Annotated in this window: 43 protein-coding genes (1 of these 43 running past the window's edge); 23 read left to right on the forward strand and 20 right to left on the reverse strand. The window is 41.5% G+C overall.

The features are described from left to right. Nucleotides 1-10 precede the first annotated feature (10 nt). Together IEY42_RS10590 and IEY42_RS10595 are read right to left on the reverse strand one after the other, a co-directional pair. Nucleotides 11-976: a GGDEF domain-containing protein gene (locus IEY42_RS10590; RefSeq protein ID WP_188925198.1), complete on the reverse strand. Its 966-nt coding sequence runs from the start codon at nt 974-976 to the stop codon at nt 11-13. 338 nt (nt 977-1,314) lie between these two features. Continuing rightward, a complete protein-coding gene (locus IEY42_RS10595; RefSeq protein WP_188925199.1) occupies nt 1,315-1,878 on the reverse strand; it encodes a TetR/AcrR family transcriptional regulator in 564 nt (187 codons plus the stop codon). A 580-nt stretch (nt 1,879-2,458) separates the two neighbouring features. Here IEY42_RS10595 and IEY42_RS10600 point away from each other — a divergent pair. Together IEY42_RS10600 and IEY42_RS10605 are read left to right on the forward strand one after the other, a co-directional pair. Continuing rightward, entirely contained in the window at nt 2,459-7,324 is a 4,866-nt protein-coding gene (locus IEY42_RS10600; RefSeq protein ID WP_188925200.1) for a PAS domain S-box protein, read from the forward strand. Between the two features lie 3 nt (nt 7,325-7,327). Continuing rightward, entirely contained in the window at nt 7,328-8,287 is a 960-nt protein-coding gene (locus IEY42_RS10605; protein WP_188925201.1) for a diguanylate cyclase, read from the forward strand. Between the two features lie 33 nt (nt 8,288-8,320). Here IEY42_RS10605 and IEY42_RS10610 read toward each other — a convergent pair whose 3' ends face one another. Further along, nucleotides 8,321-9,295 (reverse strand): DUF3187 family protein, encoded by a 975-nt coding sequence (locus tag IEY42_RS10610; RefSeq protein ID WP_229780012.1) that lies wholly within the window; start codon nt 9,293-9,295, stop codon nt 8,321-8,323. 571 nt (nt 9,296-9,866) lie between these two features. Between IEY42_RS10610 and IEY42_RS10615 the strand changes: the two genes are divergently transcribed. Then, nucleotides 9,867-10,205: a hypothetical protein gene (locus IEY42_RS10615; protein ID WP_188925202.1), complete on the forward strand. Its 339-nt coding sequence runs from the start codon at nt 9,867-9,869 to the stop codon at nt 10,203-10,205. Nucleotides 10,206-10,244: 39 nt separating this feature from the next. Here IEY42_RS10615 and IEY42_RS10620 read toward each other — a convergent pair whose 3' ends face one another. Next, complete coding sequence (locus IEY42_RS10620; protein WP_188919029.1) at nt 10,245-10,556, reverse strand: EscU/YscU/HrcU family type III secretion system export apparatus switch protein; 312 nt, start codon at nt 10,554-10,556, stop codon at nt 10,245-10,247. A gap of 3 nt (nt 10,557-10,559) precedes the next feature. After that, nucleotides 10,560-12,950 carry a hypothetical protein gene (locus IEY42_RS10625; protein ID WP_188925203.1) on the reverse strand — a complete coding sequence of 797 codons (2,391 nt, stop codon included), beginning with the start codon at nt 12,948-12,950 and terminating at the stop codon, nt 10,560-10,562. A gap of 332 nt (nt 12,951-13,282) precedes the next feature. On the opposite strand from IEY42_RS10625, the gene IEY42_RS10630 reads away from it, so the two are divergent. Beyond that, entirely contained in the window at nt 13,283-14,062 is a 780-nt protein-coding gene (locus tag IEY42_RS10630) for an MlaA family lipoprotein (protein WP_188925204.1), read from the forward strand. 45 nt (nt 14,063-14,107) lie between these two features. Next, the gene (locus IEY42_RS10635; protein ID WP_188925205.1) at nt 14,108-15,229 is read left to right on the forward strand and encodes a response regulator; all 1,122 of its coding nucleotides are present in this window, start codon (nt 14,108-14,110) and stop codon (nt 15,227-15,229) included. 99 nt (nt 15,230-15,328) lie between these two features. Here IEY42_RS10635 and IEY42_RS10640 read toward each other — a convergent pair whose 3' ends face one another. After that, nucleotides 15,329-16,837, reverse strand: a complete 1,509-nt coding sequence (locus IEY42_RS10640; protein ID WP_188925206.1) for a peptide MFS transporter — start codon at nt 16,835-16,837, stop codon at nt 15,329-15,331. 531 nt (nt 16,838-17,368) lie between these two features. On the opposite strand from IEY42_RS10640, the gene IEY42_RS10645 reads away from it, so the two are divergent. The 5 genes from IEY42_RS10645 (at nt 17,369) to IEY42_RS10665 (ending at nt 21,183) form a co-directional block, all read left to right on the forward strand. Further along, nucleotides 17,369-18,016, forward strand: coding sequence for an OmpA family protein (locus tag IEY42_RS10645; RefSeq protein WP_188925207.1), 648 nt, complete (start codon nt 17,369-17,371; stop codon nt 18,014-18,016). 25 nt (nt 18,017-18,041) lie between these two features. Then, nucleotides 18,042-18,875, forward strand: coding sequence for a mechanosensitive ion channel family protein (locus IEY42_RS10650; protein ID WP_188925208.1), 834 nt, complete (start codon nt 18,042-18,044; stop codon nt 18,873-18,875). A gap of 65 nt (nt 18,876-18,940) precedes the next feature. Next, entirely contained in the window at nt 18,941-19,531 is a 591-nt protein-coding gene (gene tpx / locus IEY42_RS10655; protein ID WP_188925209.1) for a thiol peroxidase, read from the forward strand. Nucleotides 19,532-19,577: 46 nt separating this feature from the next. Then, nucleotides 19,578-20,588: a low-specificity L-threonine aldolase gene (gene ltaE / locus IEY42_RS10660; RefSeq protein WP_188925210.1), complete on the forward strand. Its 1,011-nt coding sequence runs from the start codon at nt 19,578-19,580 to the stop codon at nt 20,586-20,588. Between the two features lie 226 nt (nt 20,589-20,814). Then, nucleotides 20,815-21,183 (forward strand): acyl-CoA thioesterase, encoded by a 369-nt coding sequence (locus tag IEY42_RS10665; protein WP_188918998.1) that lies wholly within the window; start codon nt 20,815-20,817, stop codon nt 21,181-21,183. Nucleotides 21,184-21,271: 88 nt separating this feature from the next. On the opposite strand, the gene IEY42_RS10670 is transcribed toward IEY42_RS10665, so the two are convergent. Both IEY42_RS10670 and yiaY read right to left on the reverse strand, forming a co-directional pair. Beyond that, nucleotides 21,272-21,637 carry a cytoplasmic protein gene (locus IEY42_RS10670; RefSeq protein WP_188925211.1) on the reverse strand — a complete coding sequence of 122 codons (366 nt, stop codon included), beginning with the start codon at nt 21,635-21,637 and terminating at the stop codon, nt 21,272-21,274. Nucleotides 21,638-21,862: 225 nt separating this feature from the next. Beyond that, nucleotides 21,863-23,011: an L-threonine dehydrogenase gene (yiaY, locus tag IEY42_RS10675; RefSeq protein ID WP_188925212.1), complete on the reverse strand. Its 1,149-nt coding sequence runs from the start codon at nt 23,009-23,011 to the stop codon at nt 21,863-21,865. Nucleotides 23,012-23,609: 598 nt separating this feature from the next. On the opposite strand from yiaY, the gene IEY42_RS10680 reads away from it, so the two are divergent. The 3 genes from IEY42_RS10680 to IEY42_RS10690 all read left to right on the forward strand — a co-directional run bounded on the left by IEY42_RS10680 (nt 23,610) and on the right by IEY42_RS10690 (nt 29,140). Beyond that, nucleotides 23,610-26,675, forward strand: a complete 3,066-nt coding sequence (locus IEY42_RS10680) for an EAL domain-containing protein (protein ID WP_373292820.1) — start codon at nt 23,610-23,612, stop codon at nt 26,673-26,675. Between the two features lie 123 nt (nt 26,676-26,798). Then, entirely contained in the window at nt 26,799-28,070 is a 1,272-nt protein-coding gene (locus IEY42_RS10685) for a DEAD/DEAH box helicase (protein ID WP_188925214.1), read from the forward strand. Further along, on the forward strand, nt 28,067-29,140 hold the full coding sequence (locus tag IEY42_RS10690) for a CobW family GTP-binding protein (RefSeq protein WP_188925215.1): 1,074 nt from the start codon (nt 28,067-28,069) through the stop codon (nt 29,138-29,140). Before IEY42_RS10685 ends, IEY42_RS10690 begins: the two co-directional genes overlap by 4 nt. A gap of 126 nt (nt 29,141-29,266) precedes the next feature. Here the strand turns inward: IEY42_RS10690 and IEY42_RS10695 are convergent, their stop codons facing one another. From IEY42_RS10695 to nadK, 3 genes are all read right to left on the reverse strand, one after another. Continuing rightward, nucleotides 29,267-32,071, reverse strand: a complete 2,805-nt coding sequence (locus IEY42_RS10695; protein ID WP_188925216.1) for an FAD-binding and (Fe-S)-binding domain-containing protein — start codon at nt 32,069-32,071, stop codon at nt 29,267-29,269. A gap of 150 nt (nt 32,072-32,221) precedes the next feature. Further along, the gene (locus tag IEY42_RS10700) at nt 32,222-33,874 is read right to left on the reverse strand and encodes an L-lactate permease (RefSeq protein ID WP_188925217.1); all 1,653 of its coding nucleotides are present in this window, start codon (nt 33,872-33,874) and stop codon (nt 32,222-32,224) included. A 329-nt stretch (nt 33,875-34,203) separates the two neighbouring features. Then, nucleotides 34,204-35,082 carry an NAD(+) kinase gene (gene nadK, locus IEY42_RS10705; RefSeq protein WP_188925218.1) on the reverse strand — a complete coding sequence of 293 codons (879 nt, stop codon included), beginning with the start codon at nt 35,080-35,082 and terminating at the stop codon, nt 34,204-34,206. A gap of 164 nt (nt 35,083-35,246) precedes the next feature. Between nadK and grpE the strand changes: the two genes are divergently transcribed. Next, complete coding sequence (gene grpE, locus IEY42_RS10710; protein WP_188925219.1) at nt 35,247-35,852, forward strand: nucleotide exchange factor GrpE; 606 nt, start codon at nt 35,247-35,249, stop codon at nt 35,850-35,852. A 74-nt stretch (nt 35,853-35,926) separates the two neighbouring features. Here the strand turns inward: grpE and dxs are convergent, their stop codons facing one another. From dxs to xseB, 3 genes are read right to left on the reverse strand one after another with little or no spacing between them, the layout of a single operon-like run. Beyond that, complete coding sequence (gene dxs, locus IEY42_RS10715; RefSeq protein WP_188925220.1) at nt 35,927-37,792, reverse strand: 1-deoxy-D-xylulose-5-phosphate synthase; 1,866 nt, start codon at nt 37,790-37,792, stop codon at nt 35,927-35,929. A 22-nt stretch (nt 37,793-37,814) separates the two neighbouring features. Next, complete coding sequence (ispA, locus tag IEY42_RS10720) at nt 37,815-38,696, reverse strand: (2E,6E)-farnesyl diphosphate synthase (protein WP_188925221.1); 882 nt, start codon at nt 38,694-38,696, stop codon at nt 37,815-37,817. A 36-nt stretch (nt 38,697-38,732) separates the two neighbouring features. Further along, the gene (gene xseB, locus IEY42_RS10725; protein ID WP_188925222.1) at nt 38,733-38,969 is read right to left on the reverse strand and encodes an exodeoxyribonuclease VII small subunit; all 237 of its coding nucleotides are present in this window, start codon (nt 38,967-38,969) and stop codon (nt 38,733-38,735) included. A 368-nt stretch (nt 38,970-39,337) separates the two neighbouring features. On the opposite strand from xseB, the gene pomA reads away from it, so the two are divergent. The 3 genes from pomA (at nt 39,338) to thiI (ending at nt 42,837) form a co-directional block, all read left to right on the forward strand. Further along, a complete protein-coding gene (pomA, locus tag IEY42_RS10730; RefSeq protein ID WP_188921137.1) occupies nt 39,338-40,105 on the forward strand; it encodes a flagellar motor protein PomA in 768 nt (255 codons plus the stop codon). 3 nt (nt 40,106-40,108) lie between these two features. Next, complete coding sequence (locus IEY42_RS10735) at nt 40,109-41,035, forward strand: flagellar motor protein MotB (protein WP_188921139.1); 927 nt, start codon at nt 40,109-40,111, stop codon at nt 41,033-41,035. Nucleotides 41,036-41,382: 347 nt separating this feature from the next. Then, complete coding sequence (gene thiI / locus IEY42_RS10740; protein ID WP_188925223.1) at nt 41,383-42,837, forward strand: tRNA uracil 4-sulfurtransferase ThiI; 1,455 nt, start codon at nt 41,383-41,385, stop codon at nt 42,835-42,837. A 115-nt stretch (nt 42,838-42,952) separates the two neighbouring features. Here thiI and IEY42_RS10745 read toward each other — a convergent pair whose 3' ends face one another. Further along, nucleotides 42,953-43,177 (reverse strand): hypothetical protein, encoded by a 225-nt coding sequence (locus IEY42_RS10745; RefSeq protein ID WP_188925224.1) that lies wholly within the window; start codon nt 43,175-43,177, stop codon nt 42,953-42,955. A 178-nt stretch (nt 43,178-43,355) separates the two neighbouring features. On the opposite strand from IEY42_RS10745, the gene IEY42_RS10750 reads away from it, so the two are divergent. The 4 genes from IEY42_RS10750 (at nt 43,356) to rlmM (ending at nt 46,549) form a co-directional block, all read left to right on the forward strand. After that, nucleotides 43,356-44,267 carry a transcriptional regulator GcvA gene (locus tag IEY42_RS10750; RefSeq protein ID WP_188925225.1) on the forward strand — a complete coding sequence of 304 codons (912 nt, stop codon included), beginning with the start codon at nt 43,356-43,358 and terminating at the stop codon, nt 44,265-44,267. Then, entirely contained in the window at nt 44,248-44,961 is a 714-nt protein-coding gene (locus tag IEY42_RS10755; RefSeq protein ID WP_188925226.1) for an alpha/beta fold hydrolase, read from the forward strand. The genes IEY42_RS10750 and IEY42_RS10755 overlap by 20 nt, the downstream gene beginning before the upstream one ends. 21 nt (nt 44,962-44,982) lie before the next feature. After that, nucleotides 44,983-45,363 carry a DUF423 domain-containing protein gene (locus tag IEY42_RS10760; protein WP_188925227.1) on the forward strand — a complete coding sequence of 127 codons (381 nt, stop codon included), beginning with the start codon at nt 44,983-44,985 and terminating at the stop codon, nt 45,361-45,363. 97 nt (nt 45,364-45,460) lie between these two features. Then, the gene (gene rlmM, locus IEY42_RS10765; protein ID WP_188925228.1) at nt 45,461-46,549 is read left to right on the forward strand and encodes a 23S rRNA (cytidine(2498)-2'-O)-methyltransferase RlmM; all 1,089 of its coding nucleotides are present in this window, start codon (nt 45,461-45,463) and stop codon (nt 46,547-46,549) included. A gap of 116 nt (nt 46,550-46,665) precedes the next feature. Here the strand turns inward: rlmM and IEY42_RS10770 are convergent, their stop codons facing one another. Continuing rightward, nucleotides 46,666-47,676, reverse strand: a complete 1,011-nt coding sequence (locus tag IEY42_RS10770) for an isocitrate dehydrogenase (protein ID WP_188925229.1) — start codon at nt 47,674-47,676, stop codon at nt 46,666-46,668. A gap of 380 nt (nt 47,677-48,056) precedes the next feature. On the opposite strand from IEY42_RS10770, the gene IEY42_RS10775 reads away from it, so the two are divergent. Next, a complete protein-coding gene (locus tag IEY42_RS10775) occupies nt 48,057-50,861 on the forward strand; it encodes a prolyl oligopeptidase family serine peptidase (protein ID WP_188925230.1) in 2,805 nt (934 codons plus the stop codon). A 102-nt stretch (nt 50,862-50,963) separates the two neighbouring features. Here IEY42_RS10775 and xni read toward each other — a convergent pair whose 3' ends face one another. From xni to IEY42_RS10795, 4 genes are all read right to left on the reverse strand, one after another. Beyond that, on the reverse strand, nt 50,964-51,728 hold the full coding sequence (gene xni / locus IEY42_RS10780; protein WP_188925231.1) for a flap endonuclease Xni: 765 nt from the start codon (nt 51,726-51,728) through the stop codon (nt 50,964-50,966). Beyond that, nucleotides 51,728-53,086, reverse strand: coding sequence for a nucleotide 5'-monophosphate nucleosidase PpnN (gene ppnN, locus IEY42_RS10785; RefSeq protein WP_188925232.1), 1,359 nt, complete (start codon nt 53,084-53,086; stop codon nt 51,728-51,730). The genes xni and ppnN overlap by 1 nt, the downstream gene beginning before the upstream one ends. A 62-nt stretch (nt 53,087-53,148) precedes the next feature. Further along, nucleotides 53,149-54,705 (reverse strand): diguanylate cyclase domain-containing protein, encoded by a 1,557-nt coding sequence (locus IEY42_RS10790; protein ID WP_188925233.1) that lies wholly within the window; start codon nt 54,703-54,705, stop codon nt 53,149-53,151. A 180-nt stretch (nt 54,706-54,885) separates the two neighbouring features. Next, on the reverse strand, nt 54,886-57,042 hold the full coding sequence (locus IEY42_RS10795; RefSeq protein ID WP_188925234.1) for a tetratricopeptide repeat protein: 2,157 nt from the start codon (nt 57,040-57,042) through the stop codon (nt 54,886-54,888). Between the two features lie 202 nt (nt 57,043-57,244). On the opposite strand from IEY42_RS10795, the gene IEY42_RS10800 reads away from it, so the two are divergent. Continuing rightward, nucleotides 57,245-57,671: the start of a M61 family metallopeptidase gene (locus tag IEY42_RS10800; RefSeq protein ID WP_188925235.1), read on the forward strand. It continues 1,406 nt past the right edge of the window; 427 of the gene's 1,833 nt are visible here — the first part of the coding sequence; the start codon lies at nt 57,245-57,247; its stop codon lies beyond the right edge, outside the window.

Consider the following 57,671-nt stretch of genomic DNA (forward strand, 5'->3'; position numbering starts at 1 on the left):
TGCGTGGAATTTAAGTGTTCACGATAAAACCGGAATCGGTGTTCACCATCACCGGAATACGCAGTTTAACAAAGTCGATGGTGAATTGCTCAACGCTGCTGCGGATTTTTTCAGCAATGATGCTCGCTTGCTCTGCCGAGGTTTGCGGCAGAATAATTAAAAACTCTTCTCCGCCCCAACGGGCGACACAATCTTGTTGTCGAACTTGTTCTTTAAAGAGGGCTGATAATTCAGTCAGCACCATGTCTCCACCATTGTGGCCGTATTTGTCGTTAACCAATTTAAAGTGGTCTAAATCGCACAATAATACCGATAACGGTTCATTGTTACGCTGCAACCTTGATTTTTCTTGTTCTAAAATGGCGGCGGCGTTGCGTCTGTTGGCTAATTTGGTGAGTGGATCGCGCATGGCCAGTTCTTGGTATTGTCTGCTGAGCTCAAGTGCATTTATGTAGGATTGCATTCTGGAGTATTCATACAGGGCAGATAAAAATGACATGGTTAAAAACGACAAGATAAGTCGCAAGGTGTAACTGTTACTGTATTGCGCATGTTCAATGATGTGTTGTGGTAAAAAGATGATGATACAAATAATCATTATAAAGATGAATAGGTTAAATAATCCATTGCGAAGCCCTAATACATAAACAGACACTGGCGCGACAATAAAAATCCATAAGGGACCTGTGTGCTCGACTCCACCGCTAAAAACGAGGTAAAACATTAATAAATAGAGCGAATAAATGACCAGTGTCGAGCCGATTTTTAGCTCGAATTGATTGACAGAAAAAAACGCGATTAAATAAATTGTACTGGCGACAAATAATACGACAGAGAGCGTGGTGTTTTGACCAAATAAGCTGAGTAACCCCATTAAAAAGGTAATAGACATGCCAACCAGCGAAAACAAGGTAATGATCCGAGCTTGCTGTTGCTCGCCGGTGCTGTTTTGGTGCTGTTTGATGAATGTACGCAATAGGTAATCCTTTAAGTATGATAGAACTCAAAGTCGACTTAGAAATGAGTCAAGTTACTCGTAAATAGACTAAAATGTAACGCTATGTGTTATCTGTTCAGGTTGCCACAAAACGGTGATTTATCCAATGTAATTTGCATGTAATTGGTGTGCCTAACAGATAAAGCGGATGATTAAGATGTCCAATTGAAAGGGTAAAAACTAATATTGGTGTGAATTCATGCCATTGATTGAGTCGATTGTATTGTGAGCAGTCTGACAGATAGAACAATATAACTTTCAGGCAATTAATTGCCTGAAAGTTATATTGTTAAGCAATTATGAGTATTTATTGCGCATTAATGCTCATTTAACCAGGGCAGCAATGCGTTAAATGTTTGGGTGATTGTATTGGCCGAGTCTGCCTGGTAACCGTATATACGAATACCAAAAATCACTGTCATCAGTTGTGCTGCATATGCTTTAGCCAGTTCGTCGCTATAAACGCGACTGAGGTATTCGGTATAGATTTTTTCTATGTTGGACAATTGCATCGATGCAAACTGGTATAGGCTATTGCCTTGTGATGCTAATTCGAGCTGAGTCTTGATCAAAAAACAGCCACAGTAATCACACGCTTTTGATTGTTCGACTAAATCAGCCAATATTTGCTTGATACCCTCATTAACGTTTTCGGTATCGGCCATTTTTTTGTGAATAGCACCGATTGAAGCTGTGGCATAGCGAGCCAATGCTTCCTGAAACAGCTTCTCTTTACTTTCAAATTCATGATAGATGCTGCCAGGTTTTAACCCTGTGGCTTTAGTGATTTGCTGGATGCTTGATGCGGCATAACCTTGTTGCCAAAATAAACTAATAACGTTGTCTAATACGTCTTCTCGCTGATAATTTTTCTTTGCCATTTCAGCCCCCTCGTTGATACCACTGACACTATAATTCGCATGATACCATTGTTTGAATGACTGTTCAAAAAACAGCTCGTGTCTCAATTTATAATAATTATTAAGAGAGCCTGTTCGAGTTAGGTGTGGCTGACAATATTGTCAGCCACACCTTCGCTCTTAGCCAAGCATCAATGAGTATGCTTTTGATAAATTGCATTGGTCAGCTGTGGTTAATAAGTAAGGTAAAAGCGATGGTTAATACTACATTATGCAAATTGATGCTCTTGCGAAGACAATTGTTAGACATTAACGCTTAGACGATAAGTGATAATAGTAAAAATCATGAAGGTTACTGCATCAGGAGTCTTTATTGTTTTTGGGGGAATTTTTTTTCATATGGATTAGATTAGGCGTTGCACATGCATACAGAGTGTTGATTTGTCTAATGCTTATTTAGCTATAAGTGTTTAATTCGTGCGAAAAGTTAAAGTTAACTCATGTTGTGTATTAAAAAAACTATGTTTTTCAATGTGTAGCTTGTAAAAAAATGGGTTATCGTCCACAGTTAAACTCCCTTGGCCTGAAACTCATCATAAACATGACCAGATTTGCTAATTATAGAAACGTGCTTAAATTGGGTATCGGAGTATTTGCTTTTGGCTTAGTCATTAGTGTTGGTGTCGCTTTAAGTGTTAAAAATAAGAACAATAGCATCATTGTTAATGAACTTAAGGGCGTCACAGAGCAAGTGACAAATAATATTACCGATCGTATTCAGTTGTATCAGTATGGTTTACGCAGTGCGCGCGGGATTATTTTTACTGCTGGAGAAGAGGGCATTAATCGGCAAGAGTTTCATAAATACAGTTTGACGCGTGATATTGATGATGAGTTTCCTGGTGCTAGAGGGTTTGGTTTTATTCGTCGCGTCAGTGCTGCTGAAGAAAACAAATTTATTAGTGCAGCGCAATTAGATGATTGGCCAACCTTTAATACTCGGCAGCTCAACGTTCACAATGACGAGCGCTATATCATTCAGTATATTGAACCCGTAGAGCGGAACTATTCCGCTATCGGTTTAGATATCGCCTCTGAAGCAAACCGTAAAAAAGCCGCCTTAGATGCTATTTTAACTGGTGAGGTCAGATTAACTGGGCCTATCACTTTAGTGCAGGCAACAGGTAATCCATTACAAGCATTTTTGATTTTGATGCCAATCTATCGAAGTGGCGGCACCCCTGAGTTACCTGCTTTAAGGGAACAGCAGGCTTTTGGCTGGAGTTATGCCCCACTGGTAGCCAATGAAGTTTTTGAAGATTTATCTTTATCACGACCAAACACTAAGTTATTGGTTAAAGATATTACCGATACTGCCAATATTGTGACTTTTTATGAAACTCATATCGATGACTCAAGCCCATTAACTGAACATATAGTGACTGTCGAACGTGAGGTTTTTGGTCGGCATTGGCAACTGTCGCTAGTGGCTTACCCCAATTTTGTTAATGGATTTCATTTAACCTCGCCTAATATTGTGTTCACGTACGGCTTCATTTTGAGTTTGCTGCTGGCATCTTTTATTGCATTTTATAACTATACCTTAGGTCGAAAGCAGCTCGTATTAGCTGATAATGAACGACGAGCCAATATTTTAGAGCACTCGCAAGATGCCATTATTAGTTATGATTGTGACGGAGTGGTCACTGGGTGGAACCAAGGCGCAGAGCTTATCTTTGGTTACACCAATGACGAGGTTGTTGGCCATAAAGGACATGGTTTTATTGTTGCAGACGAAGGGCAAAGCCAAGAAAACGCACTTTTTGAACAAGTGGTAAAGGGTAAACCATTATTGAACTTTATTGGCCACCATAAGCGTAAAGATAATGAGTTACTCACAACCACTATGACCTCATTAGCTATTTATAATGAATTTGGTGTGATTACTGGGGTAAGCCAGACTATTCGAGACATTACCGCGCAACAAAACGCAGAAAAACAAATTTTAAGCCTAAATGCCAGCCTTGAACTAAAAGTCACTGAGCGCACACAAGCTTTGCAGCAAGCTCTTTCTGAAAATAAAACCTTACTCGATAATATAAACCAACAACTTTTATATTCTGAAACAGATAAAGATGGCGTGATATTAGCGGTTAACGATTATTTTTGTATTGCCTCTGGCTATACTCGTGCGCAGATGATTGGTCAAAAGCATTCTATTTTAAAATCGGGTCAACACGATGATGCATTTTGGAAAGACATGTGGGAAACCGTTATTAATGGTGATAGTTGGCACGGCGAAGTGTGCAACCATGATAAGCAAGGGGGGGCGAAATGGTTTGATACAGTCATCACTCCGATCCTTGATAACAATGGCGAATTAGAACGTTGTATTGCCTTGCGAATTGATATTACCGAGCGTAAACACACTCAACTTGAAAACCTTAAACTGACCTCATTATTGACCAATGTACTTGCTGCAGCATCCGAAATTGCCATTATTTCAACTGACAACGATGGTGTGATTACCATGTTCAACCGCGGTGCAGAATTATTGTTAGGTTATAGTGCGAGTGAGATTGTGGGTAAAATGAGTCCGGCAATATTACATGTGCCTGCCGAAATTAGACAACGCGGTAAAGAGTTAACTGAGGAATTTGGCGAAGAGATCAGTGCATTTGATGTGATGATTTACAAGCCCAGAAATTTTGGCCCAGAGACACGCACTTGGACTTATGTCCGCAAAGACTTTACCCAATGTCAGGTGTCGTTATCGGTGACGGCAATGCGTAATGAGTCTGGTGAACTTATAGGTTACCTTGGCGTTGCTGTTAATATTGATACGATGTTGAAGCAGCAAGAAGCGTTAGTGTCGGCGAGTAATCAATTGATAAAGGCTGCCGATGTTGCAGAGCTGGGTATATGGGACTTAGATTTATTGACGGATGACTTGCAATGGAACGATCGTATGTTTGTGATGTACGATTATCCTCTGGAGATAAAGGAATACGGCCTTAATTATCGACATTGGCAACAACGTATTCACCCGGATGATCTTTATATGGCGGAGCAAGCATTACAGCAAGCCATTGAGACCCACTCAACTTATGAGCCGACGTTTAGGATTATCAATCGTGCGGATCAGGTGCGCTATATCCATGCCGGCGCGCAAATCAGTTATGATAAAATGGGCAAAGCGATACGTGTTGTTGGGATTAATCGTGATATTACTGAACAGCGTGAATTAGAGCAAACGTTACGGTTAGCCAAACAGGCTGCCGATGCGGCAAGTGCTGCCAAGTCAGCATTTTTAGCGAATATGAGCCATGAAATTCGCACACCCATGAATGCGGTATTGGGCATGCTTCAGTTAGTACAACATTCCGATATGACTCGCCAACAACTTGATTATGTGACCAAAGCAGAAATTGCCGCAAAATCCTTGTTAGGGTTACTGAATGACATTTTAGATTTCTCCAAAATCGATGCGGGTAAGCTTGATCTTGATCTTCATCCATTTCAAATGGAAACCTTGATGCGTGAACTGGCGGTAATGTTGGCGACCAATGTTCACAGTAAAAATCTAGAAGTTATTTTTGATCTTGACCCAGAGATTCCTTACCTAATAGAAGGTGATGAGCTGCGCTTAAGGCAAGTATTGTTAAACCTTGCTGGTAATGCCATTAAGTTTACCTCACAGGGCCATGTGATTGTTGGGGTGCATTGTCATCAGCTTACCCAGGATGAAGTGACACTCACTATTACTGTGTCAGACAGCGGCATCGGGATCAGCAAAGAGCAAGCCGATAAAATATTCCAAGGCTTTGTACAAGCAGAATCATCCACTTCAAGGCGATTTGGTGGCACTGGGTTGGGGCTTGCTATCACGAAACGTTTAGTGGACCTGATGGGCGGAGAATTAACATTAACCAGTGAGTTAGAGCACGGCAGTCGTTTTGGGTTTGAGTTGTCTTTTACAGTAGTCGAGATGAAAAATACCCATCTAGAAATTGATTTACAAGATAAAAACATCCTGATAGTTGATGACAGTAAAATGAGCCGTAAAATTTTATCAAAAACACTGATGGCTCATGGTGCTTATGTTAACGAAGCAGGTAACAGTAAACAGGCCATTAATCTTATTAATCAGAGCTTACATGCCACCAACCATTATGACGTGATTATTATGGACTGGCGTATGCCTGACATGGATGGTTTAGCGACAGCACGACATATTCAATCGATGTTTCCAGAAGGTGTAGCCCCTGCCATTATTATGCTAACGGCTTATGGCTCTGAGGTAATGAAGCAAACCAAACAATATAAGCAACAACCATTTGTGAACATGTTAACCAAGCCGATTACGGCGAACTTAATGCTTGAGGCGGTACATCAGGCTATTAGCGGTGAAGAAATACCGTTAGAAACTAAAAAAGTGACTCATCTTACCTTGCAAGGCATCAAAGTTCTTGTCGTGGAGGACAATCAACTCAATCGCCAAGTTATTGATGAATTATTACGCTTGCAAGGTGCTGTGGTGACATTAGCAACCGGTGGGAGAGAAGGGGTTGAATGGGTCACTCATTCTGATAAATTATTTGATATTGTGATTATGGATATGCAAATGCCTGACATGGACGGTTTAGAAGCGACACGGATTATTCGTGCCGACGGTCGTTTTGCTGAGTTACCGATTTTAGCCATGACAGCTAATGCCTCTGTAGCGGATAAAGCGTTATGTTTAGAAGCTGGGATGAATGAACATATTGGTAAACCTATCGACATGACATTATTATTACCTTGCATGTTGGGTCTATTGGGCCGCGAATCAAAAACATTACAAATTGCAGAACAGGCGTTATTGTCTGACAGCCAAAGTGACAGCGATGATGTACTTGAAAACCCAGAGTCGATATTGCGTCGCTTTGGTGGTGAACTCGCCTTTTTTATTGATGTGAAACACCATTTTGCAATTGAAATGTCTGAACAATTAGCGTTACTCACTCAAGCTTTTGAGCGAGGTGATAACGATGCCATTAATATTATTGCTCATACGATAAAAGGTACTGCAAGCAATATCGGTGCAAAAAGACTTGCTGCTTTTGCAGAACAATTAGAGCGTTCGGTCAAAAATACTGATAGTGTTGATGCCAGTGATTATGTCAATCAAATGCAGGGGCAAATAAACGATAGCTTGCTTATGTTAGATACTTTGTTTCCCGATGACGTCATTTCGACAAACGATGTGGATAAATCTCAACATTTGCCGATAGAGAGTATTGAAACTGATAAAAAGGCTAAACTGATGACATTATTAGTGGAACAGAACCTTGATGCGATTGACTATCTTGAAAACATGCTAAGCAATGTTGCTGCGGATAAACAGTGGTTAAGGTTAAGCACCCAAGTAAGTCAATTGGAGTTTTTAGACGCTATTGATACCCTAACGTCGATTATGAAGGAGTAATGCGTGTTCATTGATGAGTATGTTTTGGGGGCTTCCCCTGAGAAATGTAAGATTTTGCTTGTTGATGATCAGGTCGTCAACATCAAAATACTGCATCAACTATTACAAGATGATTATGATATTTACATGGCTCGTGATGGTCATCAAGCCATAGACATGTGTAACAAAGTGAAGCCTGATCTGGTGTTATTAGACATTGAAATGCCAATCTTAAATGGTTTTGATGTGTGCGCGCATTTAAAAAATGATCCCAACACTCAAGACATTGCTGTTATTTTTATTTCAGGTCACTTTGATGAAGATAAAGAGGTTAAAGGTTTTAAGCTTGGTGCGGTTGATTTTATTCACAAACCAATAAACCCTGTTATTACCAAAGCGCGAGTTAAAAATCAGATTAAGTTGAAGTCACAGTCTGATTTATTACGCTCAATTGCATTGTTAGATGGATTAACCGGTGTCGCGAATCGACGTAGCTTTGAACAGGTGCTGCCTGTTAACTGGTTACAATGCAGCCGTGAGCAACAACCGTTAACGATGATTTTATTAGATATTGATTTCTTTAAGTCGTTTAATGATACCTACGGCCATACCGAAGGAGACGTGTGCTTGCGACAAGTGGCACAAAAAATTCATGATACGGTTAACCGCCCTTACGATTTAGTTGCTCGCTATGGCGGTGAAGAGTTTGTCTGTATTTTGCCTAATACCGATTTGATTGGTGGGACTTATGTCGCTCAACAAATTGTCGACAGTATTGTGTCACTTAAAATAGCCCACGAAAGCTCACAAGTGTCGAGTTATGTCACCATCAGTGCGGGTGTTGCAACCATAGTGCCTACCCGTGATGTGTCGGCTAATATCCTTATTGAAGCCGCAGATAAACAACTTTATTTAGCTAAGAACCGTGGCAGAAACAGAGTGCTAGGTGCAGAGGTTATGGCAGCAGAGCTAGCCACTGTTTAGAGAGTTAAACAGGGCAATATAATGCCCTGTTGATCAAAATTTCTGACGGTAGCCTAGCGTATACGCAATATCTGCACTGTTATCCATATTTTCAAAGTTTTCAACCAGAGTGAATTCAATTGCACTGGTGTTTAAGTAGTAACGGTAACCGAGTAAAGCTTCATGAGACGCATCAGAGAAGTTTTCATCCCAGCTTACCAATCCTGCATATCTGTGTATTTCTGCTAACCAACCGTGGCGACCACTACGATATTCATAGCCAATCGCAATCGTGGTGAAACGGTCGTCATAACTATTGGTTGATATCGACTCGGTGTCTTCAATAAAACTGACTCCCAAGCTTGAATTCACATGATGTGGACCATTTTTGTAGCTGTAGTTTATTTGAATACTTTGCGCAAACGAATCTTCAGCAAATGGGCCACTGTCGACAGATTTTAAATATAGGCTAGCACCAATAGATAACCCATGATGTTCACTTTGTAGGAGCTGGTAACCTAAGTATGCCGTTATGGCGTTTTCGAGGGTTTCACCGCTTAAATCGTCAATGTGAATGCCATACTTATCTGAATGAATTTGGTTTTGATGCTTGGCTTGATCTTGACGACCATTTTGGTCAAATCCAAACGCGTCATGAAACCACATTGTGAGAGAGTCTAAATGATTATCAGCACTAAATCCCCAGCGATAATTAATATCTAACATTAACGCATCAGACATCTGCCACTTTATGCCACCCGTGAGAGTATTTTGGTAGTAATCGGCCAACAGTACATCTGACTCAGACCACATGCTCCCAATGTTGGCCGTGATATACCATTCTTTCTGGTCATTGGGTAATGAGAATCCTGAGCGCAACAATGGGCTGTGGTTTATTGATTGCATAGGGGATTGAGCATAAACCCTTAATGGGCCGTAATCGTCAAAGTCTACCATCTGAGCTTGAGCAGCTGGAACGACTGCTAACCCTGAAAGTGTAACTAACAAGTTGGCTTTTATTGACATCATCTCTCTCTTTTGTTACGTATGATCTTGTTCAGCTTTAATACTGTTATTGACTCGGTGAAGCTGTATTGCGACGGGTAAAATCATCAAAGTTGAAGTGTGCACTATAGTTGTGCGCAATGTAAAATAAAACAGTCAAAAATGAACTAAATATTCCGATAAATTATATCAAGCATTAACTCGATCACATCGTTGTAGATGTCAATTCGTTTAACGGATCTAATTATATAGTATGTAAATATCACTTACATTATGTAAATTATTGATTGTGTGCTGTAAAAAAGCTATAAGTTTTGTCATCTGCACAGTTTTGTAGCGCTCACTTTTATTATTGATATAGTGACGGTTTGAAATGGACGAAACACTTATAAATGGAATTTATAATGGATTGTATTGCGCGGTACTTTTGTGGTGCCTTTGCCGTTAGCTCAAATGCTGGCGGTCTTATCTCTGAGCTTAAATCTAAATATCTTGTGATAAATGGTTGCTTGGCTCGGTCTTTTACTCTTAATGGTCGGCTCGTTTTTACTAAAGCGAACATTGTTTGTGTTTATCACAGATTAACGGAGTAGTGATGGACTTTATTTTGTTGTTAGGCTTGCTGGTAATCGTCATACCTTTGCAAATGCTGCTGGATATCATCATCGAAAATAATACTCGTTTTGAATATAAAAGCGGTGATTATGTGTTGGCGTTTATCCCGTTATTGACGTTTTTTTACCCTGAACACTACCTCTACAGCTTTATCTCACTGGCCTTTATTGTGCTATACGGTATTTCATTACGATTTTACGCCTCATTTAATGATTGGCTTGCATTTGACCAAGACCGTTTGGCGGAACTCTGTTTAAGTGGTCTAGGTTTGGGGGGACTGTTTATTGTCGCTAAGTTTAGCTATCAATTTTTGTTGTAGTCAAACAGCTGAAACAACTTACGTTTGTTGAGCATGTTGCTATGCCTGAGCAACTATTTTTTGATGAAGGTTACTCCATTGCTCTGGGAATTTACCGTCTAGCATATAAACAAATGCAATTAATTCCGCAATGAGTAAATAAAGTTCTTTGGGGATTTCTTCGCCAAGCTCGAGTAACTGTAAAAACTCGCTTAAATGTGGGTCTTGATGAATGTGGATCCCTGCACTTTTGGCGATGGCAATGATTTCATCAGCGACTAAGTCCTTACCTGTGGCGGTAATCTTTGGTGCACTAATGCCGTCGAAGCTGAGTGCGACTGCTTGTTGTGTTTTTTTTGATTCATCATTCATGGTTTATGCCCTTGTTTTAACCAGATAATGGTCGCCAGGTAATAATGTGGCAGGAATGTGGGTTAACTGCGAGCTAAACGTCCCAGGGGTCAGACCTATTTGGCTAATTTTTGTGGCCAGTGCGCCATTAAATTTATCGACTCTTTCGAGTAGAGATTGGCTGTTACCTTTAAATTGAATATCTAACTTATCCGCTTTCTTATGGGCACAAATAAGCAATGAACCCTGTGCTAGGTTAAATTTTAACTGTAATTTCCAGCCGCCTTTCTCTTGGTCTTGCTCGCTGTCATGTTCAAATTTGCCTTCAAACTGTTCATCACGCTGATTTATTGAATAAGGTAATGCAAAGTACCAGGTCATCGCTTGATTTTGATCTGTGCTCGCTTGTTGGTACATAGCAATACTGTTGGCAAGTTGAGCCATTGAGTCAGCGCCACCGAGTTTATCCAGCGCACCAAGCAAGCTAGAGTTTCCGGTTAATTTTGCTAAGGTTCGCTGCTGTAATTGAGCTAAATGATCTTGTAATTTTGCACTGATGCCTGAGCTGTTTGATTGGACTTTCACGCCAAGTAGCAGTTGAAACAATGTTGTGATGGCCCCGCCAGAATAAAGTGGAGAGCTTGCAGAGTTTGAAGGCAGAATAGATTGAGCAAGGTTTAAACTGGCAAGGCTGTGGAGTTCATGGCTCAGTAAATGTGGGTCGCTTAATGCACTTAATGGATGTGGGCTCATTTGCGGTAAATGTTTTAATAATTCCGTGGCTAAGCTATTGGGCAGTTGTAAATTTTGCTGTTGTTTTATTGGCATTGCTCCCGCTTTAGATAAAGCTTTATTGAGCACTTCTATTGGCTGGGGATCTTTGTTTACTGTTTGCGTAGATTGAGCTGCATCATTAGTGACTGAGATATTTGCCACGGGAGGAATGCTCTGAGTTGCTTGGGGTGCTTGGGGTACTTGAGCATTCGAAGTTGTTTGTGTCGTTTGAATGCTTGGAGTTGTTTGTGTTGCTTGTGCCGTTGATATTGTTTGAGGATTCTGAACCACTGACATAGTTGCTGACGATATGGAAGAATTGGTATGACTGGTTGTTAATTGTTGTCCTGACACTTTTTGAGTGTGATGACCAATATCTGTTGGTGTTATATGTTGACCACCTTGTCGTCCCTGTGGCTTTATCGCTGACGTTTGCTGCGAACTTTGTTGTTCATTGCCACTGTTCGTTTTTATGCCTGTGCTTGCTGATGTCACAACGGTTGTCGATAAATTAACGGGTATTTCTTTTGCTGCACTGACACCAGTATTACCATTACCAATGCTTAGCCCTATCTCAGGGCGACTGCCTAATCCGTTAGCAATATTACTCGTGCTGTTAGCACCTGAAATCGCGATATTACGACTGGCTTGTTGAGCCGAATTAACGACATCGTTTGTACTTGTACTGCCTGTTGCAGGCTTACTTTGATTGATACTGTTTTGATTAATGGTGTTTTGATTTATGCCACTTTGATTAACAGGAGTTTTTGGGCTATTAGTGCTCGGCAATGGGGTCGCTTCAAGCTTTTTTAAAAATTGGCTGAGGATTTGTGCCGGCTCATTTTTGGTTAAAACCACATTGTTAGACTGTAAATCAGGCATGGCAGCTGCTTGTTTTACCAAGTCTACATTAACTTTTGCTACAACGGGGGTAAGTGCGAGTTGTAACTGTTGCTGATTAACAACTACTTTAGCAAGGTATTGGCCTTCACTCAGGGCAATAGTATGAGGCAACTTAATGCTTGGACCATCGGTAAAGGTGAGCAGTCCTTGAGAGATTTGCGCTGTCGGTAGGGTGTAACCTTGTGGGCGAGAGGCTAATGATGATAGCTGCTGAGTCGACACCCCATTTTGTTGGGCTAGTTCCGTTAACGATGTCGGTAACGTTAAGTTAATAGTCTGTGCCAATAACACCAGTTGCGTTGAAATGACACTAACAGCTGGCTGGTTTACTGTCACCGCAGGAGCAAACTGTTGCGGCATGTTGGTGGGTTGAGCCGTATTCGTTCCTTGAGTTAAGGCTAGATTAGCAGCTTTAGTTACCGCTTTTGCTTGCTCGCTGGTAATCACTACTTGAGCGGTTTGTTGTAATAATTTTTGTAATTCAGCGGTCTTTGTCAGTTGATATTGTTGATTTTGAATGGTGATATCAAGATCCGTCGACACCGTCGTTTGTGGTTGTTGTAGTTTTACAGGTAATAACACAGCAGCAAGATCTGATGTTGCTTTGGGGGTTGCGGTGCTTGCTACAGTTGCTTGCTTTTGTTGAATATCAGGCGACACTTGTTGACTTGCATTCGCCACTTTTGGCGTTGCAGGGCTGGGTGTAGTTGTAGTTATGTTTGTAGGTGGCACCGCCATATAAATCCTATTAAGCGAACATTTTGCACAATAATCAAACCGATTAACCTAACACTGAATTTATTTTCATTTACAAATTTTTGTTTGATATTGTCAACAGTATAAGTATCCTTAGCGCTCTTGTTACCTTTTATTGGGGCAATTTAATTCATGCCATGTGGATAGTTGCTGGTAACAAGACAAAGCTAACCCGCTATTGAGAGAACAAACAACAAGGCTACGCCTTGCTTTAGCCGGTTAAATTATATCGACTTGAACAGAAATTGCTTTAATAAAAAGACAAAATTAGCAGTTTATTGAGCAGTCCCTTTTGTCATTTTTAAGAGAGTGTTATGAAGTATAAATGGATATTACTTCAGGCGTTTGTTGTGTTAAGTATGCCTGTGTATGCTCAAGATGACGCGCCTCAAGTTACCCAAGAATCATCACCCGCAATTGAAATCACTTATAACGATCCTCGAGATCCGTTTGAGGGATTTAACCGCACTATGTGGGATTTCAACTATTTGTATGTTGATCAATATATTTTAAGACCCGTTGCTCATGGCTATAAAGATTATGTGCCGCATCCCATTAAAACGGGTATTAATAATTTTGTATACAACCTAGAAGAGCCCAGCTCACTTATTAACAATACCTTACAAGGTAAATGGATGTGGGCTGCCAATGCGGGGGGCCGTTTTACGGTTAACACTACGATTGGTTTGCTCGGTGTTATTGATGTGGCCGATATGATGGGAATGCACCGTAAACAAGACGCCTTTAATGAAGTGTTAGGGTATTACGGTGTTCCGAATGGTCCGTATTTTATGGCACCGTTTTATGGCCCTTTTGTGACAAGAGAAATCGCATCAGATTGGGTGGATAGTCTATACTTTCCTTTATCCGAGTTAACTTTTTGGCAATCGGTATTGAAATGGGGTCTCAAAGGCTTGCACTCTCGTGCTGAAGCAATTGACCAAGAAAGGTTATTAGACAATGCTCTCGATCCATACGCATTTGTAAAAGACGCTTACTTACAGCATATGGACTACAAAGTGTATGATGGCGACATGCCTGTTAATCAAGAAAACGATGAGTTACTTGACGAATACCTTGATGAGCTAGATTAGCTGGGGCTATACATCCCCCAGCAGACACTTCTGCGGGGTTGTTGTATGGCGTTAACTGATGTCGAAATCCTTTTTGTTGAAGATGATCCTATATTTCGTCATGTGGTTGCAGACTTTTTGCAAGGTCAGGGAGCTAAAGTGCACCTCGCTCATGACGGTAAAGAGGGGATCGCACTTTTTTCTCAAACAACGTTTGATATTGTTATTGCTGACCTAGGCTTGCCTGGGCTCGGTGGTTTGCCCATGCTGAGGCAAATGCAAGATATCAATCCCGCCGTGCCCTCTATTGTGATTTCTGCTAATGATGTAATGGCCGATGTTGTCGAAGCATTAAGAATTGGCGCTAGCGACTATCTAACCAAGCCGGTTGCCGATTTGTTCATAATTGAACAGGCCATTATTCAAGCGATGTTAACCGCTGCGACACCAATGAATGCAAGCGGCCAAACTCACTTGCACGAAATGAATGAGCTGTCTTACCTAGAGTTAACCGATAACCTACAATTGCTTGAACAAAATGCTCAAGCCGCTAAGAGTGTACAACAACAACTTTTCCCCGCGTCACACATCCTTTATCCCAGGGCTGTTATTGATTACAGCTTATTTAAAAACAATGATGTCAGTGCATATTTTATTGATTCAACCATGGTAGGCGACAGTCATTTAGTCATGTATATGGCGCATTTTCATCCTGAAGATAACAGCGCAGCATTTGGCTGTGTATTGCTTAAAAGTTTCATCAATCAAAAGCTAAAGCTGTTTCGTAACGGTTTGAGCACCACACTAATTGAACCTGATAACATGCTGGGCTATTTAAATAAGCGTATGGTGAGGTCGGGTTTACATATTCTCACTGATATCATCTATGTTTGTGTTGATTTGCAACAGTACACGGTGTCTGTGGGGCAGGCAGGCAATGGCTTACGGTGTTACCTACGCCATGATAATCATTTAATGCCGTTAGTGTTACCTAGCGCATTGCAATTGGGCGATGTGAATTGGCATCAAGCAGGCGTGCAAAGACGAACATTGTTGAACGATGAAAAACTGTGCATTGGTACGTATCATCAACAACATAAACAACAGTTATTGGAAAACCGTTTTACCGGGCTGGTTTATCAAACCGATATTAATGCGGGTGGCTTTATGCAGTTGTCTTGTCACTAGTGAAATGACTGGATAAAAAAATCCCCTCACAAGTTAACTTGGAGGGGATTTTTATTAGTGATGATATGTTGTTAAGCCATCACTTCAATGTCGATTTTATTAACGCTTAATTGCTTCATGTTCAGCGGTAACAGCAATCTCTCCTTCTAGCGCTTGCTCTTCAGTGTCATGCTTGCTTTCAGCGCCATGCATCCAGTCAACCAATTTATCTGACATTAAGTACAAGATAATCGCAGAGATAGTCGCGGTAATCGCGATACCGGCAAAGATAGCCATTGCGTTTGCTAATTGTTCTTCAACTGCGCCGCCATGGCCAATTAATGAACCTACTAAACCACCAATTTTGTTTGCTGCTGCAATGAATAAGAACCAAGCTCCCATCATTAATGAAGCAATACGCAGTGGAGCAAGCTTAGTTACCATTGATAAACCAATGGGTGATAAACATAGCTCACCCATAGTGTGGAAGAAGTAAGCTCCCACTAACCACCACATGCTTGACTTAACAGAAGCGTCGCCGCCCATTTCTAGTACAGCACCCATCATGAATAAAAAGCCAACAGCTAATAGGAATAAACCTAAAGCAAACTTAATTGGCGAGTTAGGTTCATTTTTACCTAATTTAATCCAAATTGAGGCAATAACTGGTGCAAATACAACAATGAAAATAGCATTCAGTGATTGGAAGTAAGTTGTTGGCACTTCCCATGAGCCAATCATGCGGTCTGTGAAGTTGTTGGTGAACAAGTTCATTAACCCACCGGCTTGCTCAAAACCAGCCCAGAAGATAATGGTAAATAAACCCATAACCATAATGACTTTAATACGGTCACGTTCAACTTTAGTTAACGGCTCTTTACGAGTATTGCCTTCAGCAGCATTTTTACTTTGCTCTAATTTGGCTGCTGGAACAGTACCGATATCACCAAGTAGTTTTTGTGCAAAGAAGAATTGAATGATTAACGAAATGATCATACCAACACCAGCACAGAAGAAGCCTGCTTGCCAGTTGTTGATAAATACGCTTTGTCCATCAATCACAACTTCGTGACCGAATGAAGTATAAGCCCAGGCAACAATAAAGCCTGAAAGCGCAGCACCAATGTTGATACCCATGTAGAAAATGGTAAATGCACCGTCGCGGCGATGATCGCCCGCAGGGTATAAATCACCAACCATAGTAGAGATGTTTGGTTTAAATAGACCGTTACCTAAGATTAAGGTACCTAAACCAATATAAAACATGGTGGTTTCTAAACCAGGCATCCAGCTATGTGGAGCGGCTAAGGTAAATTGACCCGCGGCCATTAAGAAGCCACCGATATAAATCGCTTTACGTTGGCCTAAAACGTTATCTGCTAACCATCCACCAATAAGTGGGGTTAAATAAACAAGACCCGTAAATGTACCGTATAAAGATAATGCATCAGCTTCAGTCCAGCCTAAGCCGCCTCCAGCTTGGTCACTTTGTACTTTATCGACTAAATAAAGTACCAAGATCGCACGCATAGCATAGTAACTAAAACGTTCCCATAATTCCGTTGTAAACAGTAAGAACAGCCCTTTAGGGTGTCCAAACATTGTTCCTTGTGGTTTTGCTTCACTCATTAAGTCTTCCACCTTAAGCTTGTGATTGCCTGTGCGAAAATGTCGACACAGAAATAGTTTGTTTGCATTTTATCGTCTAGCAGTGCCAGTAAAACACCCTCTTAATAAAAGAGAATACTTAAAGTAAAACACCGTTTAGCGACTTTATTGGTTAATTTTTATAAGAAATAATGTCATTTTGATGCTAAAAGCTGACCAAACACCAAAAAGCTAACCTTATATACCCTTTTAGGGGCGTTAAAGTCAATGTTAATGGGGGGAACAGAGAGGTTGAGCGTGTTAGGAATTGTTTCAAGGTAAAAAATAAAAACACTTGTTTGTTAATGGTTTGTGCAAAATTAGCGCAATTAAGTTACGTGTGTCGGTTCGGTTTTTACGTTTATGGCCGATAAACTTATGATGTTTCATGGTGTTGACATTAAACTTGCTTTGCAAGGTATTGATTATTAAGTATTGTCTTTTAATTCTAGCTAGAAACCGTTAATATACGCCTTATTAACATATCTCGATGCTATGTCGAAGGGGGCTTTAATGATTATTGTTCGAACTTTGACATTGATCTTGTTTGGTTGTTTTGTCACCAGTGCGTTTGCTTGGGTTGATAGCGACTTTGATGGCGTGCCTGATAAAAAAGATGCCTGCAAAGATACGCCTGCCAATACTGTGGTTATGGCTAACGGCTGTATTGATACCGACATTATTATCGTTGATGAAGATGCCGAAGACGACGATGAGTTTGACGAAGCAGAAATCGGCGCCACCATTACCAATAATGCCGCGTTAATTGCCGAGCAGTGCCGTCAACAACCCGATGTGAATGTCGCGGTTGATTGTTTCGGATCAATTCTTCAACCCGTCTACTTTGATTTCGATAAATCCAATGTATTACTGACCCAGCGTCCTACTTTAGTTAGGGTGCAGCAATATATCGAATTGCATCCTCAAGTGAGCATTCGTTTAGAAGGGCATACGGATAATATTGGTAATGATGCGGTTAACATGACGTTATCGCTAAAAAGAGCAGAATCAATAAAACAATTATTGATTAATGATTATCAGTTTCTACCAACATCCATTGAGGTTGTTGGTATGAGTAACAAAAAACCGGCAGCGGATAACGCCACAATAGAAGGGCGTCAGCGTAACCGGAGAGTTGAGTTCATCATTTCGGCAGAATAATTCTGCTTATTTAAGGGAGAGAAAAATGGAACACCTAGAAGGTTTAGACGGACTAATAGAGAAAGCACCAGAGTTCTTTATGACATATGGTCTAAAAGCGTTAGCAGCAATTGTTATATTTATTATTGGTAAATATCTTGCTGGAGTTGCAAAACGCTTAACCGTTAAAGTGTTAAATAACCGTAAGGTTGATGCAACAGTAGTGTCTTTCGTGGCTAACTTATCGTGGGCATTGGTATTTATATTTACCATTATTGCCACTCTGGGTCAGGTAGGTGTACAAACTGCGTCACTTGTTGCCGTTATTGGTGCTGCAGGTTTAGCTGTTGGTTTAGCATTACAAGGTTCTTTATCGAACTTTGCGTCAGGCGTGTTGATGGTGTTATTCCGTCCATGTCGTGTGGGTGACTTTATTGAAGCTGCAGGTACTGCAGGTGTAGTTGATGAAATTACTATTTTCTCTACACGTTTACGTACAGGTGACAACAAAATCATTATCGCGCCAAACTCAGCCATCATGAACGGTACAATTACTAATTATTCTGCATTAGAAAAGCGTCGTATCGATTTAACGATTGGTGTGTCTTACACTGCTGACATCGCGACAACCAAAAAAGTGATTGCCGATGTCTTAGATAACCACTCATTAGTAATGAAAGATCCTGGTTACACAATTGGTTTAGCTGAACTTGCTGATTCATCTATTAACTTTGTGGTACGTCCTTGGGTTAGCACTGGTGACTACTGGCCAGTTCGCTTTGAATTGCTTGAGCAAATCAAAAATGCACTCGATGCAGCTGAAATCGAAATTCCATTTCCACAAATGGATTTACATGTAAAAGAAGTTCCAGCAAAATAATTTGCGGGCGCTATGTTTACTAACAAAAAAACCAGCAATTGCTGGTTTTTTTATCAGGAGTTTTTATGAAACTAATTTCTCGTTTAGCTATAACGGCAGTATTATCCACTTTTTTGTTGGGATCGTTGGCCTTTGCTGGTGAAAAAACCATGATTACAATGGGAGGAACTCCGGTTGCCCTCGAAGGTAAAATACCGAGTATAAATAGCCCTGCGCCATTGTTTAAAGTTGTTGATGAAAAATTTAACCCAGTGAGTTTAAGCGATTTTAAAGGCAAGACAGTGCTGATTAGTGCCGTACCGAGTTTAGATACTGGTGTTTGTGCATTACAAACCAAACGTTTTAATAAAGAGTTTGCTAACTTTGGCGCAGATGTCGTGATGCTAACCGTAAGTGAAGACTTACCTTTTGCCCAAAAACGTTTTTGCCAAACTGAAAACGTAGACAAAATTAAAGTCCTGTCTGATTCGGTATGGCGTGATTTTGGTGAAAAATACGGTTTATTGATTAAAGACCGTGGTTTATTAGCGCGATCGATTTTTATTATTGATGCGCAAGGCATATTGAAATATCACGAACTGGTTGCAGAAGTGAGTGAACACCCAAATTATGATGCAGCATTAACCGCACTTGCAGACATTGCCGCTGTTCAATAATATTTTCGTCGGCCCAATATTAGCCTTTGATAAAATAGAGTAATCCATGATTGATTTTCGAAGTGATACCGTTACTAAACCAACTCAAGCGATGCGTGCTGCAATGGCACAAGCTGAAGTGGGTGATGATGTATACGGTGATGACCCCACAGTTAACAGCTTGCAAGAGATGGCCGCAGACATGTTTGGCTTTGATGGTGCATTATTTGTCAGCTCTGGCACTCAAGCTAATTTACTTGCCTTAATGGCTCACTGTGAAAGAGGTGACGAGTATCTCTGTGGTCAGCAAGCACATAATTATAAATTTGAAGGTGGCGGTGCTGCCGTTTTAGGCAGTATTCAGCCTCAACCTCTGAATAACCAAGCTGATGGCAGTATTTTACTCACTGACATAGAAGCGGCAATTAAGCCTGATGATGTGCACTTTGCTCACACTCGATTGTTGAGCTTAGAGAACACCATCGGTGGTAAAGTGCTTCCCCAAGATTATTTGGCAGCGGCACAGAGCTTGGCTTTTAATCGAGGCCTTAAAATACACCTTGATGGTGCACGAGTGGCTAACGCAGCGGTTGCTCAAGGCATTAATATGAGTGAGATTACTCAGTATTTTGACTCTGTATCTATTTGCTTGTCTAAAGGGTTATGTGCGCCGATAGGGTCGATTTTACTGGGTGATGAACGGTTAATAGCTAAGGCGACTCGTTGGCGTAAAATGCTCGGTGGCGGCATGCGTCAAGCGGGTATTATTGCAGCGGCGGCAAAATTAGCCCTGACAGATCAAGTGGAGCGTTTAGCAGAAGATCATTATAACGCTAAGCTTTTAGCGCAAATGTTAGTAGAAATACCAGAACTTACGGTTGATATGAGTTTAGTGCAAACCAATATGGTGTTTGCCACCTTGTCTGAACATATTAACTCACAATCGCTGGCACGAACGCTTGCGAATAAAGGCATATTGCTGAGCCCGAGCCATCAATTACGCTTAGTGACTCACAATGATATTAATACCGCAGACATTAGTATTTTTGTTAATGCTTTGAAGCAAGCTATCCGCTAGTTAAGTAAAGCGAAATTGATTTCAATAATACACAGTCGCTATCCCGGTCTGTGTATTTTTTTGGTGCGAAGTTGCATTTAATTTGAGCAATATAATTCAATTATTCATCTCTTTATTTTTATTGTATTGATTTTAAACAATTAAAATATTTGGCCTGATCGTTGCTACTCATTATGAGGTATATGCCTAAAGGGCATTAATTAATGGATTAACACGCGAGGTCCTTATGAAATATTTTACACGTCATATTGTTATGCCTATTCATCTTAATAGTAGCCAAACCCTATGTTGCGGGCAGCTATTAAGCTGGGTAAATGAAGAAGCGACTATTTTTGCCAGTTGCCAAATGCGCAGTCAGTTTCATATTGCTAAAGTGATTTCTGAAATTAACTTCATGGCGCCAGCCCATGTTGGCGATATTGTTGAGTTTGGTTTTGAATTGGTTAGCTTAGGGCAGAGTTCGGTGACAGTGCGTTGTAAAATCCGCAATAAAGTGAATCACGCGCCAATCGCCTTTATCGATAAAATGGTGTTTGTGAATATTAATGAAAATGGTTTGCCTATTCCACATGGTATGCGAGCGAATGCTGCTTAAATGGCAAAAAAGGAGCAAATAAACGGAATTATTTGCTCCTTAAGAAATGCCTAGCCATACAACAATATCACTAGGTTAAAAAATGGGTTTATTCAACTTTAGCGATACGGTGTTGATAGTCTTCAATTAAATGATTCATGATTTCATTGGGTGAGGCATCTTGGCAACATTGGTCCAGCAGGATTTTAAACGTGACTAAAGCATGGCCATCATTTTTTAAGCGACTACTTTGCATTGCAAAATAAGCTTCTTCATTGTCAGCTTTTCTCACTACAAATTGATTGAGTTCAAAAGACTTTGTGCCAGAAATATTATGCCATTTGGTGATGCGGTCTAACGCGATTTCACATGATTGATTAACTTCGATATGGTTGAGCCATGTTGCGGGTTGTTCATTTTCTTTATAGTGCGGGCATCGAACGGTGTAATTATATACATGAGTGATTGCTGTCATTATTTACCTACCTATTCGCTATCTAAGTGATTTCATCATAGTCTTTATTTTTTGTTTTGGTCAATGCTTATTTCGAGAACTTAGACCTATGCATCACTTTTTGCTGAATTATAAATAAGTTATTGTCATCATTAGATATTTGCTTTAAAAGCCGATAGTTCACTGCTCATAAAAATAACGCTCACAGCATGCTGCGAGCGTTAAAAGTAAAGCTAAATTTAACCTTTATAATGCGTTAGTAAAAATTTGGCAGATTTCTTCATGGGTTGCTTGTTTAGGATTAGTAAAACCACAAGCATCTTTTAATGCGTTATCTGCAAGAGTTGGAATATCTTCCGCTTTTACGCCGAGTTCGGTTAAGTTAGCCGGAATATTTACTGCTGCTGATAAGGTTTTTATTGCTTCGATAGCCGCTTGTGCCCCTTGCTCTGCAGACATTGAACTCACATCAACGCCCATGGCTTTAGCGACATCATTTAAACGCTCAGGCACCACTTGTGCATTGTAAGTTTGTACATGAGGTAACAGTAATGCGTTACAGACACCGTGTGGTAAATCATAAAAACCACCCAATTGATGCGCCATAGCATGCACGTAACCTAGGCTGGCATTATTAAAGGCCATACCCGCTAAAAACTGAGCGTAAGCCATGTTTTCTCTAGCGTTAATGTCATCACCTTTTTTAACCGCATTTACGAGGTTGGCTTTTATTAACTCAATGGCTTTAACGGCGCAAGCATCGGTAATCGGATTTGCCGCAATAGACACATAAGCTTCAATTGCATGGGTTAATGCATCCATACCGGTTGCAGCGGTAAGTGATGCTGGTTTTTCTAACATCAATTCTGGATCGTTTACCGATAAAATTGGCGTGGTGTTTTTGTCTACAATCGCCATTTTAATGTGTCTAGCTTCGTCGGTAATAATGCAAAAGCGTGTCATTTCGCTTGCCGTGCCTGCCGTAGTATTAATGGCGACTAAAGGCATTTGCGGTTTGGTTGAGACATCGACTCCTTCGTAGTCTTTAATTTGACCGCCATTGGTTGCCACTAAGGCAATCCCTTTAGCGCAATCGTGCGGCGAGCCGCCACCTAATGAAATAATAAAATCACATTGGTTACTGGTGAGCAACTCTAGCCCAGCGGCGACATTGCCGGTTGTTGGGTTAGGTTGAACACCGTCAAAAATAACCACCTCAATACCTTGGGTATTAAGCTTGTCTTGTACTCTAGCTACAAGGCCAATACTGACGAGTGGTTTGTCGGTCACGATTAATGCTTTAGTAAACCCAAATGCTTTAATGTCATTGATTGCCTCATCAACACTGCCTTGGCCAAGAATATTGACACTTGGAATAAAGAATTTAGTCGCCATAAGTTGTACCCCTTTATTTTAATTTTAAATCTTATTTGTAGTAAAAGTACCAATATGGTCCGATGTGTTTTGTGATTTAACGCAAAATATCGATCTGAAACGCATTAAATATATGTTCTTTTACTACATGGGTCATGATTTTTGCTGAAGTGTGATCTAATGATATTTTTGTTTGCCGATGAAATTAACGCTTTAATGATATATTGTTACTAACATGATGATATTGCTATCATTGGTGAGGCAAATATGCGGTTTAATCGTTGGTCATCGTTGAAGATGTAATCACCATATTGCGGCGGTTGTTTGCGTGATAACGCACAAAAATGAGACGTAAGGCGTGAGATGATAAACATTACACGTCGATATTTATCCTTTGCAAATCATACATGAAATAATTTAAGGCATGAGCATTGACTCGGACGGTAATATTTTCCGTTAAGCTATTGGCAGAGATTCATTATTTTTGATTTCTTTATCTGCTTTCATGCGGTATAAGTAATTCAGGGATCAAGACTCTGGCTCGATTCTGCTACACTAAATAAAGGCTGCTAGGATGCAATTAAGCTCGATAGGGATGCGTAAGGGAATTGTGTAGATGATCAATCTGAATATTTTTTTGTCATTTTGTGAAAATGCCGCGCTATTATTAGCGTTGGTATACCTGTATTCGCTTTTCCCCTCATATCAACGCCAATCTCACCTCACACTATGGCAACTCGGTATGGGTGTCTTGATCGGCATTATTGGCGTTATCATCATGATGACGCCATTAGTGTTTGAGCAAGGCTTGTTATTTGATACTCGTTCAGTGTTATTGTGCTTATCGGGGTTATTTTTTGGTTTTGTGCCTACATTAATCGCCGCAAGTTGCATGGCCTTATATCGCTATAATTTAGCGGGTACTGGGATGTTTGTTGGCATTGCGATGTTATGTTTCAGCGGTTTATTTGGCTTGGTCTGGCGTCATTTTGCTAAACGCAAACTGGATGATATTAGCTACTTGAGCTTTTATTTATCTGGGTTAGCACTCCACTTCTTGTTGTTATTATCTCTTCTATTACTGCCCATTGAGCTTGGTATCGATGCTATTAAGGTTGTTGCCATTCCCATTTTGGTTATTTTCCCTATTTTGACCATGGTTATTGGCCGCTTGTTTAGCTCTGTGGTGTTTCGTGAACGCGATATGCAGGTGAGGTTGCAAGAAGACTTTTTGTTTAACAGCCAATTTGATATTGGCAACATAGGTATTTCAATTACCTCTAAAGCCAAATATTGGCTCAAAGTGAACCCTTATTTGTGTGAAATGTTCGGTTATAGCGAAAGTGAATTAAAGGCGCTTACCTGGGAAGAATTAACCTATCCTGATGACTTAAACAAAGATTTATTGCTTTACGACAAAATGGTTAAAGGCCTATTAGACGAGTATGAGATTGATAAGCGGTTTGTTGCGAAAGATGGTTCGATTGTTTACACCCATGTCACCGTAGTATGTCGACGTAATACTGACAATAATGGTTTTTTAGTGATTGCAGGCTTTTTAGATATCACTCAGCATAAATTAGCTGAAAGTGCATTATTACAGAGCAAAGAGCAGTTAGATTTGGTGCTCGACAGCAGTGAACTTGGGGTATGGGATTGGGATCTCGCTCAACACACAATGAACACCAATCGCTTCAGCGCCGACATTTTACGCTGTACAACTGAGGCGTTAAATGAACACCCTAAAATGTGGCTTGATGCAATTCAACCAATTGATAAAATAAAGTTTTTGCGTTCTATTTGTGATATTCGTTTAGGCCATACGATTAATCAAAGAATTGAATATCAATTGACTAATTTACAGGGCGAAACGCGCTGGATATTGCAAACGGGTAAGGTGGTTGACGTAAACGATAAAGGTCAACCATTGCGAGTGTGTGGCACGGTAAGTGATATCACTGACATTAAACAGTTTGAAGAGTCATTAAGTGTGGCGGCATCCGTATATCAAAACTCCAGTGAAGCAATGAGTGTATTCACTGCTGAAGGTATTATTATAGACTCTAACCCGGCATTTTCGCTGATTACTGGTTTTAATCGAGATGAAATCCAGGGGCAAAACTTACGTATTTTTCAGTCTGAATTACAACCTCGGAAATTTTACGACCAGCTTGATAAACAACTCAATCAGTTAGGTCGTTGGCACGGTGAAGTCTGGATGCGGCGCAAAAATGGCGAAAACTACCTCATTTTATTAACCATAAATGCCATCAGCAAAACCAAAGCGCATAAGGCCAGATTTGTTGCGCTGTTTTCTGACATCACAGAAAAAAAACAAACAGAAGAGTTAATATGGCGCCAAGCCAATTATGACGCATTAACGGGATTACCTAATCGTAGAATGTTAATGGAGTTTCTCAGTAATGAAGTGCTGCATGGCGACAGGCAACATAACCATTTTGCGTTGATGTTTTTAGACTTAGATTATTTTAAAGAAATAAACGACACGCTGGGTCATGATATGGGCGATGTCTTGTTGTTAGAAACCGCAGAGCGTTTAAAAAGTTGTGTGCGCGAATCAGATGTTGTGGCACGTTTAGGCGGCGACGAATTCACGGTTGTGTTAACCAATTTAGATGATAACCATGGTGTTGAGCGCGTTGCGGGGCAAATGCTTAAACGTTTAGCTGAACCTTATACATTAGGTGAACAAACGGCCTACATTAGCGGCAGTATCGGGATAACCTTATTCCCTGATGATGCAACGACCACCGAAGCACTGCTTAAAAACGCAGATCAAGCGATGTATTCTGCTAAAACCCACGGACGAAATCGATTTAACTATTTCACGCCCGCCATGCAAAGTGATGCTCAAAAGCGTATGGAGTTGGTACAAGAGTTAAAAAATGCCATTATTCAGCAGCAATTCGAACTGTATTATCAACCGATTGTGAATTTAACCAACGAAAAAGTGATAAAAGCAGAAGCCCTTATACGCTGGAAGCATCCAACAATAGGATTTATACCGCCCGCTGATTTTATTCCTATTGCAGAAGAAACAGGAATGATTATTGAGATTGGTAATTGGGTATTTAACCAAGCAGTTAAACAATCTGCACGATGGACAGAAATGTTTAATGCCGATATTCAAATCAGCATTAATAAATCACCTGTACAATTTAAAGATGAAACCATCGATGTGCAGGATTGGCTGTCACAAATAACTGAGCACCATGTCAATCCAAGTCGCATCTGTATTGAAATTACCGAAGGTTTACTCCTCGATAAAGAGCAAAATGTAGAGGCTAAGTTGATGGCTTATCGTGACGCAGGGCTTGAGGTGTCATTAGACGATTTTGGTACCGGTTACTCATCACTTTCTTATTTACGCAAATTTAATATCGATTATCTTAAGATAGATAAATCTTTTGTGAACAGCTTAATGCCAGACAGTAACGATTTAAGCCTATGTGAAGCGATAATTGTGATGGCGCATAAATTAGGTATGAAAGTCATTGCTGAAGGCATTGAAACAGAGCAGCAGCGAGCGTTACTTGAGTTTGCCGGTTGTGACTATGGCCAAGGGTATTGGTTTTCGCATGCTTTATGTCATGAAGAGTTTGAGCAAAAATACTTGCAACAACGCGCTGAACCTATTCAGATAAACCAATTTACTGGCCGGTAATATTATCCATTTCAGTCAATTCTGCTTTGAACATACTCATCTGCATACCTTAATTGAAAATAGTTAATACGCTCGGAGATTAGTATACAATAGTGGACTATTTCATTGTCTGTTGGGTTTGTTATGTCTTTTACTTCGCTAGGGTTATCGCCATTGTTATTTGATGCGATTAATCAATCAGGTTATCACACCGCCACCCCTGTTCAACAAGCGGTTATCCCACTAGCGCTCAATGGGCAAGATGTGTTGGCCAGTGCCGAAACCGGTACCGGTAAAACAGCGGCATTTGCGTTGCCATTGTTACATCATTTGTTGCAACAGCCGATAGAAGCGTTGAGCCCAGCAGCAAGATTGCGGGTGTTAATCATGACTCCCACTCGTGAGTTGGCTATTCAAATTGAACAAAACCTCGTTAAGTACGCCCAGTTTACCGAACTTTCAAGTTTGGCTGTGTATGGCGGCGCAAGCATTAATCCTCAACGTAAAGCATTAGAGCAGGGCGTTGATGTGTTAGTTGCTACGCCAGGTCGTTTGTTTGACATTATCGGTCAACATGAATTGGATTTATCTTCAGTGACCCACCTGGTCATTGACGAAGCCGATCGCATGCTCGATTTAGGTTTTGTTAAAGACATTGAAAAAGTGAAGCGTTTAATCGCTAAACAACATCATACAATGATGTTTTCTGCGACCTTCTCTGACGATGTGAAAAGCTTGGCAGCTAACATGCTTAACCAACCTGAATATGTCCATGTTGAAACCCAAACCACAGCGGCTAATGTAAGCCAGCAAGTGTATAAAGTTGATGCGCGTCGTAAAGCAGAATTATTGTCAGAGTTGATTGGTAAACACAATTGGCAACAAGTTATGGTGTTTACCAGCCGCAAAGAAACGGCAGAACATTTATACCGTGAATTGTCATTAGACGGTATTAAGTCAGCTGTTTTCCATGGCGATAAAAGCCAAGGAGCACGCAACCGCGCCTTGGAAGAATTTAAAGCAGGGCAGTTACGGGTACTGATAGCGACTGACTTGGCGGCAAGAGGGTTAGACATTCAAGCCTTACCGCGAGTGATTAATTTTGAGTTACCAGAAGAGTGTGAAGATTACGTACACCGTGTTGGACGTACCGGTCGAGCAGGGCTTGCGGGTGAGGCTATATCGTTAGTGAGTCCACAAGAGCTTGAGTTATTAGCTGAAATTGAGCAGCTTATTGGGCGAAAATTAACCATATTTACTCCAAAAGGGTATGAAGAAGGTGCACCATTGCCCGCCAGGTACCGCGATGTGAGCCCTGACAAACCGAAAAAAGTGTTTAAACATAAGCGGGGTAAACCGTCACAAGGTGAAGCAAAACCCACTCGCAAAGGTAAATACGCGAAAACGAAGAAATGATCACTAAACCCATAAAAACCAATATTATTACTGGCTTTTTGGGTGTGGGCAAAACCACACTCATTAAGCAGTTACTGGCCAATAAACCCACTCATGAAAAGTGGGCAGTATTGGTTAATGAATTTGGCGAGATAGGTATAGATGGCGGTTTGTTGCATACGCAAGCAACGGCAGGTATAACCATTAAAGAAGTGCCTGGCGGCTGTTTATGCTGCGCAGCAGGCTTACCCACTCAAGTGGCTATTACGCAACTGATCCAGCAAGCAAAACCAGATAGATTATTGATTGAACCCACTGGGTTGGGTCATCCAGCTGAAATTGTAAAGCTTTTACAAGCAGAACATTTCCAACACGTTATTAAGGTGCAAACAAGTTTATGTCTCGTTGATGCTCGCAAAGTCAGTGATGAGCGCTATAACCGCCACGATATTTTTGTTCAGCAGTTACAGGTGGCTGATATTGTGATGGCCAATAAAGCCCAATATTATGTTGACCAAGATAAGCAGGCCTTGACTGGCTTTATGGCACAGCTTAATCGCGCAGATACGCCGGTTATTTACAATAACAGCCAGCTTATCCTGCCTGAGCACTTGCAGCACATTTTCACGCAACTGGATACATCAACCGCTCAACGTAACAAACAACCATCGCCAACCTTCAAACCTAAAAGCATGCTTAGTCCTGGTGCAGAGCAATGGCTTTTGCCCAGTGCGCCATCAACCCACACTGATGATGAGCTTCAACAACAACTTGCGCAACAGGGTTATGTTTTCAAAACTAACCAAGGCGAAGGTTGTGTCAGTTATGGTTGGATTATTGATAGTCAGCGTTGTTTTAGCTTTGAATCGTTTATGCAGTGGCTTGAGACGGTAAAAGGGTTAAAGGTACTGAGATTAAAAGCCATTGTCATTACGCTTGATGGCATATTAACCGCCAATATGGTTGATGGTAATTTGAGTCTAGATGAACATGATGATGCACTTGATTCGCGCATTGAAATCATTAGTGACAAGCAACTCGACGCTGATGGTTTACAGCAACAACTTTTAGATTGCATTGAGGTGATTTAACGCAAAAGGCTAATAATTGAATGTTGAAGCCAATATCCACATCCTGAAATAAAAATGGGCATTGATACAATATCAATGCCCATTGTGTTTTATGCTCTTATACAGGCATAAATAACCTTGCGACCCTTAGCGAGTACACTCTTCTAAAAGATACGCCAAGTGACGGTACGAAATACCACTATGTTGGGTTAAGCCCACTTCACACATTCTGTTTGCGTAGTAACCTTCTTTGGTTTCTGCTGGAATGAGTTTTTTGATATTACGTAATGCACTGGCGTTAATTTCTGGCTTATACAAGCCTTTTTCACCGGCATAACCACAACAAGTAATCCCTGCAGGCAATACCACATGGTTGGCACATGCATCAGCAATGGCTTGTTGTTTTGGCTCTAGCTTCATCTTACGGGCACTACAGCCTTGGTGTAAGGTGACGTTAGATTTTTTAGTAATCGTCATGTTAGGTAACAAGTTGTCGTGCATAAACTCGACTAGGTCGGTAATAGCCACTTTAGGGTTGCCTGTTAATGTACGGTAAGTACAAGACAAGGCATCAACCACGACCGGCACTTTACCGTTGTCAGACATCTTGCTTAGCGCCTCAATGAGCTCATCACGCTTGGCGTCGGCATTTTTAAAGTCGCCTTTTGATTCCCACATTTGGCCACAACATAAATGACGCGTATTGTCTGGAATAATCACGTTATAGCCTGCACGCTCTAACAAGGTAATAACGACTTCTGGCAGGGTACGGTTGTCAGGATCTTTTGGTGTAGGACCAAAGGTTCTGCCACCACAAGCTGGGAAGTACAACACAGTTTGTTGGTTAGGTTTATGCGCCGATGGCTTGGCTACTTTACCGCCTTTAGGGAAGTCTGGGTTCCAATAAGGCACTTCTTTGGTGATCATTCGGCCAGCATTCATGAGTGAGTTGGTGATGGTGTCACCGGTCACTTTATGAAGGATACCTAAAATATCAAAACCAGTACTGATAACTTGGTTAACCGCGCCAAAATGCTTGGCCTGGAAGTCGAGTACTTTTTGTTCTGTGGTGGTGATGTATGGTGTACGTAATTTACGCACTAACTGACCCATACTGTTATCAACAGGGCAGGCAATAGTACATAGCTGACATGCAGCACAGGTATCGACAACATCGTATTTTGCACTGGCACGCATTTCAGCCGCGGCTTGCTTATCGCCAGATTGCTCTAAACGTTCAATTTCACGTAACACGGCAATACGTTGACGTGGCGAGAAGTTAAGCGCTGATGTTGGGCAGGTCTTTTCACAGAAACCACACTCAATACACTTGTCGACAAAATCATCGACAATTGGACATGGTTTGATATTTTTAACGTGCACTTGGGCATCATCATTTAATATCACCCCTGGGTTTAATAAACCGCTAGGGTCAAAAATCTGCTTAATTTGTTTCATTAGGGTATATGCATCGCTACCCCATTCCATTTCAACAAATGGCGCTACCGCACGGCCTGTACCATGCTCAGCTTTCATTGAGCCGTCATATTTGTCGATGACCATTTCTGCCACATCTTGCATAAAGGCATGGAAACGGTCGATATCGCCTTGCGATGCAAATGTCGGTGTAATGATAAAGTGGAAGTTACCGGCAAGTGCGTGGCCGTAAATAACTCCTTCAGGGTAGCCGTGCTTGTCGAATAATGCTGTTAAATCAGCAGCAGCGCTGGCTAAGTGCTCAATTTCAAATGCAACGTCTTCAATAATGACTGACGTGCCTTTCGGGCGTGCACCACCAATAATAGGGAACAAGCCAGAGCGCATGGCCCAGTATTGACCAAATACCGCAGGATCTTTACTGAACTCAATTGGGCGTTCTGTTTTAATGTGAGCAATTTTTTCGATAACGTCACGGGTGTAGCTATCAAGGGTTTCTGAATCATTGGCTCGAGATTCAATCAACAAAATGGCAGCGCCTTCTGGCAACTCGCTTAGCCATTCAGGCATACCTGCTTTACCGGTAACTGACTTAATAGACGCCCAGTCGAGTAATTCTGCTGCAGCAACACTGTCACCTTTAATTAATGGGATGGCACTGGCGGCATCTTCCATGTTGAAAAACACAGCCATGGCAGAGGCTTTAAATTGTGCTTCTTCGACGGTGTGATAAGTGATCTCATTAACGAAAGCTAAGGTACCTTCAGAGCCCACAATCAAATGGTTAATGATGTCGAATGGGTCCGTAAAGTCGACCAACGAGTTGATGCTGTAACCCGTGGTATTTTTAATCGAGAACTTTTTACGAATACGTGCCGCTAACGTTGGGTTATTTTGAGTTAACTCTGCTAAGTCAGTTAATGCTGCTAATAACATTGCATGCGATTGACTGAATGCGGCTTTTGAATGAGGGCAACCCGTGTCTAATTCAGTGCCATCGACTAGCATTAATTTTGCCGACTTGATGGTTTGGTAACTGTTTTGTGCTGTACCACAGCACATGCCTGAGGCGTTGTTGGCAACCATGCCGCCAATTTGTGCCGAGGCAAGGGTGGCAGGGTCTGGGCCAATCTTTTTGTTAAATGGCTTCAATGCCGCATTAGCGTCAGAACCAATAACTGCAGCACCTAACGCGATAGATGATTTATCTTCGCTAATGTCGATGGTTCTAAAGCCATCATGACCTAGTATTAATAAAATACCTTCGCCAATAGCTTGCCCAGATAAGCTGGTACCTGCTGCACGGAATGTTACTGGCACATTATGTGCTCTAGCAACATTAAGGGTGATTTTGACTTGTTCTACGGTATCAGCGTGGACAACAATTTCTGGTACGATACGGAAATAACTTGCATCCGTAGACCAGGCAAAGCGACGTACAGGATCATTTGAGACAGCATCGCTTCCCAATTGAGACGTTAAAATATCCATTACTACTTGATAGTTAATAGTCATAACTTGCTCTCTTAACACTCTAATATTTAGCAGGCTATGTTTGCCAGCTCTCGTTAATCTCAATAATAAATAGAAGCTGCAATAAACTTTTTCTGATTATCGCAGCTTCAAATGCATTGAGTTGTCATACTCTACAACAATTAGCTTAGATTAAAATCCGCCCCAAATCACTGCGATAGTGCCTGCTACCATGGCATAACCAAGGGCGATAGGCATTGTTTTACGAATAATTTCAGATTCACGTCCCGCCATACCTACAACAGTTGCAGCAGCTACTACGTTCATCACACACATCATGTTACCGGCGTTAGCGCCAATACCTTGAAGTGCTAACACTAAGGCATGGTTCATGCCGATATTGTCGGCTACAGAATACTGTAAACCAGAGAACATCATGTTTGAGAAGGTGGCAGAACCAGACAAGAATGCACCAAAAATCCCTACAACTGGTGATACCCATGCCCAAACAGCTCCCATGCTGTTTGCCAATAGGTCAGCTAACGCAACTGGCATAGACGCAAGGCCAGCACCATTTTCGCCAGAGTTTAGGAAGATTTTAACCATTGGCACAGATGCGCCTAATGAGATAATTGTTGGTAACATTGATTTGCACGATACAGTGATAGACTGCTTCATTGCTTGTGGTTTCATTTTGAACAATACAAAACCAAATAAACATACTACGACGAAGAAGATGCCTGGTGCATAAAAGGTGGCAAATCCCGCTTTTAATTCAGTACCAAGTAATCCAGTCCAACTAATATTGAAGCTTGTTAACCAGCTCTTGAACGGTCCAATGACACGAGAAAGAACCAGTAATGCCGCCATGATGATATATGGAGACCAAGCTGCAACTTGAGAAAATTTAACCGGTGTTTGGCCAACGGCTAACTCTTCTTCAGATTTGTTGTCATTTTCACTAAAGTCACACCAAGGTTGTGAAGGCAGTAACCAGCCTTTTTTAGCCACAGGAATGACTAACGCCATACCAACAAGCGCACCAATAACAGATGGGAACTCAGGACCAGCAAAGAAGTTAATTAACCATGCTGGAATCGTAAATGCAAAACCTGCAAAAATGGCAAACTTCCAAATTTGTAGGCCTTCTTTAATTGATTTGTTACGACCAAAGAAACCCGTTAATACACATACCATGACTAATGGTATGAGGGTACCAGTCAACAAGTCGATGGTGATCATGTGCTTAGCAATAAACTGCGCATAACCGACAAAGGTGCCGCCATGATCAGCTAATTGAGCCGCAGCCATGTTAACGCCGCCTTCAGTTAAGCCTTGTTCCATACCAAATAATACGGGTAGACCAATCGCACCAAATGATACTGCTGTTGAGTCACCTATCAAGGCAACTACTGCAGCTGCAATAGGTGGCACGCCGAGTAACACTAACAACGGCGCCCCAATTGCCGCTGGTGTACCAAAGCCTGCAGAGCCTTCGATAAATGAACCAAATAACCAACAAATAATGACAACTTGCACTCGCGCGTCGGCGCTAATGTTGGTAAAACCTGAGCGGATGGTGTCCATCGCGCCAGAATATTTTAGGGTATTTAACAAAAACACCGCGCCAAAAATAATGGTAAGCGGTGTTAATGCGGATAAAAGTCCTTCTACAACTGAAGCTGCGAGCAGCATAGTGTCCATTTGCCAAATAAAGACTGCAGCCAGACCTGTTGCAATCGCTGATATTGGCATAGCTTTAGATGCCGGTAAGCGCATGAGTACTAAAAATACCATTACGCTTATAATGGGCGTTAAGCTTGCTAGTAACTGTAAAAATGTCATGTATACCTCTGTATCACTAATAGTGGGTATTAAATTGTTATTATTTGTTAGCTTTTCGCTAACTAGGGCGTAATAGACGTTATTTAAGTGTTAAAAGTGTTGATCGAGATCATCGAATACACCGGAAACACCGCTCGCGAGTAGAAGTGAGATCTACTTCTAATAGCTGTATTTTTAATGTTTGTTTTAGATCACATTTTTATGTTTTGAAATAGACACAAAAATAAAGCCACTCGATTTAACGAGTGGCTTATGATAGCGTTATTTAGCGCTTGTTAATGTGAAGAGTTTCACGCGAGAGAAATACAAGGTGTGAGTTTTATCAAAAGTTAGAAAAGTTTACTGCCCCAACCTAATTTATTTCGCAGAACATGGAAATAGTTATGCCCTTTAGGATGAATTAACCGCAAGCGTTCATTAGAGCGACGAATAAAAATTTCATCACCCGGTAAGACGGCTAAATGCACATGACCATCACAACTCACTTCTAGGTTTTCATCATTGTTAGGCGATACGACTAATTTAATATTACTGCAGGCATCAACCACAATCGGTCGGCATGACAGCGTATGCGGAAACATAGGTACTAAAATAAGTGCTTGTAAATTAGGTGTTAAAATTGATCCTCCTGCCGATAAAGAATAGGCAGTCGATCCGGTAGGGGTTGAAACAATCATGCCATCTGCACGTTGGCTGTACATAAGTTGTTCATCAATATACACCTCAAATTGGATCATGTGCGCAATTTTACCCGGATGTAACACCGCCTCATTAACGGCGGTGTTACTGGCGGTGATTTTGCCATGACGATGAACTTCCGCTTCAAGTAAGAAACGATGTTCAGTTTCAAACTCACCGTCTAAGACTTTAGACAATGCATCTTCAAAGTTGTCGGGAGGCAGGTCAGTTAAAAAGCCAAGATTACCACGGTTTACGCCAATAACGGCCACATCAAAACGGGCCAGAACGCGCGCAGCACCTAGCATATTACCGTCGCCACCCACGACGATAGCAAGATCACAATGCTCGCCCATTTCGAGCAAATCCATAGAACAAATGTCGGCACCTAGCTCTGCAGATACGCGCTCTTCTACAATCACTTTAAAGCCCTGAACACTGAGCCAATGATGCAAACGCCTCAGGGTTTGGTTAGTGCCTTGGTGATGTGGCTTGCCAATAAGTCCGATTGTGTTGAACAATTTAGTCATATTCGTGTTTGTTCTGCCTTTAGGCCTTGAAACATAAGAATTGATCCCCATAATATACTCAAACTTATTAAAAGTGTGATAATTGCTGTCAATTAATTCAGTAGTTGGACACTTTATTTTTGTATTAATATATCCAATATTGCATTTTTTTAGCTGGAGTGAAAATGAGCAACGAATCGAACAACGCACCGCAAGATCAAGTGGAAGATGTGGTTACACCTGAAGTCGTGGCTGATGAAGCGAGTTTGATGGATGAATTGACCCAAGCCAATTTTCGCATTGAAGAACTAGAGCAGCAATTAGCAGAAAGCCAAGCTGCACTTGAAGAGCGTAAAGATGTTGAAATGCGCGCTGCAGCAGAAACGCAAAATATCCGTACTCGTGCTGCAAAAGATGTTGAACAAGCGCGTAAGTTTGCGTTAGAAAAGTTCACCAATGAATTATTGCCAGTGATTGACAATATGGAGCGTGCGCTACAGGGAACAGATCCTGAAGACGAAGCGACTAAAGCGATTTACGAAGGTGTTGAATTGACCATGAAAGGGTTCTTAACATCGGTAGAAAAGTTTGGTGTCACCCAGGTTAACCCACTAGGCGATGCATTTAACCCTGACCATCACCAAGCCATTGGTATGCAGCCAAGTGCTGAGTACCCTGCTAACACGGTAATGATGGTAATGCAGAAAGGTTACTTGCTTAACGACCGTTTGTTACGCCCGGCCATGGTAATGGTATCTCAAGGCGGTAATAGCGTAGATGTTGAAGCATAAATTCAACTAAATAACAGACACAAAAAAGGACTGAATTTTCAGTCCTTTTTTATGCTTTAAATCATCGTAAATCTTTATGCTACAAAGGCCTGGATTTGCGCCAAAATACCTAGAGCGTCCAGTTGCAGTTCTGCGGTAATTTCATCGGGTGAGCCATGCTTAATGAACTCATCTGGTAAACCAATCAATAATACCGGTTTTACAATACGCATCTTTTGTAGTGTTTCTAATACGCTAGAGCCTGCACCACCTAATACTGCGTTTTCTTCAACTGAGACAATAATATCGTGGCTATTGGCAAGCTCTGCGAGTAAGTCGACATCCAAAGGTTTCACAAAACGCATATCTGCCACAGTAGCGTCAAGTTGCTCTGCTGCTTCTAGTGTTGCCGCTAGGGTGGTGCCAAAGTTAACAATGGCTATCTTTTTACCCTGACGTTTTATTAACCCCTTACCTATCGGTAGGGTGGTCATCTGTTCGACTTGCTCGGCACCGGTAGCGCTCCCTCTTGGGTAACGTACAGCTGTAGGGCCGTCTTGATAACAATATCCGGTATACAGCATTTGGCGACATTCGTTTTCGTCAGATGGCGCCATAATCACCATGTTAGGGATACAACGCATAAAGCTTAAGTCAAAGGCGCCTTGGTGAGTTGGGCCGTCTGCACCCACAATGCCACCACGGTCAATGGCAAACAATACGGGTAAACGTTGCAAGGCAACATCATGAATTAATTGATCATAACCGCGTTGCAAAAAGGTCGAATAAATCGCAACGACCGGTTTCAGTCCTTCACAAGCAAATCCGGCGCCCAACGTTACGGCATGTTGTTCGGCGATGGCCGCATCAAAATACTGTTTGGGGAAACGCTGGGAAAACTCAACCATCCCCGAGCCTTCACGCATTGCTGGCGTTATCGCCATCAACTTGTCATCCTGGGCAGCGACATCACATAACCATTTACCAAAAACTTGCGAGAACGTTGGTAAGCCTGGCTTGGTTACCGGCTTTTTAAATTGGCTTGGGTCAAATTTAGGCACCGCATGCCAGCCGATAGGATCTTTTTCTGCAGGCTCATAACCACGACCTTTCTTGGTCATGATATGCAGCATTTGTGGGCCTTTTAAATTACGCATATTACGCAGAGTTTCAACTAATGAATCCACGTCGTGGCCATCAATAGGGCCGATGTAATTAAACCCTAATTCTTCAAATAATGTGGCAGGAACAACCATGCCTTTTAGGTGTTCTTCGGTGCGCTTGGCCATTTCTTTAATGACGGGCATGCCTTTGAGCACTTTTTTGCTGTTTTCGCGGATAGTGGTGTAAAAACGCCCTGACATTAATTGGGCTAAATGGTTGTTTAGCGCGCCGACGTTTTCAGAAATCGACATTTCATTGTCGTTTAACACAACCAGCATGTCTTTGTGTAAATCACCCGCGTGGTTCATGGCTTCAAACACCATACCACCTGTCATGGCGCCATCACCGATCACTGCAACAACTTTACGTCCGTCGGCTTCTTTTTCGGCGGCAATAGCCATGGCTAACGCCGCACTGACAGACGTGCCCGAGTGACCCACACTAAAGGTGTCGTATTGGCTTTCTTCACGCCATGGGAAAGGGTGCAAACCATTTTTTTGCCTAATGGTGTGCATGCGTTCGCGGCGGTCAGTTAAAATTTTATGTGGATATGCCTGGTGTCCAACGTCCCAAATTAATCGATCAAAAGGGGTGTTGTAGACATAATGAAGGGCCACAGTTAATTCAACTGTGCCTAAGCCAGACGCAAAATGTCCGCTGGAAATACCAACAGACTGAAGTAAGAATTGTCTAAGTTCATCAGACACTTGTGGAAGAAGACCTTGCGGTAACTTCCGTAATTCTTCTGGCGTATTAGCTTGTGCTAGTACTGGGAATTTAGAAATATCGAAACTCATAGCGAGATATTCTGACTCTTTATTATAATCTTCGCTCAATAATGTAGCGGGCGAAGTCTGCAATTAACTGGCTATTGTATGGTAATTTAGTCAGCGCTGATAGTGCATCTTGTATTAGTTGTTCCGCACAGGCCTTTGCACCATCAAGACCTAACAGTTTAGGGAAGGTGCTTTTATTGGATTGCTCATCACTGCCTTGAGGTTTCCCCAGCTCTTCCGTGCTTGCGGTTATATCTAAAATATCGTCCTGAACTTGAAATGCTAACCCTAAGGCTTGGGCATATTGCATCATCAGTTGATATTGTTCTGCGGGTGCATTGGCGGCAATTAACGCCATTTCTACGGCACAACTAATTAATGCCCCGGTTTTTTTATTGTGTAATTCGGTTAAGCGTTGTAGTTCAATACTGTGATTAGTGGCACTAAGATCAATCGCCTGACCGCCACACATGCCTTGATAACCTGCTGCTTTTGCCAATACTCTTACCATGGCAAGTTGTTGAGTGGGGCTTAAATCATCACTGATTGATGTCATGATTTCAAATGCCAATGTTTGCAGTGCATCGCCTGCTAAAATCGCTGTCGCTTCATCAAATGCGACATGAACCGTAGGTTGGCCGCGGCGCAGTGCATCATTGTCCATAGCCGGTAAATCGTCATGAATTAATGAATAAGCATGAATGCATTCAATGGCTGCAGCGGCTTTGTCTAGAGCGTTAATATTAACACTAAACATGTTACCTACAGCGTAAACTAAAAAAGGGCGAATGCGTTTACCGCCCAATAATGCGCCGTGTAACATTGCGGCTTTTAAATTGGGGGCAGCATCATCGAGTTGATTTAAATGCTGTTCAAGAATGGCATCAACTCGTTTTTGGTAAGTTTTGATTGCTTCAGCTAACACGTATTAAGACCTATGCTTCAATATTACGAATTGAGATTATTCAGCTTCTACGGTAAATGGTGCGAGTTCGGCATCATTTTCATTTAATAAAATAGACACTTTTTGCTGAGCTTGTTCAAGCTTAGTTTGGCTTTGACGAACCAAATTAATACCACGCTCAAATTGTTTTAGCGCGTCATCAAGTGACACTTCACCTTGCTCTAAGTGAGCGACAATGGTTTCGAGCTCAGATAACGATTGCTCAAAACTGAGATTTTCTGGTTTTTTAGCCACGATTAATTTTCCTTTCTTTGCGCGAGTGACAAGGTATATCAGCCCAGCGTATCGGTCAAATACAGTCGTCTGTTATTTGCTCAACAGCACGCTTTGTTATTGAATTTTTTTTAGAAACAATAAAATCGAGCTAAACTTGAGCCGACTTTGTCCGATAAAGAGTTAAGATTTTAAATTGTTAACGAAAATGATTTCTTGAAACAAGTATTGCTGATTATCATAATGACTTGAGAAACTTTTGCAGCAATGCAAAACGATTAACATTATGATTGTATTATACGATTGATATAGCATATCGAATTTACCGTGCGAAGCCGTTTTTTATAGAGCACAAAAAGCAGAGTCATCACTGCGATTGAGGAGAGGTTGTGGATTTAGCTACCCTGATAGGTATTATTGGTGCTTTTGCATTTATTATTGGCGCCATGGTGACCAGTGGCGGTATCGGTTTATTTATCGATGTACCTTCTGTATTGATCGTAATCATGGGCTCTTTGTTTGTTGTCATGATGAAGTTCAACCTAAAGCAATTTTTAGGGTCGATAAAAATCGGCATGAAAGCCTTCATGTTTAAAATTGATAAACCTGAAGATTTAATCGAGCAATCTGTCACCATGGCTGACGCTGCCCGTAAAGGTGGTTTTTTGGCGTTAGAAGAAGCGGTGATCACCAATACTTTTATGCAAAAAGCGGTCGATATGCTGGTTGATGGTCACGATGGTGACGTGGTGCGTAATGCCCTTGAAAAAGATATCTCGTTAACCGAAGAACGTCACAAAATGGGGATTAGCATTTTTAAAGCCATGGGTGATGTTGCGCCTGCTATGGGGATGATTGGTACGCTGGTGGGATTAGTGGCCATGCTGTCAAACATGGATGACCCTAAATCGATTGGTCCCTCTATGGCTGTTGCTTTATTAACCACACTTTATGGCGCGATCATTGCGAACATGATTGCAATCCCTATGGCCGATAAACTGTCACTGCGCATGGGCGAAGAACTGCTTAATCGTAACTTAATTATGGATGCGGTTCTGGCGATACAAGACGGTCAAAACCCGCGAGTAATTGAAGGATTTTTAAAGAATTACCTCGCTGAAAAACAACGTGCAATTGATACAACGGACGGAGAATAACTCATGGCTAAGGCCAAGTGTGATTGTCCACCAGCAGGCGCCCCTATGTGGCTGGCAACCTTTGCTGACTTAATGTCATTGCTGATGTGCTTCTTCGTATTGTTGTTAGCATTCTCAGAAATGGACGTGATGAAGTTTAAGCAAATTGCGGGCTCGATGAAATATGCGTTTGGTGTACAAAACAAAGTTGAAGTGAAAGATATTCCGAAAGGCACCTCTGTCATTGCGCTTGAGTTTCGCCCGGGCAGACCTGATCCCACCCCGATTGAAATCATTAACCAACAAACTAATGAAATGACTCAGCCAACCATTGAGTATCAAGCCGGTGAAGAAGACAGTGCAGGTGGTACCCAAAAACAATCTGGTGAGCAACGTGGTGGTAATGCGGCCGCAACGGCGCAGCAAGAAGCGGAAGCTGTAAAAAAAGCCGCAGCATCAGCGCAAGAAAATATTAATGAACAAGTTAAAAAGATGGCCGAAAAGCTCAACGAAGAAATTGTTGATGGCGCCATTGAAATTGAATCACTTGGGCAACAAATTATTATTCGAATTCGTGAAAAAGGCTCGTTTGCGTCAGGTTCGGGTTTCTTACAGCCTAAATTTAAGCCTATTGTGCGCTCTATTGGCGCATTATTGAAAGACGTGCCCGGTATTGTGACCGTGTCTGGTCATACTGATGGCGCGCACATTAGCAATGAGCTTTACAGTTCAAACTGGGAGCTCTCAAGCCAGCGTGCAGTTGCGGTTGCTGACGAGCTACGCCGAGTACCAGGGTTTGACGAAACTCGCATGAAAGTTGTGGGAGAGGCTTCTAACAGACCATTAGTGCCCAATGACACCAATGAAAACCGCACGCGTAATCGCCGTGTCGAGATTTCAATTGAGCAAGGTAAAGCGAAAGAGTCAAACGAGATAACCGTGTCTGAATAAGCTTAATCCCTTATAAAGTTGATTACTTTTAGTCGTGATACCCAAAGCGCAACCTGATAAGGTTGCGCTTTTTGTTATCAAAATGTTTTGTGAATGGTGCGACTTAAACAAAATGAATGATTAAAAAGTGAATATGTTTGGTTAATAGGTATCATTTGGTATAATCCGCGAATTATTGCTTACCATTTGGTACCGATTTAACCATAAATCGGCATACCCTAAATCAGTAAGCTGTTTTTCAATTTTATAATCAACGTATTACAACTCTTTGAGTTAGCGATGCTAAGCACTTACTCGGTGCTTGCTAAGTGCTGTGCTATTGAATTTGTTATGCCTGCGGACGCCCCATGAAGTTTATTGTAAAGCTGTACCCTGAAATTATGATGAAGAGCAAGTCGGTAAGATTGCGATTTACCAAAATGCTCGAAACCAATATCCGTAATGTACTGAAAAAAGTCGATGAAGATGCCAAAGTACAACGTTTATACGATCGAATTTTAGTGAAAGTGCCAGACAATAAACCTGAACTTATCGACGCGTTTGCTGAACGTTTAAGTTGCATTCCGGGTATTGCTCATGTGGTGCAAGTGAGTGAATACGGTTTTGATTCGGTCGATCATATTTATCAACAGGTGTTACCTAAATACCGCGATGAGCTTGCCGGTAAAACGTTTTGTGTCCGTGTAAAGCGTTCGGGTAAGCATGACTTTAACTCTATTGACGTGGAACGCTATGTTGGCGGTGGCTTAAATCAGCACACTGATGCATTAGGGGTGAAGCTTAAAAATCCAGATATCACTGTGAACCTTGAAATCGATCAAGACAAATTATACATGGTCGAGCGTCGTATTGAGGGCTTAGGCGGTTTTCCTATGGCGACTCAAGAAGATGTGTTATCGCTGATTTCAGGTGGTTTTGACTCTGGTGTATCGAGCTTTCAGTTTATTAAAAAGGGTGCGCGTACCCATTATTGTTTCTTTAACCTTGGTGGTGCTCAGCACGAGATCGGGGTTAAGCAAGTGGCTTTTCATTTATGGCAAAAGTACGGCGAATCTCACAAGGTCCGCTTTGTTTCTGTGCCGTTTGAACCTGTGGTCCAGGAGATCCTCGAGCGGATTGATAACGGACAAATGGGTGTAGTTCTTAAGCGTATGATGATGCGAGCTGCCACGCGTATTGCTGATAAATTTGGGATTCAAGCCTTGGTTACGGGTGAGAGTTTAGGCCAAGTATCTAGCCAAACCTTAACCAATTTAAACGTGATTGACCGCTGTACAGATTTACTGATTTTGCGTCCACTTATTGCTATGGACAAGCAGGATATTATTAATCAAAGCCGTGTGATTGGCACTGAAGATTTTGCCAAGTCAATTCCAGAGTATTGTGGCGTTATTTCACAAAAGCCAACCGTGAAAGCCGTGTTGTCTAAAGTTGAAAAAGAAGAACTTAAATTCTCTGAAGACTTAATTGACCGCGTTGTTGATGCGGCCGTAGTGATGGACATTCGGGATATTGAAGCTGAAATGAATAAACAGGTGACTGAAACTGAAACCGTTAAAGATGTCGCGTCAGGCGAGATTGTCATTGATGTCCGTGCGCCAGAAGAAGAAGAGCGTGCGCCATTAGAAATGGATAACGTGATGGTGAAAACCATTCCATTTTTTAAACTTGCTACTCAGTTTGCCGATTTAGATAACAGCAAAACGTATTTACTTTACTGCGACCGTGGTGTCATGAGTAAGTTGCAAGCGCTGTACTTAATTGAACAAGGCTACACTAACGTTAAAGTGTATCGCCCATAAGTATCTGTAAGCATCAGGCTAACTCACAATTGATGTTGTTGGTTAGCCTATGATTAACAGCCACAAAAAAACCGCATTTAATGCGGTTTTTTTGTGTCAGTGTACTGAATTGCGATTAGTTTGCTTGAGTTGCTTCAGAAGTTTTTTGTGCTTCTTCATTGTCTGCAACTAAAATACTGTTAACATCGTCATTGATATCAACTTTCATCGCTTCAATGCTTTGTGATAGCTCGGCATGTAAGTCGGCCATATCAATCGCTTCTAATTCGGTTGCTTGCGCTGTGCTTAATCCGATGAACGTTGTTAAGGTAATAGCAAAAACAGTTTTTAGGTTGAACATAGGGGGAAACCTCTAGGCTAATTATTCACATTTGCCGGACTATCCCGATTCCCTCGTAGAGATTGTCCAACTGTATTTTCAATGCTGCTAATTTAACCAAACACAGTGTTCTTTACAAACGACAAAAAATAACGATAATCATTAGAAAAACTAATCAATAAACGAGAGACTGATCACTATGTCTAGACGATTGCCCCCGTTAAATGCAGTTAAAGCATTTGAGGCTGCAGCAAGACATCTGAGCTTTACCCGCGCCGCAGAAGAGTTGTTTGTGACTCAAGCAGCGGTAAGTCATCAGATTAAAGCGTTAGAAGATTTTTTAGGGCTAAAGTTGTTTCGACGCAAGAATCGATCATTATTGTTAACAGAAGAAGGCCAAAGCTACTTTCTCGACATTAAAGATATTTTTATTGAGTTAGGTGAAGCCACAAATCGCTTACTTGCGCGTAGTGCCGTAGGTTCATTAACCGTGAGTATGTCACCGAGTTTTGCGATTCAATGGTTAGTACCCAGATTAGCTAAATTCAGTGAAAAGAACCCTGACATTGACGTTCGAATTAAAGCTGTCGACAGTGAGACTAACTCATTAACCGACGATGTTGATGTGGCTATTTATTATGGGCAAGGTAACTGGCCAGGTTTGCGCGCCGATAAATTACGCAACGAAGTGCTGATCCCGGTATGTTCGCCTTTATTGCTTAATGGCCCTAAACCATTAACTCAACCCAGCGATTTAAAGTTTCATACTTTGCTGCACGATGCGAATCGTCAAGACTGGCAAGCTTGGTTTAGGCAATGCGGTGTGACAGATGTGAATGTTAATCAGGGACCTATCTTTAGCCACTCATCACTGGTGCTGCAAGCCGCGGCTCACGGCCAGGGTGTCGCTTTAGGTTACAGCGTATTGGCAAGGCCAGACATTACAGCGGGCCGCTTGATTTGCCCGTTCTCTGAAGTGCTGGTGAGTAAAGATGCCTATTACTTGGTGTGCCAACAAAATCATTCTGAAATAGGTAAAATATCGGCGTTTAGAGAATGGATGGTCGATATGTTTGCTGAGGAGTCTCGCAGTGAACTGCTTACCGGATAGTCAAACTGAGCTGGCGCAAGATTATGTTTTGCAGGGAGCTAAAAGTGATACGCTGATTATTTTTGCTCATGGGGCTGGTGCCAATATGCACCATGAGTTTATGGTCAATATGAGTGATAAACTGGTTAAAAACGGTTTTCAGGTGTATCGGTTTAATTTTTTATATATGCAAGCCAACATGCAAGATGGTAAGCGTCGTCCCCCTGACAGAGCACCTAAGTTACTCAATCATTTTGAGCAGGTATTGCTCGATGTGGCCGACAAAATAAAGCAAGGGCTGATAAATCCCAAACGCATCGTCGTAATGGGTAAGTCGATGGGTGGGCGAATGTCGGCCATATTAACCAGCGCTGAGCACGTATTTTTATCGGCTCAAGCTAAAGACGTTGCAGCTAACATTTGTGCAGTAGTCTGCCTCGGTTATCCATTTGTTCCGTTAAAAGGTGGCGAGCCGCGTCTATCACCGATACAAACGAATCCATTACCAATACTAATCGTTCAAGGTGAGCGCGATAAGTTTGGCGGGCGTGAGCAAGTGCCTTCCTGGTCATTGTCAGAAAACACCTCCATATGTTGGATAGGTGATGGCGACCATAGCCTACAACCGCGTAAATCTTCGGGTTATACACTAGAAGGTAATTTACAACAGGCCAGCGATGGCATCAGCCAATTTATCGCTTCAGTTCGTGTTTAAGCATGTTAAAAGGTAAGTGAAATGAACAAAGGATTATTGTTACTGGCAACCTTTAGTGGTTTTTTAGCGGTGTCATTGGGTGCATTTGGGGCCCATGGGCTTAAATCGATTGCCCCACCAGAGCTTGTTAGTATCTTTAAACTTGGCGTCGACTATCAGTTTTATCACACCTTTGCGCTTATTGCGCTAGCTTTTTCTGGCCATTGGATTACCTCAAAACTACTCAACTGGGCGGCTTATAGTTTTATTGCCGGAATAGTGTTGTTTTCAGGCTCGCTTTATTTGTATGCCTTTACAGGTGCCAAATGGATTGGACCCATTACGCCATTAGGTGGTTTGTGTTTTCTGATGGGATGGCTGTTATTTGCTGTCGCCATTTGGCAATCAAAAGCGGCGAAATAATACCGCGGCTAAATTCTCCTTCCTTGTGATTTTTTGGGTATAATAGCGGGATTATTGTCTCGCTATTAACGCGATCATCCTTACGCTAAGGCTCCAAATGAAAAACCTATTTCTATTTTGCCGTTCAGGTTACGAAAAAGACTGTGCGGCAGAAATTCAACAACGTGCTGCAGAGCTTAATGTCGGTGGTTTTGTTAAAACCAACGTAAATGATGCTTATGTTATTTATCAATGTTTTGAAGAGGATGGTGCGGATACTTTAGCTAAAGAGCTTGCGCTAAGTTCGCTCATTTTTACCCGTCAAATGTTTGCCGCAGGTGAGATGTTGTCTGATTTACCAGAACAAGATCGTGTTAGCCCAATTGTTGCCGCGTTATCAGAGTTGTCTAAGTGTGGTGAATTACGGGTTGAAACACCTGACACCAATGAAGCCAAAGAACTGTCGGCCTTTTGCCGTAAATTTACTGTCCCGCTGCGCCAAGGCTTAAAAAAGAGTGGTGCATTGCTTGGCGTTGAAAACGACCGCCGTCCTATTATTCATGTGTGTTTTATTGGCCCAGGTAAAGCCTATGCGGGTTATTCGCTGAGTAACAATAGCTCTCCTCACTTTATGGGTATTCCACGCTTAAAAATGGCTGCAGATGCGCCGAGTCGCTCAAGTTTAAAACTTGATGAAGCGTTTGGGGTATTTTTAACCAAAGAAGAGCAAGAAACTCGCTGTCGCAGTGGCTTAAATTCAGTTGATTTAGGTGCCTGCCCAGGCGGTTGGACGTACCAATTAGTGCGCCGCGGTATGATGGTGGCTGCAATTGATAACGGCCCAATGGATCCTAAATTAATGGAAACTGGTCAGGTTAAACATTATCGCGCCGACGGTTTTCGTTTTGAGCCACCGCGTAAAAATATTTACTGGTTAGTGTGCGACATGGTTGAAAAGCCAGCGCGTGTTGCTGAGCTAATGGAAGCTTGGGCGATTAACGGTTGGTTTAAAGAGGCTATCTTTAACCTTAAATTACCGATGAAGAGTCGCTATAAAGAAGTGAGCACCATTTTAGAAACCATGAGCACCATTTTAACTGAGAACGAAATTGACTTTAAAATGCAGTGTAAGCACCTGTATCACGACCGTGATGAAGTGACTGTGCATTTGTGGTTGTTCCCTGAAAAGGGCGTGAGTTACGCATAACCTTAGTTACGCTTAACCTTAGTTACGTTTAATGGTTTTACTCAATCAATAAAAAGCCCGCTGATAATCATTATTAGCGGGCTTTTTGTTAAGCTTAAAAGCTTGTAGAAAAGTGCTTAACCTAAACGTTCAAGTACCGCTTGGGTAAAGTCGGTGGTACCGTGAGTGCCGCCTAAATCGCGCGTCGTACGGTCGCCTTCTTCAATGACTGCTGAAACGGCATTGCGGATCATCTCAGCTTTGTCTGACATGCCTAAATACTCAAGCATTTGAATCGATGCTAAAATCACCGACGTTGGGTTTGCCAGGTTTTTGCCTGCAATGTCTGGAGCACTGCCATGTACTGCTTCAAAAATAGCAGCGTCGCGGCCAATGTTAGCACCCGGTGCCATGCCTAATCCGCCGACTAAACCGGCGCAAAGATCAGACAAAATATCACCAAATAAGTTAGTGGTTACAATCACATCGAAGTTTTCTGGGTTCATGACTAATTTCATGCAAGTCGCATCAACAATCATTTCTTCTGTGGTGATGTCTGGATAACGCTGGCTCACTTCACGTGCAACTTTTAAAAATAAGCCTGAAGTCGATTTCATGATGTTGGCTTTATGAACAATCGTGATTTTTTTACGGTTTTCTTTACGGGCTAACTCATAGGCAAACGTGGTAATTTGTTCAGCGCCCTGGCGAGTAATAATACTGGTCGCTTCAGCGGTTTGGCCGTCGTCTGACACTTTTTGGCCTAAACCTGAATACATACCTTCGGTGTTTTCACGAACCGTAATGATGTCGATATTTTTGTAACGAGCCTGAGTACCTTTAAAAGAATTAACCGGACGCACGTTAGCGTATAAGCTGAATGTTTTACGAAGACTGACGTTAATTGAAGTAAAACCTTCGCCGACTGGTGTCGTTAAAGGGCCCTTTAAGGCGATACGGTTTTTTTCGATGAGGTCTAACGTACGTTGCGGTAATAACTCGCCGTGCTTTTCTAACGCCGTTAACCCTGCATCTGCAAATTCGTATTCAAAGCCACATCCTGCTTTGTCGAGGATTTTTAAAGCTGAATCGATGATGCTAGGTCCAATCCCATCACCTGGGATTACGGTAATTGTACGTTTTGGCATGAATAGTCCTTCCACGGTTGTGGTTACTGCAAGTGTTGAACCGCAAGCAAGGTTACGGTCAGACGACGATAAGATCCGTCGTTTTTCTGCGGCGTATTTTACCGACTTTTAACGTTTATTTACAGAAAATAGTGAGTGTTATCACATTATTTCCGTTATTTTTAAGTCAATCCTAATCCGTTTGTTTTACTATGACTGTCAGTCAGTTCGACATAGGTTTAGTTTACGCTTACTCAAGTGGTAAGGTGAAAATTGATGTCGAATAGCTTATTCGGTGTGATGCTTTTATATAGACGACTTTGGTCGTATGCAGCTCAATGCGATATCGCCTCGCCATTGATCAAACAGACAATCCATCATGATAATAATTAGAGGAAACTGTGAAGGTATTTAACTTAATTCCACTGGCATTGTGCCTGAGTGTGAGTGCGTACGGTGTTGCGGCGCCCAATGCATTAACCATTGACGATATTATGCATTTCGAAACCCTGCAACAGCCGGTTATTTCAGATAATGGCAAGGTGATAGCCGTAGAGGCCAAGCCTGACCGTGGTGATAGTCGTGCATTAGTGCGTTTTAATGACAATAGTAAACACTATCAAATTGACCGTGGCAGCAATGTTAAGGTCAGTGCAGATGGACGCTTTGTATTAGCCACCTTGCAAGCACCTTTGTTTGAGCGTGAAACAGAAAAAAGTGACGATTTACCTCACTCTATTATGCTATTAGCCACTGACACAGGTAATCAGCAACAGTTCGATAATGTCGACACTGCCGTATTGAGTGACGATGGCGGCTATTTATTGGTTAAGCATAAGCCTGAAGATAAAAAAGCTGAGTCGGATGAATCTGCAAAAGTTGAGCCTGTAAAAGAGAGTCAAGACAAAAAACAAGATGATGACCAAGAGGTTGATAAAGCCGATCTTGGCACTCAAGTCACTCTGGTTAAGCTTGACACTAATCAGCAGTTAACATTAGACAATGTGAGTCAATTTGCTTTTGATAAAGCCGGTGGTTTGTTAGCGGTGTTACAAAATGACTCGCAAGAGGCGTTACATAAATTAACCCTAGTAAAGCTTGACTCATTAAGTCCTGAGACATTATTTACCAGTGAGAGCGAGCAGCTTGAAGCGCTTGCCATCAGCGATGATGGCCACTTTGTGGCTCTGACTAAAGGCGATGCATCAGTTGCACGTTATGGCCGTGAACATAGCCTTTTAGTGCTTGATATTAACACCAGTAAGCAGCAATTGTTTACTGGCAATGACGCCTGGCGATACAACCAACACTCGAGTTTACAGTTCTCTAAAGACAACCAACGTTTATTTGTTGGCAGAGTCCCTAGCGTGGCGCAGCAAGCTGAGTTAGCTCAGTACAAACAAGCTGAAGATGTGTTTAACCCTGAGATCATTACGGCTAGCAAGCAATTGCGTGTCTGGCATGGTGAAGACCCTAAGATTAAACCACAAGAAGTGAAAGAGTACGCCAAAGAGTTAAAACGTACATACCTTGCGGTGTTGCATCTTGATTCAAATAAAATGCTTCAATTGGCCGACCAAGCAGTGCCTGATGTGACTTATGGCGAACAAGCTGATTATTTACTGGCAAGCTCAGATGTGCCGTATCAAAAAATGATCACCTGGGCTGGGTTTTACCGCGATGTGTATCTGGTTAATTTGAACACAGGCAACAAGCAGCAAATATTGGTACAGCAGCCGAGTGATGCTATGCCTACCTTGTCACCAAACGCAAAGTTCCTGGCTTATTATCAGCAGGGCAGTGTGTATTTACGTGATATTTCATCGGGACGCACCGTTAACCTAACACAGAATATCTCTACGCCTTTTGCCGATGAAGATCATGATTATCCTAGCGCTGCGCCCGGATACGGCTTTGGCCCTTGGCTTGCTGATGACTCTGGCATTACGTTTTACGATAAATACGACATGTGGCAATTTAATACCACGTCACATAAAGGCTTTATGCTCACCAATGGTGAAGGGCGTAAGCAAAAAATCCAATTTAGAGTGGTTGGGCTGGCTAAACAACAACGGTTACCTGCGATTATTAGTCAAGGTCAAAAAGTCATATTACAAGGTTATAACCACACCACTAAAGCTGACGCATTTTATGCTGCAACAGTGGGGCAATCTGCAGTTAAGCGTGTAACCGATAGTGACAGTAAATTAACCTTATTAGCCCGTGCTACCGAAGCAGATACTGTGGTGTTTTCAAAACAACGCTATGATTTGTATCCAGACTTGTACAGTGCAGATGTGAATAGTGTACAAACGGCCACTCAATTAACTTCACTTGACGCTCAACGTAACGACTTTGCTTGGGGTAACGCTGAGCTTGTGCATTGGCATGATGGCGATGGTGTTAAAATGGATGGCGTGCTCATTAAGCCGAGCAATTACCAAGAAGGTAAAGCGTATCCAACCATGGTGTACTTTTATCGCTTTATGAGTGACAGATTACATGCATTTCCTGATATGAAGCTCAACCATCGCCCTAATTTTGCCTGGTATGCAGACAATGGTTATGCCATCTTTTTACCTGATATTCGCTTTGAAGTCGGTTACCCAGGTATTTCGTCGGTTAAAGCATTAACCGCCGGTGTGCAAAAACTGATTGAGATGGGCGTGGCCGATCCTGATGCGGTGGGTATTCAAGGCCACTCGTGGGGCGGTTATCAAAGTGCTTATGCCGTCACCCAAACCAATATCTTTAAAGCGATCGTAACTGGGGCGCCAGTATCAAATATGACCAGCGCGTATAGTGGTATTCGTCATGGTTCTGGTTTGGCTCGTCAATTCCAATATGAAACCGGCCAAAGCCGAATTGGTGGCAGTTTATTTGATGCTCCGCAAAAATACATTGAAAACTCACCGGTATTTTATGCCGATCGTATTCAAACGCCGATGATGATTATGTTTGGTGATAAAGACGATGCAGTGCCTTGGGAGCAGGGTGTTGAGTTGTATTTAGCGATGCGCAGAGCGGGTAAAGATGTGGTGTTTTTACAATATCAAGATGAACCTCATCACTTGAAGAAGTACCCTAATAAGCTTGATTACAGCATTAAAATGAAACAATATTTTGATCATTATTTAAAAGGCGAACCTGCACCACAATGGCTCAAGCAGGGTGAAGCGTACCAGGAGTACAAAAAAGCCGATTAACCATTAGCGTTTATCGCTACTACAAAAAACGCCTCAATATCATAGATACTGAGGCGTTTTTATTAATCATTAGCGGTGTTTTTTAGATTAGGGGTAATCGAGTTACTCCGGGCTCTTAACTCTAAATTGCTTTAAGTTCACATTGAGAGGAATATCGGTTTGCAGTTGAGCAAGCTTGTAGCTTATTCGCGCCATGTCTTTGCCCTCAGCAAGCTTTTGCGCCTGTTTCGCCCCTAGGTTATCAAGCGAACGATATAAATTGGCAAGAGTTCTAAACTTGTTGAGTAAATCGGCAGCAGATTTTGGCCCTATACCGGCAATGCCTGGGATTTTATTACCGCTGTCTCCTGCCAGCGCAATAAAATCGAGCAGTTGGTATTGTTCAACTCCGAGCTTTTTTTCATATTGCTGTATATCAAATGTCTGCTGATTAAAGTGATCCCATAAGGTGAGGTTTTTAATCGGTAGTTGGCTAAACCCTTTGTCGGTAGACACGATAACCACTTCACCATTGTTGCTGATCACTTTGGTCGCAATCGTCGCAATGACATCATCTGCTTCAGATTGGGCATCAAATGAGTGAATATCATTGTCTGCGAGTGTGGCTTTAATTTGTGATAAGCCCTCGCTTAATGCCGTAGGCATTGGTTTGCGGCCCTTTTTATAATCTTCGTATAGCACCTTACGCCAGGATGTTTCATTACCATCCCACACCACGATAATGTGTGTGGGTTGGTGCTGCTTAAGCATTTTTTGCAACGCAGCCAGTGAACGTTGTTGCACGTTAGCTATGTCATTTTCATCAGGCAGCGCCGCATGGATACGGCGAACAAGGTTTAATCCATCAATAATCAGCAGTTTATTCATTAGTTTTTTATTATGTTGTAGCAGGGCTCATAGGCACTGCCGGGTAATTTCATTCGTTGTTGTTTTACAAATGCCGTTAATAAGTTATCCATCATGCGCATTAATTCTATATCACCTTGGATATTAAAGCGCCCATGTTGTTGAATAAGTTTTATGGTGTCACTTTTTACATTACCGGCCACAATGCCTGAAAATGCTTTACGTAAGTTAGCTGCAAGTTCGGCTTTATTGTCTTGGAAGTATAAGTTCAAATTTGCCATAACTTCATGGGTTGGATCAAAGGGTAATTGAAATTCTGGCTCAATTTTAAGTGACCATTGGTATTGATAAGCGTCACCTTTGTTCTTGCGATAGTTTTTGACCTCACTCATTCCTTGTTTCATTATTTGGCCAACTTGCACAGGGTCATCAATAATGATTTGGTATTTACTCTGGGCCTCTTTACCTAAAGTCGCACCGATAAAGGCATCTATTTCGGTAAAGTACTCAGCGCTTTGTGCTGGGCCAGTTAATACCAATGGGAATGGGGTATTACAGTTATCTTTGTGTAATAAAATACCTAGAAAATACAGCAGTTCTTCAGCGGTACCGGCGCCACCAGGAAAAATCACAATGCCGTGGCCAAGGCGTACAAAGGCTTCAAGACGCTTTTCTATGTCGGGTAAAATGACTAATTCATTAACAATTTGATTAGGCGGCTCTGCAGCAATAATACTGGGCTCTGTTAAACCAATATATCGGGCAGTGTGTACTCGCTGTTTGGCATGGCCAATCGTTGCCCCTTTCATAGGGCCTTCCATTGCGCCTGGGCCACAACCGGTACAAATATCGAGGCCACGTAATCCCAATTGATAACCCACGTCGCGGGTGTATTGATACTCAACTGGGTTGATGCTGTGACCACCCCAACACACCACGACATTGGGATCTTTCATCGGAGAAATGGCTTGCGCATTGCGTAAAATATCGAATACCACATTGGTTATGTGGTTGGCGTTGGTGAAATCGATGTGCTTTAAATTTTCGTATTTATTGCTGATGTAGATAATGTCGCGCAGTACGGCAAACAAGTGCTCTTGAATACCCACAATGATCTCACCATCGACAAAGGCTTGCGTTGGGGGATTGATTAATTCAATTTGAATGCCACGTTCGCGCTGTAAAATATTGATGTTAAATGATTCATAGCGGCTAAACAGCTCTTCTGAACTGTCGCTAATTAAGCCTGAGGCGAGTACTGCGAGGGAGCAATTGCGATATAACTGATAGAGGTCACTTTTGGCCCCTTGTCTTAAACGTTCGACTTCTAATTGAGACAGTTGGTCTAAACTACCACGTGGACTAATTTTTACGATCATACGCAACTCCTCTGGACCCAAGTGCTTGATACCGAGCCCAAAGAAGGTGAGTCTGTATTGGTTTAGATATCAATAACGACTCGGTCTCTGCCGTTGTTTTTTGCTTGGTATAAGGCTGCATCGGCTCTTTCGAATGCTTCTTCGAGCGTCTCATTTTCCATTACTTGTGCAGCACCTATAGATAATGTAACTGTAATTCGCTGATTTTTAAATTTAAATGGAATATTTTTTATTTTTTCTCTTACACGATTAAGCATCAATGAAATATGCTCATCGGTGATGCCCGGTAAAAGTAAAACAAACTCTTCGCCGCCATATCGCGCGACAAACTCACTGTCACGCAGTGAATTTTTTAATGCCATAGCAATCACTTGTAATGTTTTATCGCCGGTGCTATGACCAAAGTTGTCATTGACTGTTTTAAAGTGGTCAATATCGGTTACCGCAATCCACAATGGCGACTTAAAACGCATATGATTACGATATTCTTGCTCCATTCTGTCTTCTAACGCTGCACGGTTAGCGAGTTGAGTGAGTGGGTCAAGCAGGTTGAGCTTTTGGTGTTCAAACAGTTTTTCTTTGTAGCTATTGGCTTCGTTGCTCATTGCGTTGAGTTCTTTACGCATTGATTCAATCGATTTACGCAAAATTGTCTGTTCACGTTGCTCTAGTGCTTCTTTACGCGATAAGGCGTCACGTAAAGACGTTAGCTGAACGGTCAATTGGGTTTTAAGTTCGGTAATGTTATCAACATCGATAACCAACTCATCAGCATTGCTTACGCGCAAGTTAATTTCTTTGTTTAATTGACCTTTTAGCTGCTCACTACGTTGACTATTATTATAGGTGCTGTTGACCACATCGCGCACAATGGTTAATGCATCGTTTAGGGCGAATAGAAAATCTTGCGAAGCGGTTTTCTCACGGGCGATGTTGTCTAACAATAAGCTGAGGATGGTCTGGTAAGACTCAAGTAACGTATTAACACTGATGTCTGAAAGTAATACTTCTTTAAGGACTAATATTTGATCGCGTTGATCTTTTCTAAACTCAACCTCGGCTATTTTTACGGCCAATTCCTGGGCTAGTTGTATGTGCTGTGGCAATATGTCGTAGTCGTCGGTGTCGGCAAATTCTTGTTTTAAAATCTCTTCGTAAAATGACACAAGCTTTTCTACTTTGGGAATGTATTCCCATACGGTATGAAATGGCTTATTAAGCTCTTGTTTAAAGTAAGTGATTTCTTTTTTAAGCTTGTCTGGTACCGCGTTGACGCGTTGGATTTGACGGATCACTCGAGACAACCCTACTCGGCTGTCTTCTAAGCGCGACATGGTATGGCTGTATTGTGATTTTAACAGACGCTCGATATCGACTAATTCTGGTAATGCTTCATCAACTTGATCAAAGCTTTGCATATGATGACGCAATTTAGCCAGTTTATTGTCGAGCTCCAAGTTTTGTCCTTTACAGGCAAGACTAAGGTGACTGATAAACTGGATCAGCGTTTTTAGTTTGTCATTACGATCTGTGTTGATGTCTTCAAGCGCAAGTTTGGCTGCATGAAGTTTTTGTTTCATCAACGATATTTGTGAAATCGTAGTCTCAGACTCTTTCATTATTGCATTGCCTACTCTTTATTTGCTTGCAATTAGCAAGCCATTGCCACAATCCTAGTGTTAAAGCAGGATCTCTAGTTAATGTACATTATAGTGATAATATCGCAATAATGTTGTGCAACAAATCTAATTGTTGATAAATAATAATAATTTACATATGAGTGCTAATTTATTAAACAATTAACATTTGGGCCAATTGATGTCTAAACTGTTGCGATTGCTTTCGGCGCGAATAATCCCTCGATTCAACGCTTGGGTTAGATTCAAATAAAGTGGCGGCATAAAAATAGCCGCGGGAGCAAAATTAAGGGGCCTTAATGACACATAAGCTGGCTTTTCAGTAATATCCATTGCCGCAGCTAATGCATATTGTAATGTTTCGAAATGCAACTCCGCACTAATATTAACATCCGGATTACCTAATAAGGGGAGGTTAATATGGCCAATACTGGCTTGATGTATATTTTGTAACTGTGCAAAATTAGGGATGTTACTTTTTACGTCTTTCAATTGTTCAAGACAAGTTAACAATGCCTCATATATAAAGTCGGCATCGTGTTGTTGATTAAAATAACAGGCAAACACACCTGAGCGTATCACAAACACATCGGTGCCTAAGTGTTTGCTTAGTTGTTTCATAAACGAATGTATTAATGTCACTGACTCAGTTAGTCCCAACTGCATATCAATATTATTTAATTCGTTAATATTGATTAGAGCCAAGGTTTTTGCTTCAGATTGTTCCATTGTTACCAGTGTTTGGATAAACGCTCGATAGCCAGGTGATTGTGATAAAGGCTCAAGATGATTAATGATTTGCGAGGCTTGATGTTGTTTGGTTTTGTGTTTTAATTTTCGATATAAAAAGACTGTAATGATTAACATTATGCTAGAAATTGCCAATAAAAACAATGTTATCAACCGGTTATGCTTGTTCTTTTCGGATTGTTGCTCTAGTTTGTTGTTAAGTAGTGTTAATTCGAATTTGAGTTTTTGCTCTGTTAATTCTGAGCGACCATTGTTGGCTTGCTTTTTGTCTTCAATCGACTGAGTTAACGTGATAATGGTTTCTACGCTATCGATTGCCGCGTTAAGATCATTAATGTTGCGATAAGCTTTTGACAAATAACCTAAAGCCTCAATTTGAACATCAATAAGGTTTTTCTGCTTAGCTAATTCAATGGCTTTATTGGCATGATCGATGGTTTCTGGCCATAATTGTTGATCGGCACTCACTTGAGCAAACAGTAATTCATTATGGACCAAGTAATGATTGGTTTTATGAGCTCTAAAAATATCATTGGCCTGCTTTAAGGCACTGATTGCTGCAGGGTAATTTTTGAGTTTTGAATAGACTTCACCTACATTATGAAAATTGAGGCCCACGGCAATATTGTTACCTACACGCTCATTTACTTGCTGTGAATTTAAGTAGTAATCAATTGCTTTGCTCCACTTTTCTTGAGCGGCATAAATCATCGCAATGACATTTAAAGTTTCTGCTAGATAGCTTTCATTGCCTAATTCTTGCAATATTTCAGCGGCGTCATGGGCATATTTTAATGCGTCGTCCCATTGCTCTAAATCACGATACGTTCTTGCTAAATTGATTGATGTTTGTGATTTTAATGAAAGATAATTAAGGCCGTTGGCTAAACGAAATGCTTCGGTGAAATGTAACAACGATTTGCTCATGTCACCGCTACGATTATAATATTTACCTAATGCGGCTTCTGATTCTGCGATAAAATAATCGTTGTGAAGTTGATAAGCAATTTCACGATATTGATTTAAATGCGATAACGCCGGCGCGGGTTGCAGTAACATCATTTGCAGACTGGCTAGGTGTTCATGCAGGGTGTATTTAAATAAGGTCGCCTCAAGGCTCACGTCGGAGTTAATTTTATTAAAGGCCTCCATGTATTCAGCCACAACTGATTGGTATTGCTTATCTCTTCTGGCTTTAAATCTTGCTTTGAGCATTATCACCATTGCTTGCTCAAAGGCCGTTGAATCAATTGAATCAAGTTGTTTTATCAATAATTCTGCATCTTCATATTTGCTAGCAGATTGCAAATTGGTTTCTAAATTCAAGCGAGCTAACACTTCTAAATTGCGGTGCAATTCTTCAGGTTTGTACCCTAAATCATCTGCGACTTTGGCAAATTCTTGTGGGGTAGCAAACGATAATGGAAACTCTGTTATTTTGGCAATTTTGGCGTATAGCTTAGTAGGGTTTTCTCTAAATTCGATTTCTTGTTGTTCAAGATCTTTAGCTATCACGACTTGGCAAAAAATGAATGGCAATAACAAAAATAAAATAGCGAGTCGTAGCATAGTCGCAAAAATCCTTAATATTGTTCATAAAACAAGCCCCACTGATATGGATAAAAGTCTGTGAAATCAATAGGTGTTTAACTACGCATTGGCACTTTTTGTAATCAATCGTAAATGGCCACTTTGTAAATTAGCGTAGATTGTTATAATTGTTCGGAATTTAAAATAAAAACAAATAGAATCATACCAGAAGGAACTTAGAGTGAAACCCACTTCTCTAGCTATTTTAACCTCAAGCGCGCTTTTTTCGATGTGTTTTTCTGCCCCCTCATTTGCTGACGTTGATTACCATGTCGATATTAATCAACCTGTGCACCATTTAGCGCAAGTTAGCGTGTCTTTTCCTAATACAACGTCTTCACAATTAACCGTCAACTTACCCGTGTGGCGTACTGGCCGTTATCAGGTTTTACCGGTTGCGGATGGGGTAAGATTATTTAGCGCAGCAGACAGTAACGGAAACGCTTTACCTTGGACTCGCACCGCCAGTGGTGAATGGACTATTGATTTAGCCAAACCTACAGCAGTAAACATTACTTATCAGTTACATGCCAATGAACTTGCTGACCGCTTACGTCATATTGATGACAGTCATGCCTATTTAGATGCCAGCGGTGTATTGATGTATA

Origin of the sequence: Shewanella algicola (assembly GCF_014648035.1) — a bacterium.
In the GTDB taxonomy this organism is placed as follows: domain Bacteria; phylum Pseudomonadota; class Gammaproteobacteria; order Enterobacterales; family Shewanellaceae; genus Shewanella; species Shewanella algicola.

What these genes read in the sequence shown, in the direction of transcription:
- IEY42_RS10595 (WP_188925199.1), bottom strand. Translation starts at nt 1,878, where the DNA reads ATGGCAAAGAAAAATTATCAGCGAGAAGACGTATTAGACAACGTTATT.
- IEY42_RS10600 (WP_188925200.1), top strand. Translation starts at nt 2,459, where the DNA reads ATGACCAGATTTGCTAATTATAGAAACGTGCTTAAATTGGGTATCGGA.
- IEY42_RS10610 (WP_229780012.1), bottom strand. Translation starts at nt 9,295, where the DNA reads ATGATGTCAATAAAAGCCAACTTGTTAGTTACACTTTCAGGGTTAGCA.
- IEY42_RS10615 (WP_188925202.1), top strand. Translation starts at nt 9,867, where the DNA reads ATGGACTTTATTTTGTTGTTAGGCTTGCTGGTAATCGTCATACCTTTG.
- IEY42_RS10620 (WP_188919029.1), bottom strand. Translation starts at nt 10,556, where the DNA reads ATGAATGATGAATCAAAAAAAACACAACAAGCAGTCGCACTCAGCTTC.
- IEY42_RS10625 (WP_188925203.1), bottom strand. Translation starts at nt 12,950, where the DNA reads ATGGCGGTGCCACCTACAAACATAACTACAACTACACCCAGCCCTGCA.
- IEY42_RS10630 (WP_188925204.1), top strand. Translation starts at nt 13,283, where the DNA reads ATGAAGTATAAATGGATATTACTTCAGGCGTTTGTTGTGTTAAGTATG.
- IEY42_RS10635 (WP_188925205.1), top strand. Translation starts at nt 14,108, where the DNA reads ATGGCGTTAACTGATGTCGAAATCCTTTTTGTTGAAGATGATCCTATA.
- IEY42_RS10640 (WP_188925206.1), bottom strand. Translation starts at nt 16,837, where the DNA reads ATGAGTGAAGCAAAACCACAAGGAACAATGTTTGGACACCCTAAAGGG.
- IEY42_RS10645 (WP_188925207.1), top strand. Translation starts at nt 17,369, where the DNA reads ATGATTATTGTTCGAACTTTGACATTGATCTTGTTTGGTTGTTTTGTC.
- IEY42_RS10650 (WP_188925208.1), top strand. Translation starts at nt 18,042, where the DNA reads ATGGAACACCTAGAAGGTTTAGACGGACTAATAGAGAAAGCACCAGAG.
- tpx (WP_188925209.1), top strand. Translation starts at nt 18,941, where the DNA reads ATGAAACTAATTTCTCGTTTAGCTATAACGGCAGTATTATCCACTTTT.
- ltaE (WP_188925210.1), top strand. Translation starts at nt 19,578, where the DNA reads ATGATTGATTTTCGAAGTGATACCGTTACTAAACCAACTCAAGCGATG.
- IEY42_RS10665 (WP_188918998.1), top strand. Translation starts at nt 20,815, where the DNA reads ATGAAATATTTTACACGTCATATTGTTATGCCTATTCATCTTAATAGT.
- IEY42_RS10670 (WP_188925211.1), bottom strand. Translation starts at nt 21,637, where the DNA reads ATGACAGCAATCACTCATGTATATAATTACACCGTTCGATGCCCGCAC.
- yiaY (WP_188925212.1), bottom strand. Translation starts at nt 23,011, where the DNA reads ATGGCGACTAAATTCTTTATTCCAAGTGTCAATATTCTTGGCCAAGGC.
- IEY42_RS10685 (WP_188925214.1), top strand. Translation starts at nt 26,799, where the DNA reads ATGTCTTTTACTTCGCTAGGGTTATCGCCATTGTTATTTGATGCGATT.
- IEY42_RS10690 (WP_188925215.1), top strand. Translation starts at nt 28,067, where the DNA reads ATGATCACTAAACCCATAAAAACCAATATTATTACTGGCTTTTTGGGT.
- IEY42_RS10695 (WP_188925216.1), bottom strand. Translation starts at nt 32,071, where the DNA reads ATGACTATTAACTATCAAGTAGTAATGGATATTTTAACGTCTCAATTG.
- IEY42_RS10700 (WP_188925217.1), bottom strand. Translation starts at nt 33,874, where the DNA reads ATGACATTTTTACAGTTACTAGCAAGCTTAACGCCCATTATAAGCGTA.
- nadK (WP_188925218.1), bottom strand. Translation starts at nt 35,082, where the DNA reads ATGACTAAATTGTTCAACACAATCGGACTTATTGGCAAGCCACATCAC.
- grpE (WP_188925219.1), top strand. Translation starts at nt 35,247, where the DNA reads ATGAGCAACGAATCGAACAACGCACCGCAAGATCAAGTGGAAGATGTG.
- dxs (WP_188925220.1), bottom strand. Translation starts at nt 37,792, where the DNA reads ATGAGTTTCGATATTTCTAAATTCCCAGTACTAGCACAAGCTAATACG.
- IEY42_RS10735 (WP_188921139.1), top strand. Translation starts at nt 40,109, where the DNA reads ATGGCTAAGGCCAAGTGTGATTGTCCACCAGCAGGCGCCCCTATGTGG.
- thiI (WP_188925223.1), top strand. Translation starts at nt 41,383, where the DNA reads ATGAAGTTTATTGTAAAGCTGTACCCTGAAATTATGATGAAGAGCAAG.
- IEY42_RS10745 (WP_188925224.1), bottom strand. Translation starts at nt 43,177, where the DNA reads ATGTTCAACCTAAAAACTGTTTTTGCTATTACCTTAACAACGTTCATC.
- IEY42_RS10750 (WP_188925225.1), top strand. Translation starts at nt 43,356, where the DNA reads ATGTCTAGACGATTGCCCCCGTTAAATGCAGTTAAAGCATTTGAGGCT.
- IEY42_RS10760 (WP_188925227.1), top strand. Translation starts at nt 44,983, where the DNA reads ATGAACAAAGGATTATTGTTACTGGCAACCTTTAGTGGTTTTTTAGCG.
- rlmM (WP_188925228.1), top strand. Translation starts at nt 45,461, where the DNA reads ATGAAAAACCTATTTCTATTTTGCCGTTCAGGTTACGAAAAAGACTGT.
- IEY42_RS10770 (WP_188925229.1), bottom strand. Translation starts at nt 47,676, where the DNA reads ATGCCAAAACGTACAATTACCGTAATCCCAGGTGATGGGATTGGACCT.
- xni (WP_188925231.1), bottom strand. Translation starts at nt 51,728, where the DNA reads ATGAATAAACTGCTGATTATTGATGGATTAAACCTTGTTCGCCGTATC.
- ppnN (WP_188925232.1), bottom strand. Translation starts at nt 53,086, where the DNA reads ATGATCGTAAAAATTAGTCCACGTGGTAGTTTAGACCAACTGTCTCAA.
- IEY42_RS10790 (WP_188925233.1), bottom strand. Translation starts at nt 54,705, where the DNA reads ATGAAAGAGTCTGAGACTACGATTTCACAAATATCGTTGATGAAACAA.
- IEY42_RS10795 (WP_188925234.1), bottom strand. Translation starts at nt 57,042, where the DNA reads ATGCTACGACTCGCTATTTTATTTTTGTTATTGCCATTCATTTTTTGC.